The 57671-nt window shown below is 35.6% G+C and carries 56 protein-coding genes and 2 pseudogenes (2 of these 58 only partly in view); 23 read left to right on the forward strand and 35 right to left on the reverse strand.

Going from position 1 to position 57671, the window contains the following annotated elements; all coding sequences use genetic code 11:
- Positions 1–512, forward strand: the 3' portion of a protein-coding gene (locus NSQ40_RS18215; RefSeq protein WP_258248261.1) for a DUF7018 domain-containing (lipo)protein. The gene continues 88 nt to the left of window position 1, outside the view; the window shows 512 of its 600 coding nt (coding positions 89–600); the start codon falls outside the window, past its left edge; its stop codon occupies positions 510–512.
- 227 nt (positions 513–739) lie between these two features.
- Here NSQ40_RS18215 and NSQ40_RS18220 read toward each other — a convergent pair whose 3' ends face one another.
- The 4 genes from NSQ40_RS18220 to NSQ40_RS18235 all read right to left on the reverse strand — a co-directional run bounded on the left by NSQ40_RS18220 (position 740) and on the right by NSQ40_RS18235 (position 4991).
- Positions 740–1849: an N-acetylmuramoyl-L-alanine amidase gene (locus NSQ40_RS18220; protein WP_341286136.1), complete on the reverse strand. Its 1110-nt coding sequence runs from the start codon at positions 1847–1849 to the stop codon at positions 740–742.
- Entirely contained in the window at positions 1846–2076 is a 231-nt protein-coding gene (locus NSQ40_RS18225; RefSeq protein ID WP_033796335.1) for a BhlA/UviB family holin-like peptide, read from the reverse strand. Before NSQ40_RS18225 ends, NSQ40_RS18220 begins: the two co-directional genes overlap by 4 nt.
- A gap of 93 nt (positions 2077–2169) precedes the next feature.
- Positions 2170–2658 carry a hypothetical protein gene (locus NSQ40_RS18230; RefSeq protein ID WP_003208029.1) on the reverse strand — a complete coding sequence of 163 codons (489 nt, stop codon included), beginning with the start codon at positions 2656–2658 and terminating at the stop codon, positions 2170–2172.
- 158 nt (positions 2659–2816) lie between these two features.
- Entirely contained in the window at positions 2817–4991 is a 2175-nt protein-coding gene (locus tag NSQ40_RS18235) for a BppU family phage baseplate upper protein (protein ID WP_098101745.1), read from the reverse strand.
- A gap of 92 nt (positions 4992–5083) precedes the next feature.
- On the opposite strand from NSQ40_RS18235, the gene NSQ40_RS18240 reads away from it, so the two are divergent.
- Complete coding sequence (locus NSQ40_RS18240) at positions 5084–5737, forward strand: Arm DNA-binding domain-containing protein (protein WP_341286137.1); 654 nt, start codon at positions 5084–5086, stop codon at positions 5735–5737.
- Between the two features lie 6 nt (positions 5738–5743).
- Positions 5744–6238, forward strand: a complete 495-nt coding sequence (locus NSQ40_RS18245) for a site-specific integrase (protein ID WP_255258823.1) — start codon at positions 5744–5746, stop codon at positions 6236–6238.
- Between the two features lie 120 nt (positions 6239–6358).
- Here NSQ40_RS18245 and glnA read toward each other — a convergent pair whose 3' ends face one another.
- From glnA to hflX, 4 genes are all read right to left on the reverse strand, one after another.
- Positions 6359–7693, reverse strand: coding sequence for a type I glutamate--ammonia ligase (gene glnA / locus NSQ40_RS18250; RefSeq protein WP_003203448.1), 1335 nt, complete (start codon positions 7691–7693; stop codon positions 6359–6361).
- A gap of 48 nt (positions 7694–7741) precedes the next feature.
- Positions 7742–8131 carry a transcriptional repressor GlnR gene (glnR, locus tag NSQ40_RS18255; protein ID WP_002014475.1) on the reverse strand — a complete coding sequence of 130 codons (390 nt, stop codon included), beginning with the start codon at positions 8129–8131 and terminating at the stop codon, positions 7742–7744.
- A gap of 174 nt (positions 8132–8305) precedes the next feature.
- Positions 8306–9577 (reverse strand): methionine gamma-lyase family protein, encoded by a 1272-nt coding sequence (locus NSQ40_RS18260; RefSeq protein WP_033796336.1) that lies wholly within the window; start codon positions 9575–9577, stop codon positions 8306–8308.
- Entirely contained in the window at positions 9570–10847 is a 1278-nt protein-coding gene (gene hflX, locus NSQ40_RS18265) for a GTPase HflX (protein WP_003208040.1), read from the reverse strand. The genes NSQ40_RS18260 and hflX overlap by 8 nt, the downstream gene beginning before the upstream one ends.
- Positions 10848–10939: 92 nt before the next feature.
- On the opposite strand from hflX, the gene NSQ40_RS18270 reads away from it, so the two are divergent.
- Both NSQ40_RS18270 and NSQ40_RS18275 read left to right on the forward strand, forming a co-directional pair.
- On the forward strand, positions 10940–11563 hold the full coding sequence (locus tag NSQ40_RS18270; protein WP_003203441.1) for a trimeric intracellular cation channel family protein: 624 nt from the start codon (positions 10940–10942) through the stop codon (positions 11561–11563).
- Positions 11564–11811: 248 nt separating this feature from the next.
- Positions 11812–11946, forward strand: coding sequence for a hypothetical protein (locus NSQ40_RS18275; RefSeq protein ID WP_001051869.1), 135 nt, complete (start codon positions 11812–11814; stop codon positions 11944–11946).
- A 47-nt stretch (positions 11947–11993) separates the two neighbouring features.
- Here NSQ40_RS18275 and spoVK read toward each other — a convergent pair whose 3' ends face one another.
- Positions 11994–12950, reverse strand: coding sequence for a stage V sporulation protein K (gene spoVK, locus NSQ40_RS18280; protein WP_018765230.1), 957 nt, complete (start codon positions 12948–12950; stop codon positions 11994–11996).
- A 118-nt stretch (positions 12951–13068) separates the two neighbouring features.
- Here spoVK and NSQ40_RS18285 point away from each other — a divergent pair, with 118 nt between their 5' ends.
- The 4 genes and pseudogenes from NSQ40_RS18285 (at position 13069) to NSQ40_RS29525 (ending at position 16372) form a co-directional block, all read left to right on the forward strand.
- Positions 13069–14031 (forward strand): tyrosine-type recombinase/integrase, encoded by a 963-nt coding sequence (locus tag NSQ40_RS18285; RefSeq protein ID WP_003203435.1) that lies wholly within the window; start codon positions 13069–13071, stop codon positions 14029–14031.
- A gap of 115 nt (positions 14032–14146) precedes the next feature.
- Positions 14147–14587, forward strand: a pseudogene (locus tag NSQ40_RS18290) (collagen-like repeat preface domain-containing protein); the annotation flags it as partial.
- 61 nt (positions 14588–14648) lie between these two features.
- Positions 14649–15989: a hypothetical protein gene (locus NSQ40_RS18295; RefSeq protein ID WP_341286138.1), complete on the forward strand. Its 1341-nt coding sequence runs from the start codon at positions 14649–14651 to the stop codon at positions 15987–15989.
- Positions 15990–16024: 35 nt separating this feature from the next.
- Positions 16025–16372, forward strand: a complete 348-nt coding sequence (locus NSQ40_RS29525; RefSeq protein ID WP_422109762.1) for a Gly-Xaa-Xaa repeat protein — start codon at positions 16025–16027, stop codon at positions 16370–16372.
- A 71-nt stretch (positions 16373–16443) separates the two neighbouring features.
- On the opposite strand, the gene hfq is transcribed toward NSQ40_RS29525, so the two are convergent.
- Both hfq and miaA read right to left on the reverse strand, forming a co-directional pair.
- Positions 16444–16668 carry an RNA chaperone Hfq gene (hfq, locus tag NSQ40_RS18305; RefSeq protein WP_000813896.1) on the reverse strand — a complete coding sequence of 75 codons (225 nt, stop codon included), beginning with the start codon at positions 16666–16668 and terminating at the stop codon, positions 16444–16446.
- A 25-nt stretch (positions 16669–16693) separates the two neighbouring features.
- On the reverse strand, positions 16694–17644 hold the full coding sequence (gene miaA, locus NSQ40_RS18310; RefSeq protein WP_003208061.1) for a tRNA (adenosine(37)-N6)-dimethylallyltransferase MiaA: 951 nt from the start codon (positions 17642–17644) through the stop codon (positions 16694–16696).
- Positions 17645–17969: 325 nt separating this feature from the next.
- On the opposite strand from miaA, the gene NSQ40_RS18315 reads away from it, so the two are divergent.
- Positions 17970–18206 (forward strand): hypothetical protein, encoded by a 237-nt coding sequence (locus NSQ40_RS18315; RefSeq protein WP_170957113.1) that lies wholly within the window; start codon positions 17970–17972, stop codon positions 18204–18206.
- A gap of 94 nt (positions 18207–18300) precedes the next feature.
- Here NSQ40_RS18315 and NSQ40_RS18320 read toward each other — a convergent pair whose 3' ends face one another.
- The 9 genes from NSQ40_RS18320 to NSQ40_RS18360 all read right to left on the reverse strand — a co-directional run bounded on the left by NSQ40_RS18320 (position 18301) and on the right by NSQ40_RS18360 (position 27702).
- A complete protein-coding gene (locus NSQ40_RS18320; RefSeq protein WP_258248257.1) occupies positions 18301–19185 on the reverse strand; it encodes a cell wall-binding protein EntA in 885 nt (294 codons plus the stop codon).
- Positions 19186–19566: 381 nt separating this feature from the next.
- The gene (locus NSQ40_RS18325; RefSeq protein WP_258248256.1) at positions 19567–21420 is read right to left on the reverse strand and encodes a PTS fructose transporter subunit IIABC; all 1854 of its coding nucleotides are present in this window, start codon (positions 21418–21420) and stop codon (positions 19567–19569) included.
- Between the two features lie 12 nt (positions 21421–21432).
- Positions 21433–22344 carry a 1-phosphofructokinase gene (gene pfkB / locus NSQ40_RS18330; protein WP_003199302.1) on the reverse strand — a complete coding sequence of 304 codons (912 nt, stop codon included), beginning with the start codon at positions 22342–22344 and terminating at the stop codon, positions 21433–21435.
- Positions 22344–23093 (reverse strand): DeoR/GlpR family DNA-binding transcription regulator, encoded by a 750-nt coding sequence (locus NSQ40_RS18335; RefSeq protein ID WP_003208052.1) that lies wholly within the window; start codon positions 23091–23093, stop codon positions 22344–22346. The genes pfkB and NSQ40_RS18335 overlap by 1 nt, the downstream gene beginning before the upstream one ends.
- A 159-nt stretch (positions 23094–23252) precedes the next feature.
- Positions 23253–24416 carry an iron-containing alcohol dehydrogenase gene (locus NSQ40_RS18340; RefSeq protein ID WP_003199298.1) on the reverse strand — a complete coding sequence of 388 codons (1164 nt, stop codon included), beginning with the start codon at positions 24414–24416 and terminating at the stop codon, positions 23253–23255.
- Positions 24417–24653: 237 nt separating this feature from the next.
- Positions 24654–25196: a DUF420 domain-containing protein gene (locus NSQ40_RS18345; RefSeq protein ID WP_033797051.1), complete on the reverse strand. Its 543-nt coding sequence runs from the start codon at positions 25194–25196 to the stop codon at positions 24654–24656.
- A 320-nt stretch (positions 25197–25516) separates the two neighbouring features.
- Positions 25517–25828, reverse strand: a complete 312-nt coding sequence (locus tag NSQ40_RS18350) for a hypothetical protein (protein ID WP_016115838.1) — start codon at positions 25826–25828, stop codon at positions 25517–25519.
- Positions 25829–25916: 88 nt separating this feature from the next.
- Positions 25917–26885 (reverse strand): BC_2427 family protein, encoded by a 969-nt coding sequence (locus NSQ40_RS18355; protein WP_003199291.1) that lies wholly within the window; start codon positions 26883–26885, stop codon positions 25917–25919.
- A 139-nt stretch (positions 26886–27024) separates the two neighbouring features.
- Positions 27025–27702, reverse strand: a complete 678-nt coding sequence (locus NSQ40_RS18360; protein WP_097786770.1) for a CsxC family protein — start codon at positions 27700–27702, stop codon at positions 27025–27027.
- 993 nt (positions 27703–28695) lie between these two features.
- On the opposite strand from NSQ40_RS18360, the gene NSQ40_RS18365 reads away from it, so the two are divergent.
- Both NSQ40_RS18365 and NSQ40_RS18370 read left to right on the forward strand, forming a co-directional pair.
- Entirely contained in the window at positions 28696–29511 is an 816-nt protein-coding gene (locus NSQ40_RS18365; protein WP_003199319.1) for a formate/nitrite transporter family protein, read from the forward strand.
- 101 nt (positions 29512–29612) lie between these two features.
- Complete coding sequence (locus NSQ40_RS18370) at positions 29613–29885, forward strand: HU family DNA-binding protein (RefSeq protein WP_258248255.1); 273 nt, start codon at positions 29613–29615, stop codon at positions 29883–29885.
- Positions 29886–30214: 329 nt separating this feature from the next.
- Here the strand turns inward: NSQ40_RS18370 and NSQ40_RS18375 are convergent, their stop codons facing one another.
- From NSQ40_RS18375 to NSQ40_RS18405, 7 genes and pseudogenes are all read right to left on the reverse strand, one after another.
- Entirely contained in the window at positions 30215–30520 is a 306-nt protein-coding gene (locus NSQ40_RS18375) for a metal-sensing transcriptional repressor (RefSeq protein WP_003199315.1), read from the reverse strand.
- Positions 30521–30727: 207 nt separating this feature from the next.
- Positions 30728–31549 carry an alpha/beta hydrolase gene (locus NSQ40_RS18380; RefSeq protein WP_018765219.1) on the reverse strand — a complete coding sequence of 274 codons (822 nt, stop codon included), beginning with the start codon at positions 31547–31549 and terminating at the stop codon, positions 30728–30730.
- Positions 31550–31574: 25 nt separating this feature from the next.
- Positions 31575–32393 (reverse strand): ABC transporter ATP-binding protein, encoded by an 819-nt coding sequence (locus NSQ40_RS18385; protein WP_003199311.1) that lies wholly within the window; start codon positions 32391–32393, stop codon positions 31575–31577.
- A gap of 15 nt (positions 32394–32408) precedes the next feature.
- Positions 32409–33401: a FecCD family ABC transporter permease gene (locus tag NSQ40_RS18390; protein WP_371388593.1), complete on the reverse strand. Its 993-nt coding sequence runs from the start codon at positions 33399–33401 to the stop codon at positions 32409–32411.
- Positions 33402–33423: 22 nt separating this feature from the next.
- Positions 33424–34431, reverse strand: coding sequence for a FecCD family ABC transporter permease (locus tag NSQ40_RS18395; RefSeq protein WP_003199307.1), 1008 nt, complete (start codon positions 34429–34431; stop codon positions 33424–33426).
- Positions 34432–34450: 19 nt separating this feature from the next.
- Positions 34451–35416: an iron-hydroxamate ABC transporter substrate-binding protein gene (locus NSQ40_RS18400; RefSeq protein ID WP_003199305.1), complete on the reverse strand. Its 966-nt coding sequence runs from the start codon at positions 35414–35416 to the stop codon at positions 34451–34453.
- 343 nt (positions 35417–35759) lie between these two features.
- Positions 35760–35852, reverse strand: a pseudogene (locus tag NSQ40_RS18405) (exonuclease III); the annotation flags it as partial.
- A gap of 180 nt (positions 35853–36032) precedes the next feature.
- Between NSQ40_RS18405 and NSQ40_RS18410 the strand changes: the two are divergent.
- Genes NSQ40_RS18410 through NSQ40_RS18420 form a run of 3 tightly spaced genes read left to right on the forward strand, consistent with a single transcriptional unit; the run spans position 36033 to position 38266 of the window.
- On the forward strand, positions 36033–36629 hold the full coding sequence (locus NSQ40_RS18410; RefSeq protein ID WP_018765215.1) for a bifunctional transcriptional activator/DNA repair enzyme AdaA: 597 nt from the start codon (positions 36033–36035) through the stop codon (positions 36627–36629).
- 1 nt (position 36630) lies between these two features.
- Positions 36631–37152, forward strand: coding sequence for a methylated-DNA--[protein]-cysteine S-methyltransferase (locus NSQ40_RS18415; RefSeq protein WP_003199379.1), 522 nt, complete (start codon positions 36631–36633; stop codon positions 37150–37152).
- A 10-nt stretch (positions 37153–37162) separates the two neighbouring features.
- The gene (locus NSQ40_RS18420) at positions 37163–38266 is read left to right on the forward strand and encodes a DNA-3-methyladenine glycosylase 2 (RefSeq protein WP_097787288.1); all 1104 of its coding nucleotides are present in this window, start codon (positions 37163–37165) and stop codon (positions 38264–38266) included.
- A 201-nt stretch (positions 38267–38467) separates the two neighbouring features.
- Here NSQ40_RS18420 and pepT read toward each other — a convergent pair whose 3' ends face one another.
- The gene (gene pepT / locus NSQ40_RS18425; protein WP_003208089.1) at positions 38468–39700 is read right to left on the reverse strand and encodes a peptidase T; all 1233 of its coding nucleotides are present in this window, start codon (positions 39698–39700) and stop codon (positions 38468–38470) included.
- Positions 39701–40207: 507 nt separating this feature from the next.
- Here pepT and NSQ40_RS18430 point away from each other — a divergent pair.
- Positions 40208–40852 (forward strand): YczE/YyaS/YitT family protein, encoded by a 645-nt coding sequence (locus NSQ40_RS18430; protein WP_003199374.1) that lies wholly within the window; start codon positions 40208–40210, stop codon positions 40850–40852.
- Positions 40853–40981: 129 nt separating this feature from the next.
- Here NSQ40_RS18430 and NSQ40_RS18435 read toward each other — a convergent pair whose 3' ends face one another.
- The gene (locus NSQ40_RS18435) at positions 40982–41371 is read right to left on the reverse strand and encodes a VOC family protein (RefSeq protein WP_003199373.1); all 390 of its coding nucleotides are present in this window, start codon (positions 41369–41371) and stop codon (positions 40982–40984) included.
- A 223-nt stretch (positions 41372–41594) separates the two neighbouring features.
- Between NSQ40_RS18435 and NSQ40_RS18440 the strand changes: the two genes are divergently transcribed.
- Together NSQ40_RS18440 and NSQ40_RS18445 are read left to right on the forward strand one after the other, a co-directional pair.
- Complete coding sequence (locus NSQ40_RS18440; protein WP_170957105.1) at positions 41595–42806, forward strand: DUF2515 domain-containing protein; 1212 nt, start codon at positions 41595–41597, stop codon at positions 42804–42806.
- A complete protein-coding gene (locus NSQ40_RS18445) occupies positions 42745–43182 on the forward strand; it encodes a CBO0543 family protein (RefSeq protein ID WP_078211822.1) in 438 nt (145 codons plus the stop codon). Before NSQ40_RS18440 ends, NSQ40_RS18445 begins: the two co-directional genes overlap by 62 nt.
- A gap of 79 nt (positions 43183–43261) precedes the next feature.
- Here the strand turns inward: NSQ40_RS18445 and NSQ40_RS18450 are convergent, their stop codons facing one another.
- Positions 43262–44050, reverse strand: coding sequence for an HAD-IIB family hydrolase (locus tag NSQ40_RS18450; protein ID WP_003199369.1), 789 nt, complete (start codon positions 44048–44050; stop codon positions 43262–43264).
- Positions 44051–44123: 73 nt separating this feature from the next.
- Here NSQ40_RS18450 and NSQ40_RS18455 point away from each other — a divergent pair, with 73 nt between their 5' ends.
- Complete coding sequence (locus NSQ40_RS18455) at positions 44124–44813, forward strand: Crp/Fnr family transcriptional regulator (RefSeq protein WP_097787287.1); 690 nt, start codon at positions 44124–44126, stop codon at positions 44811–44813.
- A 113-nt stretch (positions 44814–44926) separates the two neighbouring features.
- Here NSQ40_RS18455 and NSQ40_RS18460 read toward each other — a convergent pair whose 3' ends face one another.
- From NSQ40_RS18460 to NSQ40_RS18480, 5 genes are all read right to left on the reverse strand, one after another.
- Positions 44927–45349: a YfmQ family protein gene (locus NSQ40_RS18460; protein WP_018765206.1), complete on the reverse strand. Its 423-nt coding sequence runs from the start codon at positions 45347–45349 to the stop codon at positions 44927–44929.
- A gap of 50 nt (positions 45350–45399) precedes the next feature.
- Positions 45400–46836, reverse strand: a complete 1437-nt coding sequence (gene pdxR, locus NSQ40_RS18465; RefSeq protein WP_097787286.1) for a MocR-like pyridoxine biosynthesis transcription factor PdxR — start codon at positions 46834–46836, stop codon at positions 45400–45402.
- Positions 46837–47177: 341 nt separating this feature from the next.
- On the reverse strand, positions 47178–47372 hold the full coding sequence (locus NSQ40_RS18470) for a hypothetical protein (RefSeq protein WP_003199361.1): 195 nt from the start codon (positions 47370–47372) through the stop codon (positions 47178–47180).
- A gap of 390 nt (positions 47373–47762) precedes the next feature.
- On the reverse strand, positions 47763–49154 hold the full coding sequence (locus tag NSQ40_RS18475) for an amino acid permease (protein ID WP_018782218.1): 1392 nt from the start codon (positions 49152–49154) through the stop codon (positions 47763–47765).
- A gap of 1103 nt (positions 49155–50257) precedes the next feature.
- Positions 50258–52894, reverse strand: a complete 2637-nt coding sequence (locus NSQ40_RS18480) for a collagenase ColA (protein ID WP_033798083.1) — start codon at positions 52892–52894, stop codon at positions 50258–50260.
- An 882-nt stretch (positions 52895–53776) separates the two neighbouring features.
- Here NSQ40_RS18480 and NSQ40_RS18485 point away from each other — a divergent pair.
- From NSQ40_RS18485 to NSQ40_RS18500, 4 genes are all read left to right on the forward strand, one after another.
- The gene (locus tag NSQ40_RS18485) at positions 53777–55189 is read left to right on the forward strand and encodes a sensor histidine kinase (RefSeq protein WP_018765200.1); all 1413 of its coding nucleotides are present in this window, start codon (positions 53777–53779) and stop codon (positions 55187–55189) included.
- Positions 55190–55429: 240 nt separating this feature from the next.
- Positions 55430–56494: an ABC transporter permease gene (locus NSQ40_RS18490; RefSeq protein ID WP_018782222.1), complete on the forward strand. Its 1065-nt coding sequence runs from the start codon at positions 55430–55432 to the stop codon at positions 56492–56494.
- A complete protein-coding gene (locus NSQ40_RS18495) occupies positions 56494–57207 on the forward strand; it encodes an ABC transporter ATP-binding protein (RefSeq protein ID WP_003199354.1) in 714 nt (237 codons plus the stop codon). The genes NSQ40_RS18490 and NSQ40_RS18495 overlap by 1 nt, the downstream gene beginning before the upstream one ends.
- Before the next feature lie 232 nt (positions 57208–57439).
- Positions 57440–57671, forward strand: partial view of an HsmA family protein gene (locus NSQ40_RS18500; protein WP_018782224.1) — the 5' portion only. It continues 143 nt past the right edge of the window; 232 of the gene's 375 nt are visible here — the first part of the coding sequence; the start codon lies at positions 57440–57442; its stop codon lies beyond the right edge, outside the window.

Genomic DNA, 57671 nt, shown 5'->3' on the forward strand with positions numbered 1-57671 from the left:
TTACAAAGGTAACGTCTATAGGAGTATCTATCCTACTATCAGCATGGTTAGTAAAGCGTAGTATTAACAAAAAGAAGCCTAGAACCACATTCATCGAAAGAGTGTTTGAGTTAGACGAAGAAGGTAGACTAACAAGTACAGTAGACTATGTAGCAAAAGTACAAGGGGTATGTATGGTTTGGACAGAAGCCCAAAATAAATTCGGAGAATTAGAGAAGAAAGATCCTACATTCCTTCATACACATAAGGAATTAAAGCAAGTAGTAAGTGAAATGAAGTCAGCAAACAAGAAGTTAAGAGAAATTAAACCACCAAAACAGTATGATAGTCTACAAGAAGATTTATCAAAATCTCTAGTTGTGTTTGATAAAGGGTTAGACACAATGGTAGAGGGATTTACTACGTTAGATGAAACAAAGATTGATAAGTCATCTGAACTGATTGATGAAGGTAGTGACGGTCTTATGAAGGGACTTGGTATTATTTTAAGCTTGACAAAAACGGAAGCCTAAGAATCAGAAAACAACTAAAGGGGTATAACAATGAAACGTAAACTATTAGCAGTTGCATTGCCAGTTATGTTAATTAGTGGGGTAGGTTGTTCTAAAGACAATGCAGAAAAAAAAGAAGACTGATAGTTTACAAGTAGCAGTAGATTATAAAACTTCTATACTTGACTTAAGTAAAGCGTTAGAAAGCAAATTATCTATAGAAGAATTAAAAGAGTTACTTATGAATGCTAAAGTTTAATACATAGTAAAAAAGCCGACTCAATTAAGAGCCGGTTTCTTTTACGTAAACGTACGTTTACGTACGCATCACTAGCCGTAATGTAATACGTATTCCCTTTCGAATTGTGTACTTTGTATTGTGATGATCCATTGACAGTTACTTTTTCATCGATTGTAAACCCTAGTCCTGCATCTAAGGTACCAGCAACGTCTTTATCCTGCCAAGATGGAGAGTCATAGAAACGTAGTTTGTCCACTTTGGACACAATACGCTTTCCTACAATTGGATTAATAGGCTCTTTCTTTTCAAACTTGATGTAAGAAGGATTGTTATATACCCACTGATTCTCACCAAGATTTAACCATCCATCTTTTTCGCCCCATACTTTATATGATTCTGGTTTATTCAACTGACGAATAACGGAGTAACTTGCACCTGCCCCTTTACGAAGATTTACATTGTAACCTTCAATATATGCGATTCCTTCCACATTTGCGATTGGTTCGCCTGGTTTAGACGGTTGCTCTGAAACAGAAACATCACTGTTATTATATGCACATTTTACATCAGCACGAAATTGCGCTTCTGATACACCGTGACTGCGTAAGTAATCAAGTGGATCTTCATGATCTGTTCCACCAAGATACTTCGTAACATCATAGTGAGTCCACAATCCTTTTTCTACAGATAGATTGTTATCTTTTAAGATTTTAGCTAATAATTTAACGTACTTTTCATATAAGCGTTTAAATTTTCCATAGTCTGCAGTTTCGTAAAGTTCAACATGTACAAATCGTTTGTTTGCACCTGGTCCACCACCATAAGCGATGTAACGTGTATCCGCAATTTGAATTGTTTCATTCCAATCAACTGCATAATGGACAAAAGCATTTCTCCATGTACGAGATTCATACTTTTGAATATTAATAGCTGGAGCTTCTGGAGTCGCTGTACTGTGAGCAACAACGCCTTCATAAGTACCTACACCATAGTGATATGGTTGTTTCGGTAAATCTGGAATAAGTAAAACCCTATCAGCAAATGCACTCGTAACAAACGAAAATAAAATAAGTAGCGTTGCAAAAACAGAAGTACATAGTTTCATTGTTTTCTTCATTGCACATCACCTTTCCCCAGGATTTTTTGTTTGATATCTGATACATCTTTTGATAGTGAACCAAAGGCTTTTGCTTGTTCTTCGATGACTTGTTGGTTTTTTTCAATGACTTTTTGATACTGTACTTCACGCTGCTCATTCTTTTTCTGCGTAGTAAAAAGCATCCACACGAATAACGCTGCGAATGCTCCTTGTTGGATCATTGAACTGAAAATCTGTTCCTCCATCGTTCTCATCCCCTTTTGGGCAATAAAAAAGAAGCATCTTTTATGCTCCCTTTTCATTGCTATTTAACTGATATTATCCTTTACTGCTTACCATTACTTAATCGGATATGATAACGAAAACGATACATAGCGAGTTTGTGCTTCTGGAAGATAAGTAGAAACCCTTCCATCTTTATGAACTACTACAGTAGCTGCAACCGGATGATTTGGATTATTATCTAAAAACGCTGTAGCAGCAAAATAAGAATCTTGGTGTGGTGCAATATCTGGTGTGATTCTTGTGAATACTTGTTGGTTTTTAACCAATCTAATCGCACCTGTCATGTGAACCCAGTTTCCATGTCTACGTAGCATTGGAGGTGTATCAGTGTCGGCTACTGCATTTGTAATCGCTAATTCCTCCCATGCTACATCATCCATATAAAAGAGTCCTTCGCCATCCATCCAAACACTACTTTCATAATTACCTTTATTTAAGAAGATAGCTTGTGCTTCCTTATCCTCACTGAAGAATCCTGGAATTAATCCGAATTGTTGTTGAATCTCTTTAATTACCTCTTGTTTTAATTCATTGTTAGTCATTATTGAACATCTCCCTTGAATTTTGTTGTTTGATTTTTTGATTCTCTTTAATTGACTCTTACTTTTACCGCATTCTGTCTTATCTTTTCTACATCGTCCTCACCCCCTTTCAAGCAAAATAAAAAAGACCAGCTATTGCTGCTCTTGATTTCGATATATCATATTGGTGCAGTTACAGACACAACTCCACTGCCATCTACTGTCAACTTTCTAAGACCACCGTTTGCATCAGTAATGTAGATACCTGCGAAGTTGCCATTCGCTGAGCTGATAGAAGCTCTTGCAGTTTTACCTTCTAGGTAATTATCATAAGATTGAATATTAAAACAAGAACCTGTCACTTCTAAACCGTACTTATTCTGGTATCCTGTAGTGGCTTTGTATACTTTGTTTCCTCTAATCAATCCATTCCTTGTAGTACTAGCGACAGAAATAGCACTCCGAGTAGCATCTGTTTCAATACAAGAGTTATAGACTGTGTTGTTTTCTACTAGTAACCCATGAGTGTATTGGATATTAATAGTAGATCTACCTGACTTGTTTATTGTGTTGTTTATAATATTTGTCTCCTTAGAGATACCTAGACTTTGATTACCTTCACCCTCATTAAGAAATATAAACTCTGTAGTACATTCCTCAGCTACATTGTTTATTATATTTATATTAGAGTTGTAAGATGAATGGATGCCTCTATATACCTTCTTGAAGATATTGTTAGACACAGTACAGTTTTCTACTAAATATAACGTTATAGCACTCTTAGAGTTAGTGAATGCTTCGCTATGCTGGCTCTCAAAGATGTTTCCATCTATCAAGATGTTCTTACACTTGTCATAGTAAGCATCTTTAAACCAAGCTCTAACGTAAACAAACTCCTCTTTAATCCCTCTGAAGGTGTTGTTTCGAACAATAAAGTTATTACCCGATTGAGGGAGACCTATAACGTTCCCGAATCTGTCTTTACCTGACTCGCTGGTTCCATCTATATTAGAGAAGAAAATTCCTCTTTGACAGTTATTGAAAATACAATTCTCAACACGAGTATCTATAAACTTCATAGCTCTAACTCCTGCATAGGTCATATCATCGAATACACAGTTAACTACATAGATACCAGAATTGTATAAGTCGTACACTGATCCATGGTTACCTACACCAGTCGCTACTGGACCCATTCCTGCTGTACCACTGCTTCCAAAGTAACAATCTTTTACAGTTACATTCTTACTAGGTTCTCCATCCCAGGCGCCAAACTCATTGTAGCCTAGCTGAGTATGATTGGCTATCTGAATAGCCTCTGAGAACAACCTGCTTTGGTCGGCTGTAATATCTTTATAGCCTAAGAATCTACAATTCTCAATGAGTACGCCATCACAAGCATTGATATCCATAAAGTGTGCGTTAATGACATCTTTAAATGTGATATCCCTAAAGGTTAAACTTCTACCTCGTGCCCACCCTGTATGGTTAAACCCATAATTGTAATTTAATACGTTACCGTCAAGAGTGCCGCCCTCGATAGTTATATTGCCGTGTCCATCGTAACCAGTAAACACGTCTCCTTTATTACCATTCTTGAAAAATCCTCCACCATGACCTCGAAGTAAAATTGTTTTCTTTTGCATTTTGATGTTTGTATTTTTATAAACAACTAAGTACTTAGTTATACAATAAGTTCCATTAGGGATAATAACTTCAACACTCCCTAATGTTTTAGCTAAATCTAAAGCTTTTTGGATAGCATTTGTATCATCAGTTACACCATCACCTTTGGCTCCAAAACTTAATACACTAACCATGTTCTTTTGTAAAACACTCACCTCTCTTTTCGCTTCTTCTACTGTATCTTTTGCAGCAATAATTGCAGGAACATCCATTTTATAAACTTCATCAAGTATAGTATCGGCTGTCTCTTGTGTTTCATCTATTTTTTCTTTTAAAGTGTCAAAATCGCTAACATAGTTTTCTAAAATACCTTTACCTTGTTTTACATCAACATTTAAATCAACTTTAATATTTTGTGTGGTAAAACGCTCTTCACCTTTCTCGAAGGCGAAGTAAGCCATCCAAGTATTTGTAGATACTGCCGCTGCTGAAAAAGTATATTCAAAAACACCGTTTGAAGCATCTATAATTTTGCAATCATCACGAACGAAACTGCCTGAATTGTTCCCGGCTTCATACTTAATTGCATATCCGGATAGATTATAAGGATAACCACCATTTTTTAGAAGGACAGTTAATTTCAAGCCATTTTTATCATTAATTCTTGAAGTAATAACCTTCGTAAAATGAGGATTTGCTATATCAATTGTTAGTATTTGCGTCTTCACTTTATCACACCCCTTTTCTAAGACGTCTAGACGGCTTTTGGGTACGTTTCGGTCTGTTTCTTGGTTAAAAGAAAAATAAAGGTGGGAAAATCATGGCATCTTTCCAAAAATACCAAACAAAAGATGGAGCTAAATGGCTCTACAAAATTTATACCACTATTGATTCGAAAACAGGAAAGAAAAAACAAACAACAAAACGTGGTTTTAAAACAAAAAAGGAAGCTCAACTTCATGCTGCGAAGGCTGAAACAGAATTAAGTAACGGGACTTTTATAGAAGATAAAAATGTGTTGATTTCTACATTTTTGAATGATTGGCTTATAACCTACAAAAAAGGAAAGGTTAGAAATCATACATACAATCTTCACAAAACAGCAATAAACAAGCATATCGTTCCGTTTTTCGGATCGTATAAGGTATTCGATATTACACCTTCACTCTGTCAAAAATTCGTGAATCACCTCTTAGAAGAAGGGTATAGTGAAAATAGTGTTAAGAATTACACTGCACCTTTAAAAGGAGCTTTGCTCAAAGCTGTTGATTTGCAGCTTATTCAACAAACACCTTTCCGCGGAATTGTCATTGCTAAAAGTGATACTGAAGACAAAAAAATTAAGCATTTAGAAGGACAAGAAGTGAATACATTTGTTCAAAAATTAAAAGAAACAGAACCTCATTATTTCTCGTTGTTCTTTACACTACTTCACACAGGAATACGCAAGGGTGAGGCACTGGCTTTACGATGAGATGATATTGATTTAGAAGAAGGAACAATAAGTATCCGTCACACCTTCACTTATGATTATAAAAACCTAGATAATCTATTCGCTAAACCCAAAACAAAAGCATCTTACCGCACGATAATCTTAGCAGATTTTTTAATCCAAATCTTAAAAAATCATAAACTTGAACAGAATAAATGTAAACTGAAATTAGGAGGGTTATACCATGATCTTTCATTAGTATTCGCACGTGAAAATGGACTTCCTTATCCAAAGTCTACTTTACAAAGAGCTATGACTCGCATTTTAAAAAAAGCTAATGTAACAAATATCACGATTCATGGTTTACGTCATACACATGCCGTTCTTTTGTTAGACGCCGGATATTCAATGAAAGAAGTGCAAGAAAGATTAGGGCATGATTCAGTTCAAATTACTTCTGACATATATGCCCACATTTCAAAAGAGATGAACAAAAAGAATCTTAATAAATACGAAGCGTTTGCGAAACGCAACCTACTTTAAAAAGGTCATGGTATGATCATGAAATAAATATGGTCACAAGCTAAAAACAATTGATACTTCTCCCTTTATCCACGCATACAAAAAACCCTCAACACGTTATGTGTCAAGGGTTTGAGCCTCTTAGTATAGAGACATATATTGATCGCGTTCCCATTGGTGAACTTGCGTGCGGAACATATCCCACTCAATTTCTTTCGCTTCGATGAAGTGCTCAAGTAAATGTTCACCTAATGCACCACATACAATTTCGTTAGATTGTAGTGTAACTAACGCTTGTGCTAATGTTGCTGGTAAGTCAACGATACCTGCTTCTTCACGTTCTTCTTTAGTCATTACATAGATGTTACGATCCACTGCAGCTGGCGGAGTTAATTTATTTTTAATTCCGTCAAGACCTGCTGCTAATAATGTTGCCATTACTAAATATGGGTTTGCAGCTGGGTCAACACTACGTACTTCTACACGTGTACTGATACCGCGAGATGCTGGAATACGCACTAATGGACTACGGTTTTGTGCAGACCATGCTACGTAACAAGGCGCTTCATATCCAGGTACTAAACGTTTGTAAGAGTTTACAGTTGGGTTAGCTACCGCTGTAAATGCCGGGGCATGTTTTAAAATACCTGCGATAAAGTGACGCGCATCATCACTTAATTGTAATTCACCATTTTGATCGTAGAATACGTTTTCTCCATTTTTGAATAGAGATAAGTTACAGTGCATACCAGAACCGTTCACTCCGAATAATGGTTTCGGCATAAATGTTGCGTGTAAACCGTGTTTACGAGCGATTGTTTTTACAACAAGTTTGAATGTTTGAATGTCATCACATGAACGAAGTGCATTCGCATATTTAAAATCAATTTCGTGCTGTCCTGGTGCAACTTCATGGTGAGATGCTTCAATTTCAAAACCCATTTCTTCAAGTTCAAGAACGATATCACGACGACAGTTTTCCCCTAGATCCATCGGCGCAAGGTCGAAGTATCCACCGTTATCGTTTAGTTCTAATGTTGGATTTCCTTTTTCATCAACTTTGAATAAGAAGAACTCCGGTTCCGGTCCAAGGTTGAATTCTGTAAATCCTAGTGCTTCCATTTCTTTTAACATACGTTTTAAATTGTTACGTGGGTCACCTTCAAATGGAGTGCCATCAGCATTGTAGATATCGCAGATTAAACGAGCTACTTTACCTTTTTCAGCAGTCCAAGGGAATACTACCCAAGTATCTAAGTCTGGATATAAGTACATGTCAGACTCTTCAATACGAACAAATCCTTCAATTGAAGATCCATCAAACATCATTTTGTTATCTAGAGCTTTCGTTAACTGACTAACTGGAATCTCTACGTTTTTAATAATCCCTAAAAGATCCGTAAATTGTAGACGGATATATTTTACATTCTCTTCTTTCGCTAAACGAAAAATATCTTCTTTTGTGTACTTTGCCATTATATATTCCTCCTTAGTCCCTCTAAACACCTTCAGAATCAGTAATCTTTAGTGAAAAAACCTTGAAATATCACCTTGCCGTAATGAAGTTCGATTGAATCTACCTGTATGTTGCAATTCATCTCGAAGAATTTTACGAAGCTCGGATTTTGAAATTTCTTTCGTTTCTTCTTTTACTTTCACTGCTTCTGTTTGATTTTCTTTCATTTGTAACACTTGTTTAATACCAGCCATATTTAAGCCTTGATCTAACAAATCTTTAATTTCTAACAACTTATCTACATCATTAAATGAAAACAATCTACGATTTCCCTTTGTACGGGTTGGGAAAATTAAATTGTGCTCTTCATAGTAACGAATTTGACGAGCAGATAATTGTGTTAAATCCATTACAATACCAATAGGAAACAGCGGGGCAGAACGTCTATCTTCTTTCATTGTTTCAGTTCCTCCTTCGCCTTAACTGTTTCTCATTTTATATCATGTTATGTTTGATGTCAACAGATGTTAGCTTTTCTAACATGATTTTTTTATAAATTTTTTCATTCTTTTTTAAAATGGCATAAATACCTTTTTCTATACAAAAAAGCTGCCGAAATCGACAGCTTTCCCTTACGAAATTGTTAATAGATTTTTTTCAATTAACGCATCGATCGCAGAACAAATCGCAATCTTCACGTGAGAATAAGTTAATCCACCTTGCACATAGGCAACATACGGAGGACGAATTGGACCATCTGCTGATAGCTCAATACTTGCACCTTGAATAAACGTACCTGCAGCCATAATGACATCATCTTCATAACCTGGCATATAGCTTGGATACGGTGTAAAGTGAGAATTAATTGGAGATGCGTATTGAATTGCTTGGCAAAATGCAATCATACGCTCTTTGTCATCAAATTGAACAGACTGAATTAAATCTGTTCTTGCAGCATTCCAAGTTGGTGATGTATTCATTCCTAACTTTTCTAAAAATGCAGCTGTAAAGACCGCCCCTTTTAACGCTTGACCAGCAACATGAGGAGCTAAGAAGAAACCTTGATACATTTCTTGTAAGCTATATAAAGATGCCCCTGCTTCTGCTCCAATACCTGGAGATGTTAAACGATATGCACAAGCTTCTACATATTGTTCTTTCCCAACAATGTAGCCACCTGTTTTTACAATTCCACCACCCGGGTTTTTAATTAGAGACCCTGCCATTAAATCTGCCCCGACATGGCACGGTTCTAACTCTTCAACAAATTCTCCGTAGCAGTTATCTACAAATACAACAACATCTGATTTAATCTCTTTTACAAAAGAAATCATCTCTTTAATTTCTGCAATTGTAAATGACGGACGAGTCGCATACCCTTTTGAACGCTGAATACCAATCATTTTCGTATTTTCCTGAATAGCTGCTTCTACAGCTTTAAAGTCAACGCGTCCTTCCGCCGTTAACGGTACAGCATTATAACCAATGTTATATTCTTTAAAAGAACCTACACCTTTCCCGCGCACACCAACAATCTCTTCTAACGTGTCATATGGCTTCCCTGTTATATATAATAATTCGTCACCAGGGCGCAAAATACCAAATAAAGCTGTTGAAATCGCATGTGTACCTGAAATAATTTGCGGACGAACAAGCCCTGCTTCTGCTCCAAATACATCAGCATACACCTTTTCTAATGTATCACGACCAATGTCATCATAGCCATAACCTGTTGTTGGAATAAAGTGTGAATCACTAATTTTATGTTTACGAAAACTTTCTAATACACGGAATTGATTACTTTCAATTATTGTATCAATACGTTTATGTACACCGGTAATTTGTTCTTCTACTTCTTTTACAATAGGAGCGATTCTTTCTCCATTTTTCAAACGATCAAACATTTTTATTCTCTTCTCCTTTTTCCACTAAAAATCTCTTTAACTGTCCATTCAGCGGTGAATGAGCAAATATATAACCTGTACACTCATACAAGAATCCATCTTCTTTAAATTCCATCCCAGTTAATACCGTTTCTGTTTTTAAAAGCGTTAGTAATCTACCTTCACCCGGAGGAATCATGACCTTATACGATTCCATCTCTTCCATCATCTTCGTTTCTACCGATTCTTTCAAGCTTAATAAATCTGTTTCTTCAAAAGCACTTGTCATAAGAAAATCATTTTTTGGAAACGGAATAAAATTCTGATGTAATCTATCCTTCTTATTGTAAACCGTAATAATTGGAATGTGGTCAATTTCAAGGTCTTGTAGTAATTTTTTCACCGTCTGTTCATGACCTACATAATTTGGATCTGCAGAATCAACGACATGTAAAATCACATCCGCTTCCCTCGCTTCTTCCAGTGTAGAGCGAAACGCAGCAACCAATGATGTTGGTAAATCTTGAATAAACCCCACCGTATCAGTTAATAGCACCGTATACCCACACGGCAATTGCATTTTTCTTGTTGTTGGATCTAACGTCGCAAACAGCAAATTTTCTTCAAATGTATCTGCTTCTGTTAATCTGTTAAATAACGTCGATTTCCCAGCATTTGTATACCCAATTAACGAAACTTGAAATACTTGATTATCCTTTCGGCGCTCACGATATCTTTTCCGGTGCTCCACAACAATCGCTAACTGCTTCTTAATCTCATCAATACGAGAGCGAATGTGACGACGATCTGTTTCTAGCTTCGTTTCACCAGGACCTCTCGTACCAATCCCGCCTCCAAGACGTGATAGCGCTAGCCCTTGCCCCATAAGACGTGGCATCGTGTATTGTAGCTGAGCTAATTCCACTTGAAGCTTACCTTCTCTTGATTTCGCACGCTGAGCAAAAATATCCAATATTAGTTGCGTTCGATCGATTACTCTCGCATCTAACATAGCTGATAAATTACGAATTTGGCTCGGTGTTAATTCATTATTAAATATAATAACAGCTGGTTCTAATTCTTCCGTCAGCGCTGCAAGTTCTTCTAATTTCCCCTTACCTATGTAAGTAGCAGGGTGAAATTTCGGACGTTTTTGCGTTGTAGATACCAAAACTTCTGCACGTGCCGTCTTCGCTAGCGATGCGAGTTCTTTCATGGAATGCATAAACCGTTCATCATCATCTTGCGGCAATTGACAGCCAACTAATATGACTTTTTCTTTTTCTTCCATCAAATATGTTCACTCACCCTTTTCGAAAATTAAACCTTCTAATATAATAGCAGAGGAAGCACATTTCATCTAGTTAGCGAGGGAGAAAATTCATGGCATGGGAGATTTTTAGCATCATCGGTACAATTGCCTTCGCACTCAGCGGAGCTATTGTCGCAATGGAAGAAGATTACGATATTTTCGGGGTATATATTTTAGGGATGGCAACTGCCTTTGGAGGAGGTGCCCTTCGTAATTTATTAATCGGTTATCCAATCGGCGCTTTTTGGCAACAAGACATGTTATTTCAAATTGCACTTTTATCAATGACGATTATCTTTCTATTTCCAAATAAATTAATTAAACATTGGAAAAGATGGGAGAACATCACAGATGCTATCGGCTTATCAGCATTCGCTGTACAAGGAGCTCTTTATGCACAAAAGCTCAACTTACCTATTAGCGCTACAATTGTTGCAGCTGTTTTAACAGGGATTGGCGGTGGTATCATTCGTGATTTATTAGCACGCCGCAAACCTCTCGTCCTTCGCGCAGAAGTATATGCATTTTGGACGATTTTAGCAGGATTTTTAATTGGTGCCAAGATTATTGTCAGTGACTGGGCTCTATACACCTTATTTATTTTTATTGTTTGCTTCCGCATGATTTCCATTCATTACAAATGGCATTTACCGCACAGACGCTTAGAGAATAAAGAGCGTTCCTTGCATAAATAGTAAATTCACCTCTTTACATGACGTAAAGAGGTTTTTCTTTTTCAACGTTTTTTTCTGTTCAGAGTGTCCATACTAAACTTTAAAGCGAGGTGAACATAATGACAAACCACGTAAACAAAGGCGCTCAAAAAAGCTCAGTCAACCAAATTAGCTTCGACCCAAAATCCGCCCATGAAAAAAGCAAAAAGATGGAGCGATATCATAGGGCATATCAACAAAAAGCTAAAGAAGAATAGAGGTGATAAAGAATGGCAAAAGGAAACAACAACCGCAATCGCGGACAAAGTAGTAGCGTTAATCCACAAGGACTTGCATCAGATGTAGCTGATACAAGTCCAAAAAGCAAATTAGAACAACGAGCAAAAACAAAAAATACAAAATAGAATACGATGCATTACGTTTCTCTTCCATAATAAAGTAAACGCACAGTTTATGAACTGTGCGTCTCTTCTTCAAGCGTTAAATCACTACTTGATATCCCAATTAAATCATACTTATCGTATGCATCCTCTTGCAATAAGCGCATTGCCTGTGTACGAATGGATTTCTCAACAATATTCCGGACATAGCGTCCATTACTAAATGATGTAATTTGTGATGAATATTTCACCGCATGTAAATGATCACGGAATTTCCATTCCGCCTCTTTTGATAATTGATATTCTCGTTCATCATACATTCTCTTCCCAATTTCAAGCAACTGATTCACTGTATAATCCGCAAACTCAATAATAAATGGAAAACGCGATTGCAAACCTGGATTTAAAGAAAGGAAATGATTCATCTCTCTTGAATATCCCGCTAAAATCAAAACAAATCCATGTTGCTTATCTTCCATATGTTTGACAAGCGTATCAATCGCTTCTTTTCCAAAATCTTTCTCTCCACCACGCGCTAGCGAATATGCTTCATCAATGAACAATATTCCACCCATGGCTTTTTTAATTAAATCTCTTGTTTTTTGTGCTGTATGCCCAATATATTCTCCCACAAGATCCGCGCGTTCCGCTTCGACTAAATGCCCTTTTGATAAAATGTTCATCTCAAATAATAATTTCCCAATCATTCTTGCGACAGTTGTTTTCCCCGTTCCTGGATTTCCTTTAAATAACATATGAAGCACTTGCTTTTCTGACTTTAAGCCAATTTCTTGCCTTTTCTTATTTACATAAATCCATGCATAAATTTCTTTTATGATTTTTTTTATATCTTCCATTCCAACAAGTTTACCCATTTCTTCTTCAATCCGCTGCAGCATCTCATGCTTCGTAGACGTTTCACTTGAAATTACCGATTTCTTTTCTGGAGCAGGTACTGAAATTTTTTTTCGGTGATTTAACACAATATTAATTTGATTATTATTTTTCTTTCGCATCGATTGTTCCATACAATCACCTCTTTTTATCGACTCACCAAAAAATATCATTAATTTTTCCACTTCCCATACAAATAACTGTTTTCAGAAAAATTTGTTATAATATAAGAAAAAACAGGGTGGTGGGAATATGGAAACAAAGGAAATTCATGATACGGTACAAGCTTTTTCTTCCTTTTTATTAAATAAAGGAAGAAAACCTTCAACCATTAAACGTTACGTCTATGATATTGAAGATTTTGGGCATTGGTTAGAAAGAAATAAAAAACTTTCCTCTAGTAATATATGGGCTACACTTTGTACAAAAGACTATGAAGATTATTTTTCCGACTTAAAAAAGAAACGGCATTACTCTGAAAAAACAATGCACCGTGTTTTTATTGTCTTAAATAGACTATATCAGTTTTTAAACCTCCCAAACCCATTAAAGGACATGAAACTCGTCATCCAACCTAATCGCGCGTTACGTGATGAAGATTTCATTTCAAAAGAGGACGAAAAACGCTTAAAACATACTCTGACTTCATTAGAAGGATTATCAGAGAAACAACGCCCTGTCCGTCCATTACTAATGGATCGTAATATTTCTATTGTAAATTTACTCATTGACTACGGCTTATCCCTACAAGAACTTGTATCATTAAATATGCATCACGTTCATTTTGAAACGAATACAATTTCCATTCCAGCAGTAGCAGGTGTTGAAAGAACCATTAATTTAACTCACGACGACAAACAACAACTATATAACTATTATAAAAAAATCCCTGAACCAGTTCGTCCCAAATACCATAGTGATGACCCGCTATTTGTGGCATTCGATTTCAACCGTAACACATATCGGTGGGTGTACGAAAATGATGCTCCAAAAGCACTAACAGAAATAGCCGTCCAAAAAATGATTCGTCTTGAGGTGGCACGGGCAAATTTACGGAAAGGCATTTCCGGCCAACACTTTCGAAATACATTTATTTTACGGTTAATTAAACAGCACATCCCAGAGCAAGAAATCATGAAACGCGTTGGTTTCAAATCAAAAATTTCATTAAAAAGGTATTATCAATATGCAAAACAAAAAGAAAACGCCTTATAAATGGGCGTTTTTACTATTTTTCACATAAACTGCCCGTTTCCCTATTCCTTTTTATCTTTAACTTGCATCTACTATGATAGGTTTTTCACCATCTCAATTAGAAAGGAGCATTTTAATGTCTTATTTTAATGATAACCAAAAAAAGATTTCAAAACCGTATTTTCCAACACAACCTCATCGTATTCCGACAGTCCATTATACTCCTATTCCTAAATTATACGCGAATCTTTTTTCCGATACTTTAAGTGACCTAACTAATATTATTCCAGCTGTATTTTCCAATCCAACAGAATCTAACACAAAAGAACTTATAACCTTATTAGAAATAATAAAGGGGTTCCTGGAACGTTTAAACTTAACGCTTACACAGCGAGAAGCTGGCATTGCAATTGTCGAAAATTTAATTACTATTTTGGATAATCAACCTTTTGTAGCAAATGCAACATATATTGAATTACAAAACCTACTCAACTTTTCACTGTATATCACTAAATTATTTAGAATCAATCATCTTGTGTTCCAAAAAATCATCATGCAAATAGAAAATTTACAAATTACTTTACTACAAATTGCGTCAATTGAAATGACTGGACCTCAAGGCGAACAAGGATCTCAAGGTGAACAAGGGTTTCAGGGCGAACAGGGACCTCAGGGCGAACAGGGACCTCAGGGCGAACCAGGGCCTCAAGGCGAACAAGGACCTCAAGGCGAACAAGGACGTCAAGGCGAACAAGGACCTCAAGGCGAACAAGGACCTCAAGGCGAACAAGGACCCCAAGGCGAACAAGGACTTCACGGCGAACAAGGACTTCACGGCGAACAAGGTATTCAAGGCGAACAAGGACCTCAAGGCGAGCAAGGGCCTCAAGGCGAGCAAGGGCCTCAAGGCGAACAAGGACCTCAGGGCGAACAAGGGCCTCAGGGCGAACAAGGACCTCAAGGCGAACAAGGGCCTCAGGGCGAACAAGGGCCTCAAGGCGAGCAAGGACTTCACGGCGAACAAGGACCCCAAGGCGAACAAGGGCCTCAAGGCGAGCAAGGGCTTCAGGGCGAACAAGGACCTCAAGGCGAGCAAGGGCTTCAAGGCGAGCAAGGACCTCAGGGCGAACAAGGCGAGCAAGGGCTTCAGGGCGAACAAGGCGAGCAAGGGCTTCAAGGCGAACAAGGACCTCAAGGCGAACAAGGACCTCAAGGCGAACAAGGACCTCAAGGCGAGCAAGGGCTTCAAGGCGAACAAGGACCTCAAGGCGAGCAAGGACCTCAGGGCGAACAGGGACCTCAAGGCGAACAAGGTATTCAAGGCGAGCAAGGGCTTCAAGGCGAACAAGGCGAGCAAGGACCTCAGGGCGAACAGGGACCTCAGGGCGAACAAGGTATTCAAGGCGAGCAAGGGCCTCAGGGCGAGCAAGGTATTCAAGGCGAGCAAGGGCCTCAGGGCGAGCAAGGTATTCAAGGCGAGCAAGGGCCTCAAGGCGAGCAAGGGCCTCAGGGCGAGCAAGGTATTCAAGGCGAGCAAGGGCCTCAGGGCGAGCAAGGGCCTCAGGGCGAGCAAGGTATTCAAGGCGAGCAAGGGCCTCAGGGCGAACAAGGGCTTCAAGGCGAGCAAGGGCCTCAGGGCGAACAAGGGCCTCAGGGCGAGCAAGGGCCTCAGGGCGAACAAGGGCTTCAAGGCGAGCAAGGGCCTCAGGGCGAACAAGGACCTCAAGGCGAGCAAGGGCTTCAGGGCGAGCAAGGGCCTCAGGGCGAACAAGGGCCTCAGGGCGAGCAAGGGCTTCAGGGCGAGCAAGGTATTCAAGGCGAGCAAGGGCCTCAGGGCGAACAAGGACCTCAAGGCGAGCAAGGTATTCAGGGCGAGCAAGGGCCTCAGGGCGAACAAGGTATTCAAGGGGAGCGAGGACCTCAGGGCGAACAAGGTATTCAAGGGGAGCGAGGACCTCAAGGGTTTAGTTTTCCAGTAACTACAGCCGTACTTAAAAATACACTTCCACAAACTATAAAACCTAATCAAAACATCCAGTTCAATCTTATCTCAAACATAAATAACATACATTTCGATGCAACAGATACAATCACAATCCTTGAAGATGGTGTATATGTCATTGACTTTTCAGCTTCAACAATATTTTCAGGGTCAGCTCCCTTCGGCTTTGGAATTTCCATTAATGGCAACATACCTTCAGATAACTTTTCAGCAAACACAATTGGAAGTTCAATTACATTTTCAACAATTGAAACTTTAAAATCCAGAACTACGATTACTATTCAATCTACCACTAATACAATCACTATTCCCGAGACAGGTGATACCACTGTTAGACTCTCTATTTTCCGCATTCATTAAAGAATCTCTAAAATATATAAATAAAAAAAGAGCGAATCACTCGCTCTTTTTTTGCTATGTACAATTCTTTACTACTCTAATTCAATTGAAACGTTTTTTTGTGGAACAAATGTAGAAATAGCATGTTTATAAATAAGCTGTTGCTTACCTTCTGTTTCCAATAAAACTGTAAAGTTATCAAAACCTTTAATTAATCCACGAAGCTGGAAACCATTTAATAAGTACAGCGTCACAAACGTATTTTCTTTACGGAGTTGATTTAAAAACTGATCTTGAATATTGATTGATTGCTTCATGTCGAATCCTCCTCTTTTTCTCTACTTACTTATTATTCGACTTTAATTGTAGCTTTCCTTCTATATACCGCAAAATTTCTGCTGTTTTTTCACCATCGGTCACATCAAACCATGTAACATCCATCTTATTACGGAACCATGTTAGTTGACGCTTTGCATAGCGACGCGAATTTGTTTTTAATTGCATTATCGCTTCTTCTAGCGAAACATGCCCTTCAAAATAATTATATAATTCTTTGTAACCAATCGCTTGAATAGATTGACAGTCCCTGACTCCATTTTCGTATAAAGCCTTCACTTCTTGCAGCAATCCTTGTTTGACCATAAGATCAACACGCAAGTTGATGCGATCATATAACATTCCGCGATCCATAGTCAAGCCGATTAGCGAAACATCATATAACAACTCATTTTCTTGCTTTTCAAGTTGATCACTCATCTTCTGCCCCGTTGTATGAAAAATTTCCAAAGCACGAATGACACGCCTTACATTATTCATATGAATGCGACTTGCACTTTCTGGATCTACCTCTCGCAGCTTTTCATGTACATATTCTACACCATGTTCTGTCGCTAGTTTTTCTAGTTCCTCTCGATATACAGGGTCTCCAGCTTCATCTGTAAACTGATAGTCATATAAAACTGATTGTATATAAAGGCCAGTACCACCAACAATAATCGGTAGTTTCCCACGTTCTGTAATTTCTCGAATATAACCTCGAACAAGCTCTTGAAATTCCGCTACAGAAAATGAATCTTCTGGATTTTTAATATCGATCATGTAATGCGGAATTCCTTCCATTTCTTCCATTGTTGCCTTAGCTGTCCCGATATCCATCGTACGATAAATTTGCATTGAGTCCCCGCTAATGATTTCACCATTTAACGCTTTTGCGAGATCAATGCTTAATTTTGTCTTTCCCACCGCAGTCGGTCCGATGATGACAGCAACTTTTTCACGTTGCAGTTCTCCCATATACTTCAACTCTCTTTATGTAATCTTATCCATCTGATCATTATATCCAATCTTACCAATTTTAATAGTCATAATGCAAGTTCTTTCAATACTGTAAATGAAATTCAAAAAATAAGAATGATACAGTGAACCTTTAACCAAGTAAGATCACCTTCTTCCCTCACCGATTATCCCCCTAACCAAACAGGCTTTTATAAAGTTTCTCGCCTCCCTCTAAATCTTGAGATGAGGACCTTACTCCCTAAATGGCGAGATAAATTTGACATAGTTTGTCCAATGGTACATATACATGATAAAAAATAGGATCGGAGAGGATATAATGAAAATCGGACAAGCTACGCTTAATTTTTCAACATTAACGGAAGAACTCATTTTAGCAACATCCTTAAAAGAAAAGAACTGCTCACAAGAAGAATTATATTTCGCTTTAAGCTGCTTACTACGTTCCTTTCATACATTATTGGACAATCAAACTTTAGACGAACCGACTAAACAATATGCACAAACCCAATTTTGCAGTGCATATAAAATCATCACAGGCCGCACTGTATATCCATTTTAAACTCACAAAAAGGGCTGTTAGGAAATTCCCAACAGCCTGAAAGACCAGCACTCGATATTTAAGTGCTGGATTTATTTTTTTAACAACAATAGCATTATTTTAAAATTTTCACTTTAACAGATTTACGTCCCCATTTGTTAGCAGCGCTATCTGAGCCAACTAAAACATCGATACGGTTACCTTTAATTGCACCGCCAGTGTCACCAGCAATTGCTTCTCCGTAACCTTCTACCCATACTTTTGATCCAAGTGGAATCACTTTCGGGTCAACAGCAATCATTTTCATGTTTGGATTCGCTGTTAAGTCATGACCCATTGCGGTTAATACACGACCACCATATGTGCCGCCATTTTCACTCGGATGAGCTGTATATGCTGTAGCTTCAACTGTTAGTTCACGACCACCAGAAGGAGTGTTTGTTTCTGCTGCTTTGACAGCAGGTTTAGCAGCTGGTTTTTCTTGTGCTGCTGGTGCTTTTGCCTCTGCTTTAGCAGGTGCTGCAGCTTGAGCAGGAGCAGGCGTTTCTTGTTTTTCGATAACAGGTGCTGTACCTGTTAAGAAAGGAACATGAACGTAAGCTGTTTTCCCGTTATATTCGAATTGTAACCATCCATTTTGTACTTGGTTCGTTGTTTCGATCATATCGTCTTTCTTAAGCGTACCAAGAATTTCTGAGTTTGTGTTCGCTTCAGCACGTACGTTTAATACGTTTGCTGTTACGTAATAGATGCTTTTTGTAAATTTTGTGCTTACGAATGCGTCTTTACCATTTAATTTGATTTGTGACCATCCATTTTCTGTATTTGTAACATCTAATTTATGACCATTTAATACTTTACCTACAACTTGTGATTCAGTAGTTGGGTTCTCGCGTACATTTAATACCTCTGTTGTTACAACAGTTTCTGCTTTTGCAGAAGTAGTGAAAATCCCAAGACCAAAAACCGCTGCTGCTGCTATACCAATTAATTTTTTCATGAATAGCCTCCATTCGCTTTGTTTTCGTGTCCTCATTATAGCAACAGTTTTTCAGGAGATTTAGGATATCACACAATTACAAACGATTCGTAATCAACCATTAATGCTTTGTAATATAAAGTAGAATAAAAGAAAATAGTGTTCTATACGTATTTTTAAGAGTTTTAATCATTTTTTTCTTTCAAACTCATATGTTTTTTTTGCAATAAAAGTAATAGTATTACCATCTTGTTACAAAAAAACACCCAAACATTACAATTCTTGGTTGCGCTATGTCTTTTTATGTCATAAATCATATACATTTTGACATTCATATATATAACGTACACTATAATCCGAAAAGGACAGCTACCTAATATGGCCGCTGTCCTTTTGAACTTTTTATGAAATTTTCTTTTTCCATATCCCTAACATAAGGGCAGATACAATAGAACCTATTAATATAGAAAGAATATATAGAACTGGTTTATTCACTAATAATATAACAAATATTCCACCGTGTGGCGCTGGCAATGTAATTCCAAATAACATCGATAATGCACCAGCAAGACTTGAGCCCACAACACAACTGACAATTACACGGATTGGATCAGCAGCCGCAAATGGTATTGCCCCTTCTGTAATAAATGATGCCCCCATAATATAGTTTGTAAAACCCGATTTACGTTCTGCTTCTGTAAATTTCGCTTTAAAAAGTGTAGTTGCAAGTGCAACCGCAAGCGGAGGTACCATTCCACCAGCCATAACAGCTGAATGCACACCAAAGTTTCCAGCCTCAATTGCAGCAATCCCAAATGTAAATGCTGCTTTATTAATAGGACCACCCATATCAATAGCCATCATTCCACCTAAAATAAGCCCTAATAGTATAGCATTCGCGCCACCTAAACCATTTAACCAACTCGTTAATGCCTCATTTAAAGCAACAACAGGAGGATTTACAACTTTCAACATTAATACCCCTGTAAGTAACAAACCAAGTACCGGATATAATAAAACAGGTTTAATTCCTTCTAATTGTGCTGGTAAACCTGCTAATACTTTCTTTAAACCAAGTACAATATATCCAGCTAAGAAACCAGCAATTAATCCACCTAAAAATCCTGCATTTGCTTGCGCTGCTAAAAATCCACCGACAATACCAGGCATAAACCCTGGGCGATCCGCAATAGAACTCGCAATAAATCCAGCTAATATCGGAACAAGGAATTGGAATGCCCCTTTACCACCAATTGACATTAATGTTTCTGCAATCGGCCCTTTCGTATCGATACCACCAAAGAAAAAGGCTAGTGCAATTAAAATACCGCCACCAACAACGAAAGGTAACATATTACTAACACCATTCATTAAATGCTTATATATACCAAATCCTTTTTCCTTCTCTGGCTCCTCTACTTTTCTATTTTCTTTTATTCCTTTAAAAATCGGGGCTTCTTGATTCACAGCTCGATTAATTAGCTGGTCTGATTTCCGAATACCATCTGCAACTGGTACTTGAATAACATGCTTTCCAGCGAAGCGATTCATTTCTACTTGTTTATCCGCCGCAACGATAATAGCTGTTGCACGCTCAATATCCTCTTTCGTTAATCCATTTTTCACACCAGTAGAACCATTTGTTTCGACCTTAATCGCAATTCCTAATTCTGCTGCCTTTGCCTTTAGACTGTCCGCAGCCATATATGTGTGAGCGATACCAGTCGGACAAGCTGTTACCGCTAACACATATGGTTCATTTCCTTCCGGTTTTGTTACTTCACTTTGCTCATCTTCTTGTTCATTTTCTTTTTCATCGAACAAATGAAGAAGCTCCTCTTCACTTTTTGCTTCTAACAGTTGTTTGCGAAACCCTTCATCCATTAATAACGTAGATAGACGAGATAGTGTTTCTAAATGTGTATTGTTTGCTCCTTCACTAGCCGCAATCATAAAGAATAAATGAGCTGGTTTTCCATCAAGCGACTCATAATTGACACCGCTTACACTTCGTCCAAAGCAAATAGCTGGTTGTTTGACTGCTTTTGTTTTGGCATGTGGAATAGCAATCCCTTCACCAATTCCAGTTGTACTCTGCATTTCACGCTGTAAAATAGCCTCTTTAAATTCCTCTTGGCTATTCAATCTTCCTGCCTTTTCTAGTTTCTCTACTAATTCATCGATGACAGCTTCTTTTGCTGAAGCTGTCAAATCCATGATAACGGTATCCCTTTTTAAAAGTTCTGTAATTTTCATATTCTGTTCCCCCTACCGCTTTGTAATCATTACTTGCGATAATAATTCCTCTACTTTATCTTTCGTACATAAATCAGCTGAAAAAGCTGTTGCACTTCCTGTTGCTACACCATAACGAATTGCTTCTTCAACATCTTTCGTTTTTTCATATATCCCCACAAAACCTGCAACAAGAGAGTCTCCCGCTCCGACAGAATTGATAACTGTTCCTTTTGGTACGGTTGCCTCATATATTCCTTCACTTGTAAATAATAAAGCTCCATCTCCTGCCATAGAAACAATTACATTCTGTACACCTTGTTCAATTAACTTTTTTCCATATGGAATAATTTCTTCTACTGTTGAAAGCTTTTCTCCAAATAATTCTCCAAGCTCATAATGATTCGGCTTGATTAAAAATGGCTTATTTTGAGTCACATACTGAAGCGCACTTCCGCTCGCATCAACAATGACGTTAATGTGACGTTCTGCTCCAAAAGCAGCAATCGTTTCATAAAATGTTTTTGGAATCGATGCTGGAATACTACCAGCTAATACAAGATAATCACCAGCCTGCATATTTTCAATTTTGTTCATCAACTGCCCGAGCTGCTCATCCGTAATAACAGGCCCTTGCCCGTTCAGTTCTGTTTCTTCCTGTCCCTTTATTTTCACATTAATACGCGAATCTCCATCTACATGAACAAAATTCGTCCTAACACCTTCACTTTTCAAAACATCTTCAATAAATTGACCTGTGAATCCACCTATAAAACCGAGCGCTGTATTATCTATTCCCATCCGATGAAGCACACGGGATACATTAATCCCTTTCCCACCAGGAAATTTCATATCTTTTTCCGCTCGATTGACAGTTCCCAGTGTGAAATACTCTGCTTGAACAACATAATCAATCGATGGATTTAAAGTAACTGTATAAATCATCATTTATCAACCTCAATTACATTTGTTTTTCGTTTATATTCTTCTTGCTCTCCTTCTAATGCATTTGTAATAATTGTCGCTTCTTCAATACTTGCAATTTTCGCAAATGCAACTTCGGCAAATTTACTTTCATCTATTAAAAAATAGCCTTCATTCGCTAATGTTAACGCCCTTTTTTTCAGCAACGCTTCTTCAGGATCAGGTGTTGTATATCCAAGCTGTTCATGTACACCATTCGCCCCTAAGAAACACTTATCAAATCGATACTGCTGCATACTTTCCTGTGCCATCGCACCAATTAAAGCCTTTGTTCGACTCTTCATCATCCCACCAAGCAAGTAAGCACGAATATTATTTTCAACTAGCGCTTCAATATGCATAAGTCCATTTGTTACAACTGTAACTTCTTTCTCTATTAAATACGGAATCATTTCAAACGTTGTACTTCCCGCATCTAAATAAATACAATCACCTTTTGCTACAAAAGACGCAGCATGCTTAGCGATTTGTTTTTTCACTTGAATGTTTTTGGCGGATTTTTCAACCATCGTAGGCTCTTCACCTTTTCCAGTTAATACAGCAGCCCCGCCATGGACTCTTTTTAATAAACGCCCTTTCTCTAATTGCGCTAAATCACGACGGATTGTTGATTCTGAACTTTTTGTTTCTTCCACCAACTGTTGTAATTTCACTACTTTTTTCTCTTTCACAAGCTGTAAAATTAGCTGATGACGTTCAGGAGTTAACATATCACTCACCTCTTCTTTGATTACAGTATAATGAAATCGGATTCAAAAATCAATCAAAAACATTCAAATTCATTCAAATAAAACCACTAAACCGTTCAATAACATTCAAAGAACCTTCTTGATACGTATCAAGAAGGTTCTTTGAATTATCTTTATCCTTTATAATGAAGCTCTATAAATCTCTACTACATCTTTTTTATTTAATTTTTTAAAATGACCAAATTCACCATAAACCATCGCTTTTTCAGCCATTACATCAATTTTCTCTTCTCCAATTTCATAGTCAGCTAAACGAGACGGTGCTTCAATAGATGTCCAGAAGCTTCGCAACGCTTCGATACCTTCCACCGCAATTTCCTTATCCGTTTTCCCTTCCGTCTCTATATGAAACACACGCACCGCAAATTGTTTAAACCGATCTACATTTTCATCTAAAACATGCTTCATCCAATTTGGGAATAAAATCGCTAAACCACCGCCATGTGGAATATCATACACAGCTGAAACGGCATGCTCAATATTATGCGTTGCCCAATCACCACGGACACCCATTGCTAAAATGCCATTTAGCGCCATCGTTCCACAATATAAAATTGTTTCTCGATGCTCATAGTTCTCTAAACCATTTAAAAGTTTCGGGGCTGTTTCAATGACTGTTTTTAAAATAGATTCACAATAGCGGTCTTGTAATTCTGTATTTGAACCTTGATGAAAGTATTGTTCTAATACATGGGACATAATATCAACCATACCATAAATAGTTTGATTTCTTGGTACAGAAGCTGTATGCGCTGGATCTAAAATAGAAAACTGTGGGAACGTAACAGGACTACCCCACCCATACTTTTCATTCGTTTCCCAATTTGTAATAACAGACCCTGCGTTCATCTCAGAACCTGTCGCCGCAAGAGTTAGTACTGTACCAAATGGTAAAGCTTCATTTGCAAATGCTTTCTTTGTCACAATGTCCCATACATCACCATCATATTTACTACCTGCAGCAATTGCTTTCGTACAATCGATGACACTTCCACCACCGACAGCTAAAATAAATTCAATATCATTTTCTTTACAGATTTGAATTCCTTTATTTACAGTAGATAAACGTGGGTTCGGTTCAACGCCTGTTAATTCAAAAATTTCTGCATCAATTTCGTTTAATATAGAGATTACATTATCATATACGCCATTTCGTTTAATACTCCCCCCGCCATATACGAGAAGAACCTTTTTACCATACTGAGGAATCTCTGTTTTTAATTGTTCTAATTGCCCTTGCCCAAAAATAAGCTTTGTCGGATTACGAAATATAAAATTTTGCATAATTCCCTACCCATCCTTCCAATATAAAAGTTACTATACTTTTGTATAACATATTTTGTTCATTTCACAAAAATATTTGCTTCATAAAGTGAATCTTCCATCAGTGAAAGTTAGCTCTCACCAATCAGATTTTCCCTCCCCCTACCTTCTTCACCTCTCTTTAAATCTTGAGTTGTGGGATATTACTACCTATGAATAGCGGAATAAAAAAAATCCCAGCCCAAAGGCTGAGATTTTTTATTGATAATACGGTGAAATCATTAAGTAAACAATAACACCAGAAAGACTTACGTATAACCAAATTGGCATCGTCCAACGTACAATCTTACGATGACGAGTCAATTGGTTTGTAAAACCATATACAAGCGAGAATAATGCAAGCGGTACAATAATTGCCGCAAGGAAAATATGCGTAATTAAAATAAAGAAGTACACATATTTAATGATACCTTGCCCACCAAAATGCGTTGCTGGTGCTAAATAATGATACGATAAATATGAAACACAAAATAGCACTGTTGTTGTAAATGCCGCAAGAATAAAACCTCGGTGCATCTTTACATTCTTTTTAATAATAGAAAACAATGCTGCCAATAAAAATACAAATGTAAAGCTATTAAAAATTGCATTTAACATCGGCAAGATTGTTACATCAAAATGTACCTCTCCTTTGTAGCCAACAGGTCCAAAAAACAAAAATAAAATAATCGCATTGACAACTACAGAAAGCGTTATCACAATAGGAGCATAGCTTTTCTGATTTGTTGATTGATCTATCAAATTGTTCACTCCCTCTTCCTCTTTTACATATGTATAGTTAACCACACTATTTTAACATATTATTCATAGTGCAAATGTGACAATACTTTGACACACTGAAATCAAACAAAGAAAAAATCCTTCTTAATCATACTTCTTAAGAAGGATCTTATCGCTTTATTATTGAAATAGCAATTCGTTTAGTTTTTATTAAAAAACATGTCACTATATGCTTGAAAAATCTCTGATACTTGATATCCCATTAAAGAAATTGCTGTTAATGAAAAGAAACCAATCATAAGAAATCGAAACCACATATTATTCTCCTCCTTGTATTTAGCTTATAAACAATACGCTGTATTACAAGTCGGATAACAATCTCCTTCTTCGGCTTCTTTTTTCTTCACAATGGCTGTTATAAACCGAATCATAAAGAATGTGATAAAAGGAAGTTCCGTCTGTTTTATATTGGCATAGTTGAGCAACGGTTCCCGCTCTAAATCGGACGGAGATGAGAAGGAATAGAACATACCTTGCTCTTCCATGTACACAATAACAATTTTTAAACAAAATAAAATTCCAAGAAATGAAACAATATCTTGCCAATCTGTTGTATACAATACATTATAAAGATCCAATACGTACTCTTCCATTATCACCCCTCCTTCCTTTTTTACCATTTTCCTCGTCCGCATATAAAAAGTCAAGAAAAATGTTTTATATACACCGTGGCAATAGTGATTACATAATTTCCACTTGCACTTCTTGCTCCTGTAATATTTGAACGATTAACTCAAGCACTATTTTTTGCAGTAACTGATACCTAACTAATCCATTACTTTGCTCATTAGAACACCCCATTGTATATTCAATTCGCTGTACAACATAGCCTTCTACCAACAACTTTCCTTTTTCAATTGTTACTGAATTCTCTTTTGACTTTAGAACTTTTTGAGAAAAAAATTTACTATCTGTCAAAACAATTTCTTGTAAAACTTCTTTAATTTCTACTTCTTCTTGAAACATCACTCTTTCTTCTAAACTAATTTCCGTTTTATACTTCCCTATTTCAACTGGCAGTTTCGTCGTTACATAGTTACTCCTTTTTTTTTCGTTTCTCTGTTTTAAATTCAAATTGTGTATAGGAACCCATAAAGATTGCTCTAACTGATTTTCCCCACTATGTTTTATATAATTCTCACTCGAAAATTCTAGAAAAATCCTCTTTTCAAAAAGCTTTGAAGAAATTAAACGACAATATGGCTGTTCGTTATAATGATGTACCGTAGCTAACAACTTTGTATCTAACTCACGAAATATTTCATTCTCTTCGTTTTGAAATACAAATACTTCTTCATTCGTACTACTCACAATAGGCGAGATTAAAAAATCAGCCACTTCGGATATGGTATGAAATGGTATTTTAATTGTCATGAGACCTGCTAATCTTCCTTCTTTTAATTCAGGAGGTGAACTTTCTTCCATCCCAATCTCTGAAGGTGAACTTTCTTCCACTTCACTCTCTGTAAATAGATTTTCTTCCATCCCGATCTCTGAAGATGAACTTTCTTCCACTTCACTCTCTGTAAATAGATTTTCTTCCATCCCGATCTCTAAAGGTGAACTTTCTTCCACTTCCAGCTCCGAGATTATTTTATGCTCAGAAAAAATTTTATCTATCATTTTATTACTAATCCATGGCTTATTCATCGTCAATCACTTCCTAACTGATGAATTGAGAGACTTATTTATTTTTTAAACACATAATCGTTTCAACATTATATATGTTTTATAATAAAAAAAAAGACATCAACTTTTATTATAAAAAAAGACGATGTCTGTCTATTTTTTAAACTTGTACTTGCTGTACTTGTAAGATGTTCAAAGTAAGATCTAGTACGATTGTTTTACGAAGTTCGCTACATGACTTGTTCAAGTTTGTTAAACATGGTGAAAAATCAAACTCATAAAAATCAGCTCTGACTAATTCACAATACGGTTGTTTATTGTAAAAAACTAAATTTCCAAAAGAATTTGTATCTAACCGGGGTAAATAGACACCCCTAGGATTAATCAAGTGGGATGTAGTATCTAAAAAAGCTACCAATAAAGGCTGTGTTATAAAATCACCTGCTGTCAAATCTAGGAATCTAGAAAACGAGATATTAACAATCCGACTATACAATAATCCATTATACTGATCGGCAACATATTCAATGTTATTTCGAATATAGCCCTCTACAAATAATTTTGCTCTTGTGACTCGGCGATAATTGGTACCTGGTACCGACGTAAACGCTACAGGAACTAACTTACAGTGTGTTAAAAATACATTTTTCAACACACGTTTAATTTCGATTGCCAAAGGATCCAATGAAATATTTGCTTCTACAACAACTTGAATTGTTCTCTCTGCTAATACAACCGGGATTTTTACAATTGATGTTGTCGGTGAACTTTCTTCCACTTCACTCTCTGAAAATGGATCTTCTTCTATTCCAATCCATGAGGAGGCATTTTTTTCCACTCCACTCTCTGAAAATGAATTTTCTTCTATTCCAATCCATGAGGAGGCATTTTTTTCCACTCCACTCTCTGAAAATGAATTTTCTTCTATTCCAATCCATGAGGAGGCATTTTTTTCCACTCCACTCTCTGAAAATGGATCTTCTTCTATTCCAATCCATAAGGAGGCATTTTTTTCCACTCCACTCTCTGAAAATGGATCTTCTTCTATTCCAATCCATGAGGAGGCATTTTTTTCCACTCCACTCTCTGAAAATGAATTTTCTTCTATTCCAATCCATGAGGAGGCATTTTTTTCCACCTCACTCTCTGAAAATGGATCTTCTTCTATTCCAATCCATGAGGAGGCATTTTTTTCCACTCCACTCTCTGAAAATGGATCTTCTTCTATTCCAATCCATGAGGAGGCATTTTTTTCCACTCCACTCTCTGAAAATGAATTTTCTTCTATTCCAATCCATGGGGAGGCATTTTTTTCCACATTCAGCTCAGTGCTTATTTTATGCTTAGAAAAAATTTTATCTATTGGTTTATTACCGATCGGTTTATTACCGATCCACGGTTTATTCATCATCAATCACTTCCTAACTGATGAATTGAAACGTTAAAACTATATGTCTATCATTTTTCATAGAATATCCTAACTTCTATCCTCCTACTTTTACCACGAATTGACAAAATTATTCAAATTATGTAACATAATTTTGTCAACATGATATGCAATGTATATACTTTTTATTCATATTTCATTGTTGATGAAATATTCTACAGAACAACTTTAAGTAATTTTTACTTTTAATTACCAAGATGAGTAGCATTTTTGGTATTTTTTGTTTTCATTCTGAAAAAATCTCATCTTCATGTTCTGAGAAAAGAAAACGCTTAATCGAGGGACCTTACTCGTTCCCCCGAATTTATCAATTTAACCATTAATAAGGCAGAAAAACTCATTAATGGAAATAGAGTCATTTATCAAAATATGGAGGGGTTATTCATGTCTGTCTATGCACCACAAGAAATTACTGAATTGGCCGCAAGTTCAGGTCAAAAAAAGGCACTTTTGCCGCTACTACCTATGTTAATTCTAGGTTTTTTTGGCGGGGCTTTCATAGCACTAGGTTATTTACTCGATATTCACGTCATTGGAACAATGCCAAAATCTTGGGGATCCTTTACTAGTTTTCTAGGAGCTGCTGTTTTCCCTATTGGCTTAATTCTAGTTATTCTTGCCGGTGGCGAACTAGTGACCGGTAATATGATGACCGTACCAATCGCTTGGTTTTCAAAAAGAATCTCTTTCTTTAAAGTATTAAAGAACTTAACAATTGTTACGATTAGCAATTTTATTGGCGCTGTATTTGTGGCCTATTTTTTCGGCCACATCGTCGGATTAACAGAAGGGCAATTTTTAGCCAAAACTGTAGCTATCGCTCAAGCAAAACTACATGACACACCAATACAAGCATTTGTCTCTGCTATTGGATGTAACTGGCTTGTTTGCTTAGCAGTTTGGCTCAGTATGGGTAGCAAAGAATTCACTGGAAAAATAATTGGCATTTGGTTCCCAGTTATGACCTTTGTTGCAATTGGCTTTCAACACGTTGTTGCCAATATGTTTGTTATTCCAGCCGCCATCTTTGCAGGGCATCTAACTTGGATGGAATACTTACCAAATTTCATTGTTGTCTTCTTTGGAAACTTAGTCGGCGGTATGCTATTTGTAGCGCTCCCTTACTTCTTGGCTTATAACAAACGAGAGCAGTCTAATAGCAAAACAACGGAATTAAAGAAAGAATCTATAACTGCTTAACAAAAAGAATTTAAGAGAAAACCTATAGTACACTTGTTCTCTTCTCTTTTATACGTTATAATAACAACTTAAATAGCATTATTTACATATGAGGTGAAGATATGAATAAAACAGAATTAATTAAAAATGTAGCACAAACAGCTGCAATTTCTCAAAAAGAAGCTACTGTAGTTGTACAATCTGTAGTAGAATCAATCACAAATACTTTAGCAGCTGGTGAAAAAGTACAACTTATCGGATTCGGTACATTTGAAGTTCGTGAAAGAGCTGCTCGTACAGGCCGTAACCCACAAACAGGTGAAGAAATGCAAATCGCAGCTTCAAAAGTACCTGCATTTAAAGCTGGTAAAGAACTAAAAGAAGCAGTAAAATAATGAAAAATAGCCTTCTCGCTTATGAGAAGGCTATTTTTTATGTTTAAAATGTTATATTCTTCGTTTATGCTCTCTAATTAATGAAATTAACTCCATTATAAAAAGACTCGTCAAACTTATAATCCTAATTGGATAATTAATAAAAGCCCTTCCTACCCCTTCATGTGAGCTAAATAACATTGGAACTACCCATGGATAAACAACATTTCCAGGTACATTTACTAAAATTAAATTTAGAAATAACACTGTGCATAAAAGTATCAACACAGATAAAAAACTTTTCCATGAAAAAATAAAAAACAAGCTAGATCCAATACTAGCTTGTTCTATCACGCTTTTGAGAATCGTTCAAACACTTTCATTAATTCTTCAATTGCTTCGTCTCCATTACCATCTTTAATAGCATTAGAAACACAATGATTTGTATGATTTTTAAGTATCCCCATACCAACCTTCTTCATTGCAGCATTAATAGCTGAAATCTGCACTAAAATATCAACACAATAGCGATCATTTTCAATCATATTCTGGATACCACGTACTTGCCCTTCAATTCTCTTTAACCTATTCATGATTTGTTCTTTTTCTTTATCCGATCTATGGGTAGTAACCTCTGTTTTTTCATTATGATCCATTTTATCACCTTCTTAAAGTTTATCCCCATCCATAGGGAACAATGCCCCCATGAGTATACCAATTATAGCATTAAACTTACATATGGTGATACCCTATATAAGAATCAAATAACAACCTATATCCTCTATTTATTCGTTACTTATATGACAAAACTCAACTACGAAAGCAATTCCCACACAAATTCACTTCTACTAAAAAAACAACGATTAGAATAAATTGCTTACAAAGCGCAGTGCCTTACTTAAAACAGTTGGCACTACTGATGCATGATTCTCTCCCTCAGCTTCATAAAATGCAAATCGAAACTTATTATGTTGCAAGTTCATTAAACGCTCAGATAATGCATTTGCATCTTGAACCATATGATCTCTTTCTAATGCTCCCACTGTCAGAAAGACTCCGACTTCAGAACTCGCTCTACTCAGTTCATTTATAAACGTTGCTTCCTTTTCAAGAACAGACTTATTATTCCACCAAATCGATGGGCTACTGATGAAATAATTTTGAAAGGCGTTTGTATTTGTAAACAATACATGTAAAGCGAATAATCCACCAAGCGAATGTCCAAATATTGTTTGTTTTTCTTTATCAATCTCAAAATTCTTTTCAATTTGCAGCTTCAATTCATCTTGAATAAATGCTAAAAACTCACTTGCTCCTCCTGACTTAGGCCATGGTTTCCCATCTGGTTTCGGCGGTGCATCCACCGAAGGCGAAGAAGGGGTAAAATCGTAGCACCTTTCAGAAGCCGCAAAAACTCCTTCGATTGGATAACCAACACCAACAATAATTGATGGCGCAACCCCTGTTTTTTCTACTCTTACCGATTGAATGTTCATAGCTTCTTGAAACGTTTGAAAAAATGCATTTCCATCTAATACATAAATCACGGGATATCCAGAGTCTGGAGCAGGTTGCTTTGGCTTCGAAATATAAATTTGATACTCACGATTCCCTAGTCTCGAATACATCTTCCATTGCTCTATATTCGAAATAGTAACATCCGTTTTTTCAATACTAGTATTCATGTAATTCTCCCCTCCTTTTATCATTTTAGCTAGTTACATATATTTCAGTATTTTCTTCTTGGAACACACTATCATAACCGAAACATACAGGAGCCCCATTATATGGGTCTATCATGACGCGTGCATCAATATGAAATACATTTTTCAGCACTTCATTCGTAATAATTTCTATTGGGTTTCCTATTGTAACAATTTGCCCCTCCTTCATTGCAATAATTTCATCAGAAAATCTTGCTGCATGATTAATATCATGCAGTACCATAACTACCGTACAATTATGCTCCCTATTTAATCGTTCAACAATTTGCAATACTTCTAATTGATGAGACATATCAAGATATGTAGTCGGTTCATCTAATAATAGAACTTCCGTTTCTTGTGCTAATGCCATCGCTAACCATACTTTTTGTCTTTGTCCACCGGATAAATTTGCAATTTGGCGTTTGCGAAAAGCAGTCGTTTTTGTAATATCCATCGCCCATTCAATAATTTCTTTATCTTTAGATGATAATTTATTTACATTGTTTCGATGTGGATAGCGTCCATAAGAAATCAATTCTTCTACCTTAAGCTCTCCCGGAGCAATTGGGTTTTGCGGAAGTAATGCTAGCTGCTTCGCAATTTGTTTTGTAGGAATTGTATGTAAATCTTGTCCTTGTAAATATACCTTACCACTTTTTTGTTTTAAAATTCGGCCCATTGTTTTTAACAATGTAGATTTCCCGCATCCATTTGGTCCAATAATTGTCGTTACTTTTCCTTCTTGTATTTCTACATTTAAATCACGAAAAACCGTAAATTTTTCATAACTCGTTTCTAAATTCTCAGCGCTTAGAACCTTCACTTTCTATCACTCCTCTTACGCCTTTGCTTTGTATAACAAATATAGGAAATATGGTACACCAACAATCGAAATTACAATCCCAACTGGTAATTCAGCTGGTGCAAAAACAGTTTTTGCAATAAAGTCCGAAGCAATCACGAGTAACATTCCAATTGCACCGCATACAGGAATTACATGATTATGATGAATGCCGACCAGACGTTTCGCAATATGTGGTGCCATTAGACCAATAAATCCAATGCTTCCTGAAATAGAAACACATGCACTCACTAACCCAATACTACTTAATAATAAAATCGATTTTTCTCTTTCTACTGAAACTCCTAAACTTGTTATACTCGTCTCTTCCAATTGAAATAAGTCGAGTAAATACGCTTTTCTTTTGATAATTGGAATTAAGATAATGAGCCATGGCAACATAGCAATAATATACTTCCAGTTTGCATTATATATACTTCCAGAAACCCATACAGCAGCCATTTCAAAGTCAGTTGCTTTCATCTTCAATGATAAATACATAGAAAATGCTCCGAAGCCTGAACCTATCGCAATCCCCGTTAACAAAAGACGCTGTGAATCTAATTTTCCATTTCGCCAAGAAAACATATAAATTAATATAGCAGCACCTAGCCCGCCGACTAGACCAAACAACGGCATCATCATAATAGAAATCCAATCTGTGCTTTTCATTTGTCCTTGGAAGAAAAACATAAAGATCACAATTGCAGTACCCGCTCCCGCATTAATCCCTAAAATACCAGGATCAGCTAAACCATTTCTTGTAACCCCTTGAATAACAGCACCTGCAATCCCAAGACCTAATCCTACTAATCCTGCGATTACGATTCTCGGAAGCCTGAAATCAAATATAACTAAATCATGTTCAGGTACAGGATCAATTCGAAATAGCGTTCGAAATACATCTGTAATCGTAATATCAAACGTACCATTCGTTAAACTAATATAAATTGCACTCAAAATTAAAAGTATGATAATACTCATTGTCATTACATAACGCGACAGTGCATCTCTAAGCATGCTTCTCCCCTCCTCTTGTTCTAATTAAATAAAGGAAGAAAGGAATTCCAATTAACGAGGTAACGACCCCTATTGGCGTTTCAAATGGATAATTTACAAATCTACTTAACACATCACATAAAGCTAGAAAAATGCCACCAATTACACCGGCACAAGGTACAATCCATTTATAATCTACCCCGATTAAAAAGCGAGTAATATGAGGAATAATGAGTCCTACAAAACCAATTTTCCCGACTAAAGCAACCGCAGTACCTGTTAAAAACACAACAGATAGAATTGCAGTAGCTTTTACAAGCTTTGTACGTTGTCCTAAATTAATAGAAACCTCTTCTCCTAACGAAAGAATCGTAATAGATTTTGAAATTAGAAGGGATAAAATAATGCCAACTATACCGAAAGGAATTGTTAACTTAAGTACATTCGGATCCACTTGATCTAATCTTGTGTTATACCAAAAACTAATATTTTGAGAAACTTGAAAATAGGAAGCAATAGCTGCAGAAATACTACTTAAAAACGTCCCTATAACAGTTCCTATAATCGCCAATCGAACTGGTGATAATCCATTCCGAAGCAGTGAACCAAAACCAAAAACAATTCCTGCCCCTAATGCCGAGCCAAGCATAGAACATAAAATCATATTTACTGAAGACATTCCTGGAAGAAATACCATACACATCGTAATAACAAAAGCTGAGCCATCCGTCACACCCATAATAGAAGGGGATGCAAGATAGTTTCTTGTCATCCCCTGCATAAGTGCTCCTGATATGGCTAGAAAAGCTCCAACTAAAAGAGCCCCAACTACCCTTGGTAAACGAGAAGTAATAATAATATTATGATTTACATTTCCTGAATCAAAATGAAACAGTGCATTCCAAGCTGTTTCAAAATCGATATTTTTTGCCCCATATAAAATAGATAGCATAACTGTAAATAAAATAAATATGGGCGCTAAGCATAAAATTATCATTGGTACTGCATTTATTTTCCGCATATCATTCAACGCACCTTACTTATTTAGATAAATTTTTCACTACTTCTTTTAAAAATGCTGTTTTACTCCAAGCAGTACCACCTTGCGCGATTGGATCAACAGTATTTACAAATACTTTTTTATCTTTTACGGCATTCATACTTTGCCAAATTGGATTACTTTCTAATTCTTCTAACACTTTTGGTTTATCATTTTCGCTTGCCTCATATTGCAAGAATACATAATCTGGATTGACTTCAGCCAGTTTTTCTAAAGAAATTTTTTCTTGTGCTTTTACAGCTTTAATTTGTTCTGGAACAGTTAATCCTAAATCTTTATAAATTACAGGATTGAAGTATACTCCTTCTGGATAAAGGTATAAGTTATTCGCTCTTAGTCTTATTACAAGCACCTTTTTATCTTTTAATTTATCTCCAATCTTTTCTTTTGCTTTTGCAGCATCAGCTTTATAATCTTTAATAATTTTTTCTGCTTTATCTTTTTTACCAGAAAGTTCCCCCATCAGCTTTAAATTGTCTTCCCAATCTGTTGAAACATGTGATATTGGGAACGTTGGAGCTACCTTCGCGAATTTCTCAGATGCCTCTGGTGGGAATTTTGAACTAGATGTAATTACATCTGGTTTTAATTGAAGTAACGTTTCAAAATTGGGTTGCATTTTCTCACCAACAGATTTTGCACCTTCTAAATCTTTTGCTAAATACTCAGGTAATTTTCCACCTACTGTAATTGCTCCTACTGGCTTAATGCCAAGTACCGCTGCATCTTCCATAGATTCTAAGCTAGCAGTTACAATGTTCTTTATTTTTGCAGGTACTGTATATTCTTTACCTAAGTATGTAATCTTTTGTTTCTCATCTTTCTTCGTTTCAGTTGCTTTTGATTCTTGTTTTTGTTCTCCTGAACTTTTATCTGCACTGTTACATGCTGCAAGACCTACGCTTAATACTGTGACCATTCCTAGTGTAAATAATTTCTTATTCATGTCTATAAATACTCCTCTCCAAATTTGTAATCTTTAAATATAGTATTTTAGTGAAATATTCTTTCCATGTATCCCCTTACAATACATCTATTTAAAATTAAAACTCATTTATTTCACTTCCCCTAATAATAAATTATCTTTTTTCTATTTATTGATAATGATTATCGTTATTAAGTATATAGTTATAAATGAATTATTTCAAGAATGATTTGAAAAATTTTAACAAAACAAATAAAAAAACAGTATCTATCCTTCATCCAAGATAGATACTGCTTTTTTATTTTTTCTAAAATTCCATATGTAATTCAACAGGACAATGATCTGACCCTATTACTTCACGATTGATTTTCGCATCCGCTTCCTCTAAGTATTCTATAAAACCACCTTTTGCAATAACTGCTCGTAAACCATTTACATTCCACGAAATAAATTTCACTTTTTGTTCCCCCTCTTGATGTCATAGCATTAATACTCGCCTCATATTTTTATTTTCTGCTTACATGCTAACACAAAATAAAGAGACTATCATTTTTTCACCTTTGTAATCTTGCTCTTACATTCGTAAATGCGTACATGTGTACTTTTTTCAGGGTATACTAATTTTGGAGGTGATCCTATGCAAAATGAAAGATTACAATTAGAAACAAGTGTAAATAATTTGACGGATGAACATTGGCAAGCCATTATACACAATGATTCTTCTTATGATGACAAATTTTTTTACGCTGTAAAGACAACTGGTATTTTTTGCCGACCATCATGTAAATCTAGAACACCTAACAAAAATAATGTGCGAATTTTTCTCAATGCAAAACAAGCATTATCCGAAAGGTTTCGTCCGTGTAAACGTTGTAAGCCAAATGGAAGCAAGTTACCTGATGAAGACTGGGTAACACAAATTACAGCGTATATCGATAAACATTATCGTGAAGCATTAACTCTCGAAATACTTGCAGATATGTGTCATGGCAGTCCTTATCATTTACAGCGTACTTTTAAGCGAATGAAAGGCATCACTCCACTAGAATATATACAACAAATAAGGGTTGCTAAAGCTATGCACTATCTTGCGGATACAAATCTAACAATTATGGAAATTGGTTTTACTATGGGTATACCCAACACTGCACATTTTGCAACATTATTTAAAAAGAAAACGGGATATACCCCTACTGAATATCGAAAAATGAATCCTATAAACGAGGTACAATAACATGGAAGCTAAAACAAATCAAATTATATATTGGACGCTATTTGTTCATGAAAATTGGCATATGTATATTGCCGCAACATCAACAGGATTATGCTTTGTAGGATCTCAACATCAAACTTTTGAAGAATTAGCCACTTGGACGAAAAAACGTTTTCCGAAACATACTTTCGTTCAAGAACCCTTAAAGCTAGAACCGTATGTTCAAGAACTAGTAGAGTATCTAAAAAAACAACGTGAAGTATTTACATGTCCTATTGACGTTCACGGAACGCCTTTCCAATTAACTGTTTGGAATACATTACGTGAAATTCCTTATGGAAAAACCTATTCCTACTCAGATATTGCACAGCTTATTCAAAAACCAAAATCAGTACGTGCTGTTGGTACCGCGATTGGAGCCAATCCTCTATTAATTACAATCCCTTGTCATCGTGTGATTGGGAAGAATGGGAAATTATCTGGTTTTAGAGGTGGTTTAGCAATGAAAAAAGAATTGTTAACATTAGAAAAAATATTACTGTAGGTGGTTGAAAATGAAGAATGTTACAATTCCTCTTGAATGGGATGCTCCTTATTTTATAGGTAACAAAACAACGAAAAACTACTGCTTCCCTTGGTGCGAACAAAAACAGTCTCCAAGAAACAATCGAAAATTTAAATCTAGAAAAGAAGCGGAACAAACTGGTTATCAGCCTTGTAAAAATTGTTGTCCTGAGCTTCCATATACAGCGTGGAAAGATGAAAATGACAGCATAACATTAATTGTTCCGAAAGAATTTAGCTTTAAACAAAATTCACACTATCTTTCACGTTCCAAAAATGAATGTATGTTTCACATTGAAAATAATAAAATTTATAGAGTCATTCCGATTGAGGGAGAAAACCCATTAATCGAGACAAGTGTAAATGATGAGGGGAACATCCATGTTCGCTTTTTAGGTGGTGAGACGCCACCTGAGAAATGGGTTCGCGCTACAGTAGCGAGATATGTAAGAGAATGGTTTGATTTAGATACGGATCTAAATCCATTTTACGATTTAGCAAAAGACGATGTACTTCTGTCTACACCAATCAACGAATATTACGGACTCCGTAATATGGGAATCCCTGATTTATTTGAGGCACTATGTTGGGGTATTCTTGGTCAACAAATTAATCTCACATTTGCATATACGTTAAAAAGACGATTTGTTGAATCCTTCGGCGAACATATCGAATGGAATGGACAGAAATATTGGATATTCCCATCACCAGAGTTCATCGCAAATCTAACAGTAAAAGATCTAACAAAATTAAAAATGACTACGAGGAAATGTGAATATCTTATTGGTGTCGCAAAACTCATTACACAAGGCAACCTAAGTAAAGAATCGTTCATAAAAAGCGACCTAAAAGATGCTGAGAAAACATTAACCGACATACGTGGTATTGGACCATGGACAGCAAATTATGTTTTAATGCGTTGTCTAAAATTCCCTTCCGCTTTTCCAATTGATGATGTTGGCCTACATAATGTGATCAAACTTTTAACAGGGTCAGATCATAAACCAACAAAAAAAGAAATAAGAGAGTATGCTTCAGCATGGAAGAATTGGGAATCCTATGCGACCTTTTATTTATGGCGAGTTCTGTATTAAATTCTTCAGCACAACAATAGATAGGTTCATTTCAATAAGTAAAACCTATCTATTGTTCATATTATAAAGTGAAACCAGGAATTATATTCCCTACTGATATCTACTAACGTGAGAATGCCAAATGCAATTACAAGTAAGTATATCATTGAGCAATTAAAAAGAAATTCAGATAGTCTTTTTTCACTACCTGGATTTCTTTTTTTATGCCTGCTCTTCAAATAATCGTGCTATTTCTATAATAACCTGAACAGCTTTTTCCATATTATCTACAGAAACGTATTCAAATTTACCGTGATAGTTTTCCCCACCAGTAAAAATATTTGGCGTCGGCAAGCCCATATATGATAATTGAGAGCCATCGGTCCCCCCGCGGATTGGTTGAATATTTGGTTCAATATCTAGAGTTTTCATCGCTTCATACGCAATATCAACAATTTCCCTGACCGGTTCAATTTTCTCAAGCATATTGTAATACTGATCATTCATCTCAAGAATGATATTTTCTTCACCATATTTTTCTTGCATCTGTTTCGTAATATTCGTGATTGTATTTTTACGAGTCTCGAAGTTATCACGATCAAAATCTCGAATAATGTAATGAACTTTACTTTGCTCAACATCACCATTTATAGAAATAAGATGATAGAAGCCTTCATACCCCTCTGTATATTCAGGTGCCTCTTCTACTGGTAACTTCGCATGAAACTCCATCGCTAACTTACTTGCATTTAGCATTTTATTTTTTGCTGTTCCAGGATGCGTATTATTTCCTTTAAAAGTAAGTTTTGCACTTGCAGCATTGAAGCTCTCATACTCCAATCCCCCAAGCGGACCTCCGTCCATTGTATAAGCAAAAGATGCTCCAAAAGCTTTCACATCAAAGTGAGATGGTCCCCGACCGATTTCTTCATCAGGCGTAAATGCCACTCTAATCTTTCCATGTTTAATTTGTGGGTTATGCAATAAATAATTCATAGCCGTCATAATTTCTGTAAGGCCTGCTTTATCATCTGCACCAAGAAGTGTTGTTCCATCCGTCGTAATCAGGGTATGCCCTTTATATGATGGCAGTTCTGGAAATTGCTCTGGTGTTAAAACAACATTCAATTCCTGATTTAATGTAATTGCCTTCCCATCAAAATCCTCATGAATTTGCGGTTTCACATTCTTTCCTGTAAAATCAGTTGCTGTATCTAAATGAGCTAAAAAACCAATTACAGGAACATCCTTTTCCGTATTGGCAGGAAGCGTTGCCATGACATATCCATTTTCATCCATCGTTACTTCTGTCAAACCAATTTGCTTTAATTCTTCAACTAGTAATTTTCCAAACTCAATTTGCCCCGGTGTTGATGGTACTGTATGACTTTCTTCATTCGATTGTGTATCTACCTTCACATATCTTGTAAATCTTTCTATAAGCTCTTGTTTCAAATTATTTCACTCCTTTTTCATGAACCTCTCTTTATTATAATCCTCATGGTGAAATTTTTTAAAGTTTTTGACTGTAACCATGTCGTTTTTTCATTACTTTTAGTATTTCGCCCCCATTAAAAAGCGTATGTTCTCCCTTGTTCGAAGATATAAAAATATATACTTTCCTCTTAAAATAGTAACAGATCTTATATAGATTTTTTTACTGTAAGTACAAACCAATACATTAGTATTCCCTATTTATAAAATCAAAAATATTCATTTTACTAATGAATGATATTTACATAATATACAAACTAACAAATAGCATGAAATAAGTATATTATCAATAGTACTCGTCTGTTCACTGGTAACAACCCCTATATTAAAAGTAGTTTCACCTTTTGATTACTACACACACATAAAAACTAAAATTATTCATTTTCATTAAAAAGAAGAAATATTTGTATAATTGAATTTCCACATGTAATATACGTAATTTTATATATAATATTAGGGGGATTAAAGATGGGACTAACACTCTTTCGGTATTTTCTTTTTTTCTTAGGGTTAACTTTCTTTGGACTCGGAAACGCCATTGCGGTAAAAGTTAAATTCCTTGGTCTGCATCCATGGGAAGTTCTGAATATGGCACTCTTTCAGCGATTCGGATGGACAATCGGCACATGGAGTGTTATATGCGGTTTATTTCTCGTTCTGGTTTCTTTAGTAGTAGATCCAAAATACATAAACGTAGGGACATTCTTAAATGCACTGCTAATCGGTCCTATTATGGATTTTTTCTTGAGATTGAATATCCTTCCTCATGCTACTCAGTATTTATGGATAAATCTTCTTATTTTACTTGCTGGAATCATAATTACAGGCATTGGAGGTGGCATGTATGTCGCTGCCGGAATTGGTGCAGGACCGCGGGATGGATTTATGCTTGCCATTTCGGATAAAACTGGATTATCTGTAAGTCGTGCTAGAATCATTGTGGAGAGTATTGTGCTTGTAATTGGATACATTCTAGGAGGTCCCGTTTTCATCGTAACATTCTTATACACTTTTATCCAAAGTCCAATATTCCAGCAATCATTTAAAGCATTTCAAATGTTTTTAAATACTTTAGAGAGGAAAAAGAAAGACCACATTAGTGCGAATTTATAAATATATAAAACTTAACAAAAATATAAGAGTCTATATTGAAGACAGTATCATCAAAATAGACTCTTTCTATATTTAAATTTTTAACGGGACACTAGAACAAACGACCTCTTTTTTATAAATATACTACTTTTATTTCTCTATATGCATGAGTACAATTCTCCACCCGTCAGGATCTTCTATTGTAATACCTTTTTCTTTCCAGTATGGATTTTCTGGTTCAACTTCATCATAACCCATTGCATGTAACCTGTTAGTTACTTTTTCAATCTCAGCTTTATGAGTCATATAAAACACCAGTAAGTTATCTTTTGTTGGAGCTGGACATGGACTGCCGTTGATATGCCTTGTAAACTCTAAATGATATTCTACATCAGGTAATCCAAACATAACTCCATCATACCCTTCATGATTATGAAACTCCCCTATCCGTTTTAAGCATAATCCTTCTTCATAAAATGCGATAACTTCTTCAAATTTAGCTGTCGGGCGTGCAATTCTAATTTGAACCCAATTCTTCATGCTTTTCTCTCCTTATATTTTTTATGCTCCTACCTGTTAATATAATCGAGTTCCACGTTTATTGAATCCCTCATTCGTATGAAGATGAAATAGTACAAAAGACTTATCGTGCTTATGGTAAAAAATATTACACTGTTTATGTCCCCAAAAACAGTCCACATTTATTCAGAATATGTGTAATAAAATGATGGTAACCGTTCTATTAAACTATTTGTTGAAATTCATGTTAACAGGAGGAAATAAAATGTATGAAAACAATCGAAAAAGAAAATGGAACGGGTCTTCCAAAGCGATCCCGCTTTCTCTTTTAGATGTAAAAAATGAACTAAAGAAAAAAAGCAAAAGTAGTACCGCTTCCTTTAAAAAGGCTGCATTGACAATAGAAGAGAAAATGCTTATTTATAACATTACAGAACAAACAAAACAACTGAACAAAAATAACGTGACGAGAACACGTGCTTATTATCAGTTTTACCTTCAGCATCCTGAAATACACTGGGCTCTACTTGGACATATGGTATCACGTAATGGCGGTTGGAATATGACAGATTTAAAAGGGGATTTATATACAAGATTGTTATCAGAAAAAGACCAACTTACCTACTACTCTTTTTTAGAACGGGGAAACTGGTTAATCTTCCAAGATGTGTATCCACAATTTTTACTATATGAACAAAGCCTTAAAAGATCTAAAACTCTCTTTTACCTCCTACCCCATCTCAATGTCTCAACGTTTATGGAAACGATGTGGAACCATTTTTGGAAAACGGGCAATCACTATACATTAGCTATAGCAACGATTATTAATGAACAAAGCTATTTAGAAAAAAGAGTCATTCAAAATGATCACTTTAAAAAGACCGTACTAAATAGTATTGGATTTAAGCTCTTTGACTTCTTCCGTTTTAATCATATCCTTTTTCCATACTATGAAGATGAGACCAAACAAAAAACATTGTTATTTGGTGATACAATGAAACACTTTACCTCCTTACATGAACGAATTCTACTAGGCAAACGATTATACTCTTTATTGTTTCGCAACGAACATACGTTATCCAAAGTAATAAATTGGGCTCACGATCATTCGCATACTGCTTCACGGAAAGACTACTGGCCTCATTTGTTTTCTGATGTAAATGAGTCATTTTCTCGTGAATTTTATAAACGTAGAATAAAAAAATGTCACCTCAGAAAAGATGCAAATCGTTTATACAGCCCTCAATTAATATACGCATGGAAAGATTTGAAACATGAAGAGGCAGAAAAAGGAGACTGGTTTGAAGACTGGCGTATCGTAGACTATTTCATTGATAAAGGAGAAAATACAAATGGGAAGATTGAGGATGACTATTGTAAAACGATGGAAAAAATTGAACTTGCAATTCTTACGAAAAAAAATATCCTTCTCAGAGAAGAAGAAACAGAAGAGTAATCACCTAGCATTTATAGTCGCCATCATTTTCTCCTGTTTCATTGGAACATATTTAGACTATCTATTTGTTAGTAAACAAATGTATGCTTTTCCAGTCAGACCATTTCCAAATATGTTTTCGGTCAATATCGCTTTTACATTATTTATATTGCCAACCTTTACTGCTTTCTTTTTACATATTGCCAAAGCTTTATCTACATTCTCAAGAATTCTATTTATTATGCTAATCGGCATTTGTGCAAGTATATCCGAACAATTTGCTGAAAGCTTAGGATTGTTTACTCACAATGAAAACTGGCATCATTATTATTCTTTCTTTGGATATATGATTTTCATGTTTTTTATGTGGAAGATTTATCGGTGGCTACAATACTAAGTAGTAGTAGTTGTAGATTAATAAAAACAAAGTTACTATATAAAGAAAAAGCAAATTAGAAACCAACTTCTAATTTGCTTTAAAGGTTCCTCATTAAGTCCCATATATTCCTAGATTCTATGTCTGATAACTTAATAATTTTTTCAATAATACATTGCTCATTACTCTGTAGGCTCATAGATGCAACGGAGCGCAACATTTTATGATCACCAATACAAACTCCCTCTTTCGCATGCAAAAACATTGGTACATCATTTGCATCGTTACCGAAAGCGATGAATGATCCTTCTTCTACTCCTAACTTTTGTAATCCTTTCCATTTATCAATCCCTAATGGACTTATATCAATTATGTCCTCTTGATGATGTGCATACATTTGCACAGGTAGTTCATTTAACACTTCCACTAATTTTTCTTCATTCCCATCAGGGAACAACACAACTTTCACCATTTCATCGATGCAATCAATCGATACATTAGTAGCTAATTTATCAGGATCTATGTTGCGATAAATTGGATGATTTTCACTTCCAGTATAAGCATAATCCCATTGACTATCGATCAAATAAGCAAGGTGATGCTCCTCTATTAATGAACGAATAGACTTCATTGTTGATTTATCAAATGGTGTAACCTCAATGACTTTTCCTTCTTTTACAACAAATGCCCCATTTCCACCAATCATTGAATAGTGATGCATATGCCTTGGTATTACAGGTAATAAATCTCTTATTGGTCTAGCAGATGCAAATATGATTTCATGTCCTCTAGCATGACAAGTATCTAATGCTTGAATTATACCTTCCGTTAATGGGTTTCCTTTAAAACAAATTGTACCATCAATATCAAAAATAAATTTCATATACATCACTCCTTTCTTTTTAATGTAAAAAAATTCTTTTATAATGAACAGGACAGATGTCCGAAAAAGGAGGAAAATCATGAAAAAAATTGAAGACGACTTGCTACTATCAACTTACTTAGCAAATGAACATATACAGAAACTTTTTACACATCTTCATCACCCATTTCAAATTCGACGATATGATGTAAAAGAGATTGTGTTACACGAAGGAGAAGCTATTGACGGTCTATACATTCAAATATCTGGACGTACAAAAATTACGACGAGTGTAATTACAGGAAAAGCATTATTACTTCGATTTTGTTCTGCCGTTTCCATTATGGGTGATATTGAACTCATTCAAAATATAAATATACAATCGCATGTAAGCGCTGAAGAAAAAACCGATTTTATTTTTATCAATAAACACTATGTTAATAATGTACTTTTACATGACATTGCTTTTTCACAAGAACTTTTACACCATGTGACTTACAAACTACAAACATGTACGACTGCCTCACGTATTAATTTGTTAGCTTCAGTGGAAACACGATTTGCAAGTTACTTATGCACAATACGAAATACCTCTAAACTATTCGGGAGAGAAATCCGTACAACAGATCATCACGAGATCGCTTCACTTATCGGTACTACAACTCGACATCTAAATCGCATTATCGAAAAATTAAGTATAACGAATGTCATTCGCAAAGAAAACAAACAAATTATCGTAAAAGATTGGGAATCTATTGAACGTATTTCTAATGGTTTAAGATACGAATAATATCGTTATACTAAATATTGTTGCATTCCAAAAAGGAGCAACTCATTCCAATTGCTCCTTCTCTTTATGATTTGTCTTTGTAATGGGTTTTAGACCGTCCCTTTAAAAATCTGTTAAACTACCTCTCCCATTACTAACATAGAATGGTTTTGAAGGCTTTTGGAACGCAGACTATACGCGACTACTTTCCTCTTGTACTGTTTGACTACATCAACATGATCGTTGTAACTATAAACCCAAAACCTAACATCGTTTTTTCCTCTCTTCGTATCAATGATCAATGGAGTCTCACTGCCCTCTGGTGGAAAATAATATTTCTCTAAAAATATTGCTTCGTTAAAGTAATCAATAATTTGAAGTTTATCTTCATCTGCCAATCGGTTTCCGTCAATTGTTACAGTAACAGCCTCACCATTAAGTTGTGGATGCAATTCAAATCTACTGACAAAAGACTCCACAACAGAGGTTGGAAGACTGGACACTACTATTTTAAGACCACCGAAAAGAACTAACATAACTATAAACCAGGTCGTCATATTTTATCATCTCCACTACATTCTAAATTCTTATTATTACATGATTCCTATTATCGTCGAATACTATTTAGAGTCTCTACAAATCTTTTAATCCCTACATGAATAAGATCTGTGTTTGCTCTTCCAAAAGTAAAACGTACATATTCTTTTTTCGAACCTAATACACTCCCTGGAACAAAAGCTACACCATTTTGTATCGCTCTTCCTAATAAATGATATTCATCAATTGAACCCTGCACTTGACACCACAAATGGATACCGCCTTCTGGAACATGAAATTCAACCTGATTCCCTAAAAGTTCCCCAAGACTTGTGATTAATTGATCCCTTCTCTGTTTCAGTTGTTTACGAAGCATAAAAATATGCGCATGAAATTTTTCTGATTCTAAGAATTGATTCGCTATCCATTGAGGAAAGACACTATGTCCAAAATCTACTTGCTGCTTTGCATCTGCTAAACGCTCAATGACCTGAGGTGGACCAATCACCCACCCAATTCGCAATCCAGATGCTACGATTTTCGATAATGAACTAATATATAGAACATTTCCATTCGTATCCATAGACTTTAAGGTTGGATTTACTTCTCCATTGAAAGAAGTTAAGCTATAAGGATCATCTTCCACAATTGGTATACCAAATTCAGATGACAATCCCAAAATCTTTTTGCGACGAGACAATGAAAGGACCGTTCCGGTTGGATTTTGATAATCCGGATTTAGAAATACCATGCGAATTCGGTGCTTTCTGTGTAAATCTATCAAATCATCCGGATTCATGCCATGTTGATCCACAGGTAAATGGTATATTTTTAACCCGGCAGATTTAAACATCGGAAGCGAAAAACAATACGATGGATTCTCAATAGCAATGGCATCTCCTGGCTTAAGCAAGCACTGCACAATAAGATTAAGTGCCTGCTGCGCCCCTGATGTAATTAAAATAGAGCGTGGATCAACATCGATATTCTTATATTTATCTACATGTGAAGAAATCGTTTCCCTTAACTTTTCATTTCCTTGTGGATGATCATATCCTAGATTCTCCATAAATATTTGTTCTGAGAGAATCCTGCGAAACTGGTCAGCAGGAAACAAATCCCGTGACAACTCACCACTTGCTAAATTAATCAAATCATCCTTCTGAGTTTCTGTTCGAATTTGTTGAACTAGCGGTAGATTCGGGAGGAATGAACCATCTTCTACATATCTCCCCCAGTTTGGCGTACGTTTACGCGATATCCCCCATATATCTGTGTTTACACGCGTTCCACTTCCTTTTATTCTCTCTACTACCCCAAGTGATTTCAGTTCCTCATATGCCGCTACTACCGTACTGCGGTTCACTTGCAACTCTTTTGCTAAAGTACGTTCCGAAGGTAACATACTATCTGAAGAAAATTCTCCTGAAGAAATCCCCTGTTCTATATAGTCAGCAATTTGTTTGTAGACTGGCGTTTTATCTGCACGATTGGGTCTCCATTCCATCTAATTCCCTCCCCCTTATCAGCAGACTTTTTATTGATTAAAATAAAATTAAGGTGTTAACCTCTGTTTGTTATATACTAAGTATTTCGCTGTTTGAATTTAGCATAGTTTGCCCTATTCATTCCCAACTATGAAGATATTCACTCATTCTACAATGTGAATAGTAGTAACTAAATAGATATACGAATTGAATTCCCACTCCTATTGTACATTCACATATTTGAGGAATGGAGCTTCTTTACATTAAAAGGTGATGTCTCTATATCCTTATAAAAAAGAATAGTGTTAAAAAATAAACATTCCATTTCATTTAGGCCACCTACTTATCTAAAGTACATAGACTACAAGACAGCAACCGCATACCACGTAACTCCTATAAGAAGACTTAATAAAAGGACGATATAAATAACAGACAAGTTCGTCACATTCTGCTTCGTAGACTGACCGTAATTTCCCTCCGTGTTTCTTGCAACTAACATCGTTCCCAAAAGTGATACAATTACAATAATAATAACTAATGAAATTGCAAATTTCATTGGCTTTCTCCTCTCTAAAACCAGTCTATTTGAACAGAAAATCTAATCGTTCGACTTAAAAACTTTATACTTTTTGGATGAGAGCATAATCAAGATACTTAAAGCATACTACCCTTCTCTTTTATAATAAGGGATATTTATTTCAAAAGGACCATCCACTTTCACAACTTTTTACTCATCCACTTTACGAGTGAAAAATAGTGTTTCTAAGTTATTGCTACCACTAAAAAAATAAAAAGAACAATACAAAAAAGCAAACAACCTACTGAGTCTTTCTCATCGGTTGTTTGCTTTTTATTAGCACTATGAAACATTCGGTTGTCTTGATACCTCATCAAAAATTCTTCGTATTATTGTCCAATTAGAAAAACGTTAACCAAACAAAGTAAATTATCGGTTAGCCACTTCATTTTCTGTTTGAACCTCTACTGGAACACGCTTACCTATTCCAAAAGCATAAAAGCTAATGACAACGATAGCCAGGAAAATAACGCCTACAATAAGTGAGATTCGTGTGTCTTCGTTGAACCACATACCGATTAGTACCATGATTAAAAAGGCAATCGTTACATAGTTTGTAACAGGCGCAAATGGCATTTTGAACGGATGATTGTCCATTTCAGCTCCTTTTGCTTTTCTGAATCGAATTTGACTAATCAGAATGACAAACCACGGAATCATACCAGGAAGTACACTTGCACTGTATACATACACGAATAAGTTTTTTGGTGCAATATAACTTAAAATAACGCCAATCGCTAAGCCAATTAACACGCCAATCGTACCAAATAAAGGCACACCATTACGGGAGACTTTTGCAAAGTATTTTGGTGCTTGTCCATTCATTCCTAGTGTATAAAGCATACGTCCTGCACTGTAAATACCACTGTTACAGCCAGACATTGCAGCTGTGATTACGACAAAGTTAATCAGCCCAGCAGCTGCTGTAATCCCAACTTTCGCAAAAGTTGCCACAAACGGGCTACCAATTGAGCTTAGTTGATCCCAAGGGTAAACAGTTACAATAACAAAAATTGCCCCAATATAGAAAATTAAAATACGCCAAATCGTACTTTGAATCGCTTTAGTTAACGTTTTTCTCGGATCTTTTGCTTCGCCAGCTGTAATCCCAATTAATTCGACACCTTGATAAGCCCCAACAACTAGTGATAGAGCAAAGAAGAACCCTGACCAGCCACCTGTAAAGAAGCCGCCATTTTCCCAAAGATTAGATAAACCGATTGCATTCCCTCCGTTACCAAATCCGAAGAAAATAAGTCCAACCCCCGCAATAATCATTAACACAATGGTAACGATTTTAATCATCGCAAACCAAAATTCAAATTCACCAAATGATTTAACAGAAATTAAATTCGCCGCACCAAGAATCACCATTGTGATGATACCTGGCACCCAAGCAGGCAGATCCGGGAACCAGTACTGCATGTATGCCCCAACCGCTATAATTTCTGACATTCCAACAATCACCCACTGGAACCAGTTACTCCATGCCGTCATATACCCTGCTAATGGGTGTATATACTTATGGCCAAATGTCGCAAATGAACCTGTACCTGGCTCTACATACAACATTTCTCCCATCGCACGCATAATGAAAAATATAAAAATTCCTGCGATTGCATAAGCAAGCATTACCGACGGACCTGTCCATTTAATCGTACTTGCTGAACCCATAAATAAACCAACACCAATTGTACCGCCTAAAGCAATCATTTGAATATGACGCGCTTCTAAACCCCTCTTTAGTTCTTTGTTTTCCACTTCATTTCCCCCTCTTGCGCTATTAAATCCCAAGCTGAACACTATACTACAATTTCTATTAGGTATCAAAATGATGAAGCAAGCGTCACTTTTTTCTCTCTTTTAAAAGCTGCCCTAAAATCATTTTCCATTTCCCATTAACCATTCGCAATAGTCGGAAAATTCACCCTATCTTCCCTTCGTCATAAAATTACAAAATTACAAAATTACTTATTTTATAATAATTTATCTGTCTGAAAAATACAATTATTTTTTCAGAAAATTATTATATATAAATTAATTAGAAAATAATAACTAGATTAGAAATAAACACCATTACCCGATTATTATAAAAACACTTCATCACCGTAGCAAATCTAGGTGAGTAGTTACCCATAATCGAGCTTAAGAGTAAATAGCGAACTCTAATTTCTATCTTGTAGCATAATCAGCATGAAATGAAACCTTATAAAAAAGTGTTTCGCCTTTTAATCGTAGAGTTACAAGGAAAACATAATAGAGTGAAACTTTAATCGTTGAGAGTTTTCTCCCTCATGAATCAGGCTTTTACGAGCAGTTGATTCCTAATTTAACTTCTTTGTCGTAAGAAGTGAGTCTTACTGTCCGTAAATAGCGTGATTAAAAATGTATTGACAAAATAGCATGTATTTTTTTATAATCCGTTATAATAACTTAAACAACTGTAATTTGCCATGATTTTATTTGCGATGAAGAGGAAAGTAGATGGTTAGGAGTGTATCAGAGAGCTCCCCCAAGGCTGAAAGGATGGTAACGATTGAATCATTGAAGGTGGCCTCGGAGCTTTACTTGTGAAATAGATATTTAATGTCTAAATTAGTAAGTAACAGTTGGTCCCGTTAGTATAATTTAAAAAACGAAATCCCTTCTTAAGATAAGGAATTTCATTTTTTTATAAACAGTTTAACTTTTTTCAAAACAGTGTGACTTCCTTACAAACGTCGCGACTTTGTTTTAAAGATCATGACTTTATTTTAAATCCACAAAAGGCTAATAACATATCATTTCCAAGTACTGTGTTATGAAAAAATTAGCAGCAGGTGGTTATATAATTAACAAGAGGCTTTCGAAACAGCTCCTTTCTATTATTTTACTTCTATTGTATAATTCCCTGTTCCACTGCCATATTTATATACACTTAAATAATATTTCCCCAGATTCGCATAATAGCTTCCCAGCAATTTATTTCCTTCGTACTTTGTTGCATAAGTAACATAGTTATTCAAATCTGACTCTTGATATAATACCCAATTCAATCCAAGATTTTGCTCATTCGTAACGGTAATCTGTAAATCCTTCGCTTCCCTTATATCAATTACAAAGCGATCAACTTGATCTTGATTATTTAGGCTACCTCGTAATAACGTGTTCAGAGATAGAGGGTTAGCTGTATCGAATGAATTATTTGGTTCTTTTTCTACACTAGTATCCTCCTCAGTATTCACTCCGTTAAACACAATATCATATTCAAATTGCCCAGCTGCATTGACACGGTAATTTACGAAATAAGCAGTTAATGTTTTATATCCGCTCCACTCTTTTTGCGAAAGATGTTTAAGCATCTCATTCGTTGCTTGATTCATCGCTTTCCAGTCTTCATTTTCTCCTTTTGACGTACTTCCTGTATATGTTCCTTGTAGTGTAAATGTATTAAAGAATTGTGATTTATTCTTTGTTACCTTCACATTTTTTAACTTTGCTTCATTTGTGATATCCGCTGCAACATTCGAAAGCGCTTTCAGTTTATGCCTTGCTAAATAATCATCTGATACTTGCGGAATTGTATACTTATCACGATTATTAATAAGCATTTGCATATAAGATTGGTAATCTTCATTTAATTTATTGTCTTTACTTAATGCAGAGCGATACACATCGTAACCTGGGACATCATTTGCACGAATTAAATCATGTACTTTATCGAACATATCAGGGCGGTTATTATACATATAAGATTGCAATGCAAACGAATAGTTATAAAAATCCCACGCTCCATATTTTGCATTTAATGTTTGCTCAGCTGTGTATCGCTTAGCTGGATCATTGGATAATCCACCAATTATACTTTTTCGCGGTACAACACTATCTACTCGAGTTGAACCTGCAAAGAATTCCGCATTTCCTTCTTCAAACCAAGTCAAGCGTTCATTTTGATATAGTTCTCCTTGTCCCCATAACCCGGGCACTTCATATCTTCCTTGCAAATAGTGTGTAAATTCATGACGGAACAATTCTTCTAAACTATAAATACTCTGCTGCGGTGTACGTTCATATGTAAAGAAAGTTCCGATTCCTTCAATGTAAATTCCACCATTATTTGTTTCATAGCCGTACAATTGACGATTAAATTGATATTCATCCGGACTATTGTAAATCACCATTGTTAACACATCATCAGCATGTCCACTTTCAAGTGGCTTATTACTACCAACTGTACGATAAAATTGTGCTTTCACTTCTTTTGCTGCCCAATACAAACGTTTAATTTTCTCTTCAGTAACCTTATCTCCCGCTTTAAAGACAATTGCCCCGTCATCAAATGTATACGTTTTCGGCAAATATTTTTGCTTGCCATCTTCTCTAATTTTATCTAAATTTATTGTCTTTCCGTTTGCATCTACTCCGCCATAATTTGTAGTGATTTGTTCTGCCGCAACAAAATATTGTTGTCCTAAATATGGATAAATACGCATCGCTTCTGTAACAACTTGCTGTCCTTTTGTTGGTGTACTATGAAACTTGCCAAATCGGCTAGCATAGTAAATGCCATTATTAATTAACCATCCATTTTTATCCGTTACCGTACCAATTAGTGCAAAACGACTTACTTCATTAATAAAGCTATCGATGTTCTTATACCACATCGTATCTTTTGGTTCTTTGTCCGTAGTATACATATACGACTGAACATCATAATCAATTTCTTTCATCAAGTTATATATAGCATCACCTTTTGTCCGATCTTCAATAAACGTAGAAAAATTATCATTATATTGTTTAAGAATTCCAGCAGCATATTGAATTATTTCAACATCAGCCGACGCGCCTCCAATTAACATTCCATACGACGAAATTACTTTATTTTGTTCTGATGTACCAAGTTTAAAATTCGGGTTCTTCGCAATTGTTTTTAACGCTGGTAAACATTTGTCATGATAGCTACGCTCACTTAGTTTACTTAATTCTTGATGATAAAAGCCTAAATAAAAACCCGAGCGTATAACTTCTACTAATGTCTCAACTCCTTTTGAATCATCTTTCGTATACGTTTGACCTTGTTCTGCTAGTTTATCAATGAGTGCTTGCATACGGCTATTATCTTGATAGAATTTCAAACTATCATTATTAAACTGAAATAATTCCGGAATTTGATTCCATTTAATTGTCACAAGAAGATCGGCTAATTGTTTGTTGCTTAATTGATTCAATTCAGCCATCGAATATTTTCTTTCTTCAACTAGCTGTTTAGTATTCTCTTTTGGCATTGGTGGACGCTGCGATAGGTCTGCTAACTTTAACCGTTTTGTAAATGAAGTACTTTCTTGTATGTTCGAAGAGTGTGCCAACTCATCAGGAGATTGCCTTAACCCTATCGGCTCCATTTGTAATGTATTCTTCGTATATTTCTCTTTTGTCTCTGCTTGAACTTGCAATCCATTACATGATATAGTAACAAGTCCAACGCCCAGCATCAATTTATAAAATTTCGAGTATTTCACCATGCTGTTGCCTCCTTTTTAATAGATCGAAAATTCAGACTTTTTAAAAATGAATTGTTCAATCTGTCTTTATTAAACAGCCCCCCCTATTGATACTAGTAAAATTAGTGATATAATGGTAAGTCACTTTTTTACTACTAATGATACATCATACTTATTGCTTGAATTTACTTCCCCCTTCCTTTCATGTAATATAAGCAAAAACTGTGCCAATATTATATCTTATGAATAGGCAACTATTCTTTATTAATACTGTATAATAAAATATACATAAACAATGTAGTAATGTATATTTTATTTGACATAAAACTCCCCTGTCAAAAAAGAAAAAAGCCCGCTACTGACAAATCACATAAGAACAGGGTTCTTTGAATTAGTTGCACACTTTTTTTACTTTTTTGGCGAGTTATTTCATAAAACGAATAATATATTTGCGCATCCTTTTTCACTAATCATTCCGCTTTTTCATACAAATCAATTGTATTTTTATATAAAAAATCATATTTATCTTGTAATGGTTCATCGTTTTAATGAAACGAGAAGTGTGCTGTCAGTTTTATTGACAGCACACTTTTCATTTTCTTAGAAATTGTAATAACATGTTCATCTTCTGTTCATAAACATCTCTTATTCTATAAAAGTGAAAGAAGGAACACTTATGCTTATTACATTTTTCACTTTGTTGGATTTTCCAATTTCTTATATCATTTGTGATCATCATTTTATATAAAGTGAAACTTCCATCAGTGGAAGTTTTTCTTTCCCCCCTACTGCTCAGGCACATGCCAGCAGTCAACTCCCTCCTATCTTCTGTGTTTTCTCAAAATCTTGATACGGGAGGTCTTACTTTCAAAAAATAGAACGATAAATTAGAGGTGAAAAAATATGCGCTCATTATATGCTAGATTTGTTATCATATCAGTTTTTATTATGCTGGTTAGTAGTATATTGGCATTTTTACTTACAAATGTATATTATCATGTTTATTTAAAACCATATAACAGCGAGAAAATTTTAAAATATGCACAAGAAGTAAAATATTTATATGAGAAAAATACAGAACAAAATAAAGATGGTTATTTACAGTCTATTTCTAACCTTGGCTTTGAAATTTACGTAGTAGACGATAAAAAACAAGGCAAGCAGTACGATGATAATTTCAAGAAAATGAATATTAGTAAAGAGACAATTGAACATGTATTAAAAGGAAATATATACAATGGAATTGCAACGTATCCTAATCGTTTATTTGCTACTGGCTTTTTTGATAATACACTTTTGAATAGTATTGGGATCCCTATCGAAAACAATGGTAAGGGTTATGCACTATTTATTCGTCCGGATATTCAACAGCAATTTGGAGAATTACGTATTTTCTATGCTGTTTTATTAGGATTAATTATCATAATCAGTCTAATTTGTATCGCGATAGCTACCCGCTTTGTCGTTCGTCCTATTCAAAGATTTACACATGCGACAAAAGAGGTTGCATGTGGTAACTATGATTTAGCACTACCAGAAAATCGCCGAGATGAGATTGGAACGCTTGCAACTAGCTTTCGTAAAATGGCCAAAAGATTACGAAATTCAGAGCAGATGCGACAAGAATTTGTTTCGAATGTTTCACATGAATTTCAGTCACCATTATCATCTATTCAAGGATTTTCAAAAACATTACAAACTAATGATTTAACGAAATCTGAGCAGACACATTACCTAGAAATCATCGAATCAGAAAGTCGACGCATGTCCAGTTTATGCAAACAATTATTAATACTTGCATCACTTGATAAAGAAGATCTTACTTTACGTAAGCAATCTTTTGATCTTGGGAAGCAAATAAAAGATACTATTTTTATGCTTGAATGGGAATGGAGAACGAAAGAACTTGCAGTTGAAATGGATGTTCCCAACATGCAAATTTACGGAGACGAAAACTTGCTCCATCAAGTATGGATGAATTTATTTACCAATAGTATCAAATTTACAGAAAGCGGCGGAACGATTGCATTTGAAGCAGAAGAGCTGGAAACAGAATGGCGCATTTCGATTACTGATATGGGTATTGGTATACCTGAAAATGAAATAAAAAAAATATTTGATCGATTTCATAAAGTCGATACTGCCCGAAACAGAAATGTAAATGGAAGTGGATTAGGTCTTTCTATTGTAAAAAAAGTCATTGACCTTCATAGCGGAGCAATAACAGTGGATAGTGAACTTGGAAAAGGAACGATTTTTTCTATTTACCTTCCGAAACAACAAGAAGGGACTATTCATATGCAAAATAAAAAATAACCTGCATTCACTAATGCCTACTGAAAAAATACCTACTTTGAACAAAAAACAAAATTTTTATTAATATACAGCGATCAAAAAGAAGATAACTTCCTTTATACAATAGGGAGTTATCTTCTTTTTCTGCAACATATTTATATATAAACTGTATACCCGTCTTTTGTAACCTTTTGTTCATATTCCGTTCATATTTCCTCTTTATGATAAGAACATAGAATGAAACAAGGAGGAATGAACCTAATGTTTTTAGCACTTAAAGAATTAAAACAATCGAAATTACGGTACGGATTAATCGGCACAATCATGATGTTATTATCATTTCTTGTACTTATTATATCAGGTCTAGCAAATGGTTTATCTCATGCTAATGCCTCTTCTATTATCGAAATGAAAGCAGACAAGTTTATATTATCAAATGATGCAGAGGGTAAATTATTACGCTCCCAAATTAAGAAAGAGGATGTAGATAAAGTATTGGCACAGGTTGATGCAAAAGATGCGGTTCCAATGCATATTAAGGTCGCAACATTTGAAAAAGAAGGCAGTTCAAATAAAGTTGATGTTGCTATTTTTTCAAGTAAACAAGATTCATTCATTGCCCCAAAAGTTGTTGAAGGAAAAAACGGTACTTTAGAAAACAATGAAATCATTGCTGATGAATCCATCAAGGAAAAAGGGATAAAGCTTGGAGATGAACTAGTAGATCCTGTTTCTCAAAAGGTTTTCAAAGTTGTCGGATTTACACAAAATCAAATGTTTAGTCATGCACCTGTTGTTCATATGAATGAAAATGTATGGGACAGCATTGCACTGCCACATCAAAAAGATTACAGTGTAATCGCCCTAAATACTGATAAAAAAATCGATAATGCAACAGTTGTTGATAAAAAAGAAGTACTGCAAAGTATTCCAGGTTATAAAGAAGAACAAGGAACATTAACGATGATTATTGCGTTTTTACTTGTAATTTCAGCATTATTAATTGGCGTTTTCTTCTATGTCATTACATTACAAAAAACACATCAACTAGGTGTATTAAAAGCAATCGGAACAAAAAACTCATATTTAGCAAATAGTTTAGTTGTACAGTCTATATTCTTATCTGGTGTTGCTCTTATAATCGGCATTGGCTTAATCTTTGCAGTACAGGCTGTTTTACCAGCTAGTATGCCGTTCTTATTAACAACAACAACAATCTTGCAATATGCAGGTATCTTTATCTTAATTAGTATATTCGGTACACTAATTTCTCTATATCAAGTATTAAAAGTAGATGCATTAGAAGCAATCGGAGGTGGCATGTAATGGTAACAGAATTAAAATGGGATACCCCATCGTCATTATTAAAGTTGGATCAAGTAAGTAAAGTATATGGAGAAGGAGATACAGAAGTAACAGCTTTGCACCCAATTACGTTAGATATAAAAGAAGGCGAATTTATCGGCATTGTTGGTCCGTCTGGTTCTGGGAAAAGTACATTGCTTTCCATCGCAGGTGCACTTTTATCCCCTTCTAAAGGAAATATTTATATTTCTGGTCAAAATATAACAAGCTTATCAGAAAAAGAGATGACCGATATTCGTTTAAGAAAAATCGGATTTATATTTCAATTTGCAAACCTCGTACCTTTCTTAACAGTGAAAGAACAACTCTTATATATCGCTAAGTTAAAGGGAGAAGATAAAAAAGAAGCTGGTAAACTTGCAGAACAATTACTGAAAACTTTTGGATTATCACATCGAATGAATCATTATCCAAATCAACTTTCAGGTGGTGAAAAACAACGTGTAGCCATTGCTCGTGCATTTATGAATAATCCAGACTTAATTTTAGCTGATGAACCTACTGCTAGTCTTGACTCAAAACGTGCTAGAGAAGTAGTTGAACGAATGAAACATGAAGTTAAGAAAAATAAAAAAGCAGCAATTATGATTACACACGATGAAAAAATGCTTGATGTATGTGATCGAATTTTAATACTTCGCGATGGAAAATTACTACGAGAAAACGAAGTATAAGAACACCTGTACAATAGCGATGACCTAAAAAGACTTTCTTATCCCCTATTTAGGGGATAAGAAAGTTTTCTTTAATTAACAGCACATTTTAATTTTTTGTTTACAGCATAATTGAATTCAAATATAATAATCCAGCGAAATTCATATGTAATATTGCGTTCATATTCTATTCATAATTCTCATGTAACATGCTTTATATAAAGCAACTGACTGTTAGAAAGGAATGATGAACGTGTTAGCATCTGCTATTACATTTATTACAGCTGCACTCATTTTTTATACAATCGGAGTATGGAGTGAAAAATTTCAAAAGACATTAAAATTTTGGCATGTCATTATTTTCTGGCTTGGACTCGTATGTGATACGATCGGGACCACATTAATGGAGAAAATGGCAGAAGCAGGATCCCTGTTCAGCTTCCATGGAATAACAGGCTTATCAGCCATTTTACTTATGCTATTCC

The sequence above is a fragment of the Bacillus sp. FSL K6-6038 genome (assembly GCF_038050455.1).
Classification (GTDB): Bacteria; Bacillota; Bacilli; order Bacillales; family Bacillaceae_G; genus Bacillus_A; species Bacillus_A pseudomycoides.

Bases quoted from the DNA above. Each gene is read 5' to 3' on its own strand.
- NSQ40_RS18220 (WP_341286136.1), bottom strand. From the start codon at position 1,849: ATGAAGAAAACAATGAAACTATGTACTTCTGTTTTTGCAACGCTACTT.
- NSQ40_RS18225 (WP_033796335.1), bottom strand. From the start codon at position 2,076: ATGGAGGAACAGATTTTCAGTTCAATGATCCAACAAGGAGCATTCGCA.
- NSQ40_RS18230 (WP_003208029.1), bottom strand. From the start codon at position 2,658: ATGACTAACAATGAATTAAAACAAGAGGTAATTAAAGAGATTCAACAA.
- NSQ40_RS18240 (WP_341286137.1), top strand. From the start codon at position 5,084: ATGGCATCTTTCCAAAAATACCAAACAAAAGATGGAGCTAAATGGCTC.
- glnA (WP_003203448.1), bottom strand. From the start codon at position 7,693: ATGGCAAAGTACACAAAAGAAGATATTTTTCGTTTAGCGAAAGAAGAG.
- glnR (WP_002014475.1), bottom strand. From the start codon at position 8,131: ATGAAAGAAGATAGACGTTCTGCCCCGCTGTTTCCTATTGGTATTGTA.
- NSQ40_RS18260 (WP_033796336.1), bottom strand. From the start codon at position 9,577: ATGTTTGATCGTTTGAAAAATGGAGAAAGAATCGCTCCTATTGTAAAA.
- hflX (WP_003208040.1), bottom strand. From the start codon at position 10,847: ATGGAAGAAAAAGAAAAAGTCATATTAGTTGGCTGTCAATTGCCGCAA.
- NSQ40_RS18270 (WP_003203441.1), top strand. From the start codon at position 10,940: ATGGCATGGGAGATTTTTAGCATCATCGGTACAATTGCCTTCGCACTC.
- NSQ40_RS18275 (WP_001051869.1), top strand. From the start codon at position 11,812: ATGGCAAAAGGAAACAACAACCGCAATCGCGGACAAAGTAGTAGCGTT.
- spoVK (WP_018765230.1), bottom strand. From the start codon at position 12,950: ATGGAACAATCGATGCGAAAGAAAAATAATAATCAAATTAATATTGTG.
- NSQ40_RS18285 (WP_003203435.1), top strand. From the start codon at position 13,069: ATGGAAACAAAGGAAATTCATGATACGGTACAAGCTTTTTCTTCCTTT.
- hfq (WP_000813896.1), bottom strand. From the start codon at position 16,668: ATGAAGCAATCAATCAATATTCAAGATCAGTTTTTAAATCAACTCCGT.
- miaA (WP_003208061.1), bottom strand. From the start codon at position 17,644: ATGGGAGAACTGCAACGTGAAAAAGTTGCTGTCATCATCGGACCGACT.
- NSQ40_RS18320 (WP_258248257.1), bottom strand. From the start codon at position 19,185: ATGAAAAAATTAATTGGTATAGCAGCAGCAGCGGTTTTTGGTCTTGGG.
- NSQ40_RS18325 (WP_258248256.1), bottom strand. From the start codon at position 21,420: ATGAAAATTACAGAACTTTTAAAAAGGGATACCGTTATCATGGATTTG.
- pfkB (WP_003199302.1), bottom strand. From the start codon at position 22,344: ATGATTTATACAGTTACTTTAAATCCATCGATTGATTATGTTGTTCAA.
- NSQ40_RS18335 (WP_003208052.1), bottom strand. From the start codon at position 23,093: ATGTTAACTCCTGAACGTCATCAGCTAATTTTACAGCTTGTGAAAGAG.
- NSQ40_RS18340 (WP_003199298.1), bottom strand. From the start codon at position 24,416: ATGCAAAATTTTATATTTCGTAATCCGACAAAGCTTATTTTTGGGCAA.
- NSQ40_RS18350 (WP_016115838.1), bottom strand. From the start codon at position 25,828: ATGGAAGAGTACGTATTGGATCTTTATAATGTATTGTATACAACAGAT.
- NSQ40_RS18355 (WP_003199291.1), bottom strand. From the start codon at position 26,885: ATGAATAAGCCATGGATTAGTAATAAAATGATAGATAAAATTTTTTCT.
- NSQ40_RS18365 (WP_003199319.1), top strand. From the start codon at position 28,696: ATGTCTGTCTATGCACCACAAGAAATTACTGAATTGGCCGCAAGTTCA.
- NSQ40_RS18370 (WP_258248255.1), top strand. From the start codon at position 29,613: ATGAATAAAACAGAATTAATTAAAAATGTAGCACAAACAGCTGCAATT.
- NSQ40_RS18375 (WP_003199315.1), bottom strand. From the start codon at position 30,520: ATGGATCATAATGAAAAAACAGAGGTTACTACCCATAGATCGGATAAA.
- NSQ40_RS18380 (WP_018765219.1), bottom strand. From the start codon at position 31,549: ATGAATACTAGTATTGAAAAAACGGATGTTACTATTTCGAATATAGAG.
- NSQ40_RS18390 (WP_371388593.1), bottom strand. From the start codon at position 33,401: ATGACAATGAGTATTATCATACTTTTAATTTTGAGTGCAATTTATATT.
- NSQ40_RS18395 (WP_003199307.1), bottom strand. From the start codon at position 34,431: ATGCGGAAAATAAATGCAGTACCAATGATAATTTTATGCTTAGCGCCC.
- NSQ40_RS18400 (WP_003199305.1), bottom strand. From the start codon at position 35,416: ATGAATAAGAAATTATTTACACTAGGAATGGTCACAGTATTAAGCGTA.
- NSQ40_RS18410 (WP_018765215.1), top strand. From the start codon at position 36,033: ATGCAAAATGAAAGATTACAATTAGAAACAAGTGTAAATAATTTGACG.
- NSQ40_RS18415 (WP_003199379.1), top strand. From the start codon at position 36,631: ATGGAAGCTAAAACAAATCAAATTATATATTGGACGCTATTTGTTCAT.
- NSQ40_RS18420 (WP_097787288.1), top strand. From the start codon at position 37,163: ATGAAGAATGTTACAATTCCTCTTGAATGGGATGCTCCTTATTTTATA.
- NSQ40_RS18430 (WP_003199374.1), top strand. From the start codon at position 40,208: ATGGGACTAACACTCTTTCGGTATTTTCTTTTTTTCTTAGGGTTAACT.
- NSQ40_RS18435 (WP_003199373.1), bottom strand. From the start codon at position 41,371: ATGAAGAATTGGGTTCAAATTAGAATTGCACGCCCGACAGCTAAATTT.
- NSQ40_RS18440 (WP_170957105.1), top strand. From the start codon at position 41,595: ATGTTAACAGGAGGAAATAAAATGTATGAAAACAATCGAAAAAGAAAA.
- NSQ40_RS18450 (WP_003199369.1), bottom strand. From the start codon at position 44,050: ATGTATATGAAATTTATTTTTGATATTGATGGTACAATTTGTTTTAAA.
- NSQ40_RS18455 (WP_097787287.1), top strand. From the start codon at position 44,124: ATGAAAAAAATTGAAGACGACTTGCTACTATCAACTTACTTAGCAAAT.
- NSQ40_RS18460 (WP_018765206.1), bottom strand. From the start codon at position 45,349: ATGACGACCTGGTTTATAGTTATGTTAGTTCTTTTCGGTGGTCTTAAA.
- pdxR (WP_097787286.1), bottom strand. From the start codon at position 46,836: ATGGAATGGAGACCCAATCGTGCAGATAAAACGCCAGTCTACAAACAA.
- NSQ40_RS18470 (WP_003199361.1), bottom strand. From the start codon at position 47,372: ATGAAATTTGCAATTTCATTAGTTATTATTATTGTAATTGTATCACTT.
- NSQ40_RS18480 (WP_033798083.1), bottom strand. From the start codon at position 52,894: ATGGTGAAATACTCGAAATTTTATAAATTGATGCTGGGCGTTGGACTT.
- NSQ40_RS18485 (WP_018765200.1), top strand. From the start codon at position 53,777: ATGCGCTCATTATATGCTAGATTTGTTATCATATCAGTTTTTATTATG.
- NSQ40_RS18490 (WP_018782222.1), top strand. From the start codon at position 55,430: ATGTTTTTAGCACTTAAAGAATTAAAACAATCGAAATTACGGTACGGA.
- NSQ40_RS18495 (WP_003199354.1), top strand. From the start codon at position 56,494: ATGGTAACAGAATTAAAATGGGATACCCCATCGTCATTATTAAAGTTG.